This window comes from Litorivivens sp. (assembly GCF_057445395.1).
Genome location: NZ_JBVBUV010000027.1, coordinates 1 through 44,305, shown reverse-complemented (window position 1 = coordinate 44,305; position 44,305 = coordinate 1). Strand labels below are relative to the sequence as shown.

The 44,305-nt window shown below is 54.3% G+C and carries 40 protein-coding genes, 1 tRNA gene and 1 pseudogene; 34 read left to right on the top strand and 8 right to left on the bottom strand.

Annotated features, from left to right (window positions below):
• The 8 genes and pseudogenes from AC222A_RS09875 to AC222A_RS09840 form a co-directional block, all read left to right on the top strand.
• Window positions 1-1,178: pseudogene (locus tag AC222A_RS09875) on the top strand (2-oxoglutarate dehydrogenase E1 component); the annotation flags it as partial.
• Window positions 1,179-1,201: 23 nt separating this feature from the next.
• Window positions 1,202-2,431: a 2-oxoglutarate dehydrogenase complex dihydrolipoyllysine-residue succinyltransferase gene (gene odhB / locus AC222A_RS09870; protein ID WP_372747882.1), complete on the top strand. Its 1,230-nt coding sequence runs from the start codon at window positions 1,202-1,204 to the stop codon at window positions 2,429-2,431.
• A gap of 84 nt (window positions 2,432-2,515) precedes the next feature.
• Window positions 2,516-3,949 carry a dihydrolipoyl dehydrogenase gene (gene lpdA / locus AC222A_RS09865; RefSeq protein ID WP_372747881.1) on the top strand — a complete coding sequence of 478 codons (1,434 nt, stop codon included), beginning with the start codon at window positions 2,516-2,518 and terminating at the stop codon, window positions 3,947-3,949.
• Between the two features lie 221 nt (window positions 3,950-4,170).
• Window positions 4,171-5,337, top strand: coding sequence for an ADP-forming succinate--CoA ligase subunit beta (sucC, locus tag AC222A_RS09860; protein WP_372747880.1), 1,167 nt, complete (start codon window positions 4,171-4,173; stop codon window positions 5,335-5,337).
• Between the two features lie 3 nt (window positions 5,338-5,340).
• Window positions 5,341-6,213, top strand: a complete 873-nt coding sequence (gene sucD, locus AC222A_RS09855) for a succinate--CoA ligase subunit alpha (protein ID WP_372747879.1) — start codon at window positions 5,341-5,343, stop codon at window positions 6,211-6,213.
• Between the two features lie 236 nt (window positions 6,214-6,449).
• The gene (locus AC222A_RS09850; protein WP_372747878.1) at window positions 6,450-8,480 is read left to right on the top strand and encodes a transglycosylase SLT domain-containing protein; all 2,031 of its coding nucleotides are present in this window, start codon (window positions 6,450-6,452) and stop codon (window positions 8,478-8,480) included.
• 104 nt (window positions 8,481-8,584) lie between these two features.
• The gene (locus tag AC222A_RS09845) at window positions 8,585-9,331 is read left to right on the top strand and encodes a nucleotide-binding protein (RefSeq protein ID WP_372747877.1); all 747 of its coding nucleotides are present in this window, start codon (window positions 8,585-8,587) and stop codon (window positions 9,329-9,331) included.
• Between the two features lie 163 nt (window positions 9,332-9,494).
• Complete coding sequence (locus AC222A_RS09840) at window positions 9,495-10,490, top strand: GGDEF domain-containing protein (RefSeq protein ID WP_486774915.1); 996 nt, start codon at window positions 9,495-9,497, stop codon at window positions 10,488-10,490.
• Between the two features lie 28 nt (window positions 10,491-10,518).
• Here the strand turns inward: AC222A_RS09840 and AC222A_RS09835 are convergent, their stop codons facing one another.
• From AC222A_RS09835 to AC222A_RS09820, 4 genes are all read right to left on the bottom strand, one after another.
• The gene (locus tag AC222A_RS09835) at window positions 10,519-11,316 is read right to left on the bottom strand and encodes a transglutaminase-like domain-containing protein (protein WP_372749306.1); all 798 of its coding nucleotides are present in this window, start codon (window positions 11,314-11,316) and stop codon (window positions 10,519-10,521) included.
• A gap of 223 nt (window positions 11,317-11,539) precedes the next feature.
• Entirely contained in the window at window positions 11,540-11,884 is a 345-nt protein-coding gene (locus tag AC222A_RS09830; protein WP_372749305.1) for a hypothetical protein, read from the bottom strand.
• 559 nt (window positions 11,885-12,443) lie between these two features.
• Complete coding sequence (acs, locus tag AC222A_RS09825) at window positions 12,444-14,378, bottom strand: acetate--CoA ligase (protein WP_486774914.1); 1,935 nt, start codon at window positions 14,376-14,378, stop codon at window positions 12,444-12,446.
• A 110-nt stretch (window positions 14,379-14,488) separates the two neighbouring features.
• Complete coding sequence (locus AC222A_RS09820) at window positions 14,489-15,370, bottom strand: LysR family transcriptional regulator (protein ID WP_372758676.1); 882 nt, start codon at window positions 15,368-15,370, stop codon at window positions 14,489-14,491.
• Between the two features lie 124 nt (window positions 15,371-15,494).
• On the opposite strand from AC222A_RS09820, the gene AC222A_RS09815 reads away from it, so the two are divergent.
• From AC222A_RS09815 to AC222A_RS09775, 9 genes are all read left to right on the top strand, one after another.
• A complete protein-coding gene (locus AC222A_RS09815; RefSeq protein ID WP_372750534.1) occupies window positions 15,495-17,240 on the top strand; it encodes an N-acyl-D-amino-acid deacylase family protein in 1,746 nt (581 codons plus the stop codon).
• 43 nt (window positions 17,241-17,283) lie between these two features.
• Window positions 17,284-17,424, top strand: coding sequence for a hypothetical protein (locus AC222A_RS09810; RefSeq protein WP_372783937.1), 141 nt, complete (start codon window positions 17,284-17,286; stop codon window positions 17,422-17,424).
• A 478-nt stretch (window positions 17,425-17,902) separates the two neighbouring features.
• Window positions 17,903-19,009, top strand: coding sequence for a saccharopine dehydrogenase family protein (locus AC222A_RS09805; RefSeq protein ID WP_486774916.1), 1,107 nt, complete (start codon window positions 17,903-17,905; stop codon window positions 19,007-19,009).
• On the top strand, window positions 19,009-20,520 hold the full coding sequence (gene amaB / locus AC222A_RS09800) for an L-piperidine-6-carboxylate dehydrogenase (RefSeq protein ID WP_372783287.1): 1,512 nt from the start codon (window positions 19,009-19,011) through the stop codon (window positions 20,518-20,520). The genes AC222A_RS09805 and amaB overlap by 1 nt, the downstream gene beginning before the upstream one ends.
• 29 nt (window positions 20,521-20,549) lie before the next feature.
• Window positions 20,550-21,545, top strand: coding sequence for a 2-oxoadipate dioxygenase/decarboxylase family protein (locus tag AC222A_RS09795; protein ID WP_372759486.1), 996 nt, complete (start codon window positions 20,550-20,552; stop codon window positions 21,543-21,545).
• Window positions 21,546-21,882: 337 nt separating this feature from the next.
• Entirely contained in the window at window positions 21,883-22,311 is a 429-nt protein-coding gene (locus tag AC222A_RS09790) for an Lrp/AsnC family transcriptional regulator (RefSeq protein ID WP_372748293.1), read from the top strand.
• A gap of 115 nt (window positions 22,312-22,426) precedes the next feature.
• Window positions 22,427-23,395: a porin gene (locus tag AC222A_RS09785; RefSeq protein ID WP_372763680.1), complete on the top strand. Its 969-nt coding sequence runs from the start codon at window positions 22,427-22,429 to the stop codon at window positions 23,393-23,395.
• 352 nt (window positions 23,396-23,747) lie between these two features.
• Window positions 23,748-25,133: a hypothetical protein gene (locus AC222A_RS09780; RefSeq protein ID WP_372748291.1), complete on the top strand. Its 1,386-nt coding sequence runs from the start codon at window positions 23,748-23,750 to the stop codon at window positions 25,131-25,133.
• Between the two features lie 13 nt (window positions 25,134-25,146).
• Window positions 25,147-25,338: a zinc ribbon domain-containing protein gene (locus AC222A_RS09775; protein WP_372748290.1), complete on the top strand. Its 192-nt coding sequence runs from the start codon at window positions 25,147-25,149 to the stop codon at window positions 25,336-25,338.
• Window positions 25,339-25,480: 142 nt separating this feature from the next.
• Here the strand turns inward: AC222A_RS09775 and AC222A_RS09770 are convergent, their stop codons facing one another.
• Window positions 25,481-25,888, bottom strand: a complete 408-nt coding sequence (locus AC222A_RS09770) for a CBS domain-containing protein (protein WP_372748289.1) — start codon at window positions 25,886-25,888, stop codon at window positions 25,481-25,483.
• A gap of 245 nt (window positions 25,889-26,133) precedes the next feature.
• On the opposite strand from AC222A_RS09770, the gene AC222A_RS09765 reads away from it, so the two are divergent.
• The 3 genes from AC222A_RS09765 to AC222A_RS09755 all read left to right on the top strand — a co-directional run bounded on the left by AC222A_RS09765 (window position 26,134) and on the right by AC222A_RS09755 (window position 28,010).
• The gene (locus AC222A_RS09765) at window positions 26,134-26,490 is read left to right on the top strand and encodes a hypothetical protein (protein WP_372748288.1); all 357 of its coding nucleotides are present in this window, start codon (window positions 26,134-26,136) and stop codon (window positions 26,488-26,490) included.
• On the top strand, window positions 26,465-26,650 hold the full coding sequence (locus AC222A_RS09760) for a hypothetical protein (RefSeq protein WP_372748287.1): 186 nt from the start codon (window positions 26,465-26,467) through the stop codon (window positions 26,648-26,650). The genes AC222A_RS09765 and AC222A_RS09760 overlap by 26 nt, the downstream gene beginning before the upstream one ends.
• A gap of 139 nt (window positions 26,651-26,789) precedes the next feature.
• Window positions 26,790-28,010, top strand: a complete 1,221-nt coding sequence (locus AC222A_RS09755; RefSeq protein WP_372748286.1) for an amidohydrolase family protein — start codon at window positions 26,790-26,792, stop codon at window positions 28,008-28,010.
• Between the two features lie 75 nt (window positions 28,011-28,085).
• On the opposite strand, the gene AC222A_RS09750 is transcribed toward AC222A_RS09755, so the two are convergent.
• Window positions 28,086-28,682, bottom strand: a complete 597-nt coding sequence (locus tag AC222A_RS09750) for a DUF2780 domain-containing protein (RefSeq protein ID WP_372748285.1) — start codon at window positions 28,680-28,682, stop codon at window positions 28,086-28,088.
• Between the two features lie 256 nt (window positions 28,683-28,938).
• Between AC222A_RS09750 and thrS the strand changes: the two genes are divergently transcribed.
• The 10 genes from thrS to AC222A_RS09700 all read left to right on the top strand — a co-directional run bounded on the left by thrS (window position 28,939) and on the right by AC222A_RS09700 (window position 37,434).
• Window positions 28,939-30,864, top strand: coding sequence for a threonine--tRNA ligase (gene thrS / locus AC222A_RS09745; protein WP_486774913.1), 1,926 nt, complete (start codon window positions 28,939-28,941; stop codon window positions 30,862-30,864).
• A gap of 2 nt (window positions 30,865-30,866) precedes the next feature.
• Entirely contained in the window at window positions 30,867-31,406 is a 540-nt protein-coding gene (gene infC / locus AC222A_RS09740; protein ID WP_372748296.1) for a translation initiation factor IF-3, read from the top strand.
• 49 nt (window positions 31,407-31,455) lie between these two features.
• Entirely contained in the window at window positions 31,456-31,650 is a 195-nt protein-coding gene (gene rpmI / locus AC222A_RS09735) for a 50S ribosomal protein L35 (RefSeq protein ID WP_372749314.1), read from the top strand.
• A gap of 16 nt (window positions 31,651-31,666) precedes the next feature.
• The gene (gene rplT, locus AC222A_RS09730; RefSeq protein ID WP_372749313.1) at window positions 31,667-32,023 is read left to right on the top strand and encodes a 50S ribosomal protein L20; all 357 of its coding nucleotides are present in this window, start codon (window positions 31,667-31,669) and stop codon (window positions 32,021-32,023) included.
• 122 nt (window positions 32,024-32,145) lie between these two features.
• Window positions 32,146-33,162: a phenylalanine--tRNA ligase subunit alpha gene (gene pheS, locus AC222A_RS09725; RefSeq protein ID WP_372749312.1), complete on the top strand. Its 1,017-nt coding sequence runs from the start codon at window positions 32,146-32,148 to the stop codon at window positions 33,160-33,162.
• A 60-nt stretch (window positions 33,163-33,222) separates the two neighbouring features.
• On the top strand, window positions 33,223-35,592 hold the full coding sequence (gene pheT, locus AC222A_RS09720) for a phenylalanine--tRNA ligase subunit beta (RefSeq protein WP_486774912.1): 2,370 nt from the start codon (window positions 33,223-33,225) through the stop codon (window positions 35,590-35,592).
• Between the two features lie 4 nt (window positions 35,593-35,596).
• Window positions 35,597-35,899 carry an integration host factor subunit alpha gene (gene ihfA, locus AC222A_RS09715; RefSeq protein WP_372749310.1) on the top strand — a complete coding sequence of 101 codons (303 nt, stop codon included), beginning with the start codon at window positions 35,597-35,599 and terminating at the stop codon, window positions 35,897-35,899.
• Complete coding sequence (locus AC222A_RS09710; protein ID WP_372749309.1) at window positions 35,880-36,236, top strand: MerR family transcriptional regulator; 357 nt, start codon at window positions 35,880-35,882, stop codon at window positions 36,234-36,236. Before ihfA ends, AC222A_RS09710 begins: the two co-directional genes overlap by 20 nt.
• A 153-nt stretch (window positions 36,237-36,389) precedes the next feature.
• Window positions 36,390-37,268 carry a mechanosensitive ion channel domain-containing protein gene (locus AC222A_RS09705; RefSeq protein ID WP_372783784.1) on the top strand — a complete coding sequence of 293 codons (879 nt, stop codon included), beginning with the start codon at window positions 36,390-36,392 and terminating at the stop codon, window positions 37,266-37,268.
• Between the two features lie 89 nt (window positions 37,269-37,357).
• Window positions 37,358-37,434, top strand: a tRNA-Pro gene (locus AC222A_RS09700).
• 434 nt (window positions 37,435-37,868) lie between these two features.
• Here the strand turns inward: AC222A_RS09700 and AC222A_RS09695 are convergent.
• Window positions 37,869-38,879 carry an ion transporter gene (locus AC222A_RS09695; RefSeq protein ID WP_486774911.1) on the bottom strand — a complete coding sequence of 337 codons (1,011 nt, stop codon included), beginning with the start codon at window positions 38,877-38,879 and terminating at the stop codon, window positions 37,869-37,871.
• Window positions 38,880-39,084: 205 nt separating this feature from the next.
• On the bottom strand, window positions 39,085-39,210 hold the full coding sequence (locus tag AC222A_RS09690; RefSeq protein ID WP_486774910.1) for a hypothetical protein: 126 nt from the start codon (window positions 39,208-39,210) through the stop codon (window positions 39,085-39,087).
• Between the two features lie 98 nt (window positions 39,211-39,308).
• Between AC222A_RS09690 and AC222A_RS09685 the strand changes: the two genes are divergently transcribed.
• From AC222A_RS09685 to AC222A_RS09670, 4 genes are all read left to right on the top strand, one after another.
• Complete coding sequence (locus AC222A_RS09685; protein WP_486774909.1) at window positions 39,309-41,171, top strand: amidase family protein; 1,863 nt, start codon at window positions 39,309-39,311, stop codon at window positions 41,169-41,171.
• 121 nt (window positions 41,172-41,292) lie between these two features.
• On the top strand, window positions 41,293-42,333 hold the full coding sequence (locus AC222A_RS09680; RefSeq protein WP_486774908.1) for an LLM class F420-dependent oxidoreductase: 1,041 nt from the start codon (window positions 41,293-41,295) through the stop codon (window positions 42,331-42,333).
• Window positions 42,334-42,342: 9 nt separating this feature from the next.
• Window positions 42,343-43,176 carry an enoyl-CoA hydratase/isomerase family protein gene (locus AC222A_RS09675; RefSeq protein ID WP_486774907.1) on the top strand — a complete coding sequence of 278 codons (834 nt, stop codon included), beginning with the start codon at window positions 42,343-42,345 and terminating at the stop codon, window positions 43,174-43,176.
• Window positions 43,173-44,162 carry an LLM class flavin-dependent oxidoreductase gene (locus AC222A_RS09670; RefSeq protein WP_372779415.1) on the top strand — a complete coding sequence of 330 codons (990 nt, stop codon included), beginning with the start codon at window positions 43,173-43,175 and terminating at the stop codon, window positions 44,160-44,162. Before AC222A_RS09675 ends, AC222A_RS09670 begins: the two co-directional genes overlap by 4 nt.
• Window positions 44,163-44,305: the final 143 nt, after the last annotated feature.

Sequence of the window (44,305 nt, the reverse complement as noted above, 5' to 3'; positions counted from 1 at the left end):
ACGATGAAAAGCGCCTGCGCGAGCTGGCCAATGTTATCAACACCATTCCCGAAGGGTTTTCACTGCAGCGCCAGGTCGCCAAGATCTACGAAGACCGGCGCAAGATGGCTGCAGGCGCTACTCCGATCAACTGGGGGTTTGCCGAAACGCTGGCCTACGCCACTTTGTTGGAGCAAAACTTTGCTGTGCGACTGACCGGACAGGATGTTGGGCGCGGTACCTTCTCCCACCGCCACGCCGTATTGCACAATCAGAAAGACGGCCACACCTACACGCCGCTCAAGCACGTGTCAGAAAATCAGCCGCGTTTCACCATTCACGACTCATTGCTGTCTGAAGAAGCGGTGCTGGCCTTTGAGTACGGTTATGCCACGACCCAGCCCAATACCCTGGTGATTTGGGAAGCGCAGTTTGGTGATTTTGCCAACGGCGCCCAGGTAGTTATCGACCAGTTTATCAGCAGCGGTGAATTCAAATGGCAGCGTCTGTGTGGCCTGACCATGCTGCTGCCGCACGGTTACGAAGGGCAGGGACCTGAGCACTCTTCGGCGCGTTTGGAGCGCTTCATGCAGTTGTGTGCTGAACACAATATGCAAGTGTGCGTGCCGTCCACACCAGCGCAGGTGTATCACATGCTGCGTCGGCAGATGATTCGCCCCATGCGTCGGCCTCTGATTGTCATGTCGCCGAAAAGCCTGCTGCGCCATAAGGATGCGGTATCGAGCATGGAAGAGCTGGCCAACGGCAGCTTCCAGACTGTGATTGACGAAGTAGACGACCTCGACAAGAGCAAGGTGAAGCGCCTGATTCTGTGCAGTGGCAAGGTCTACTACGATCTGGTGGATAAGCGCCGCGAACACGAGAAAAATGATATTGCGATTGTACGTTTGGAGCAGCTGTATCCGTTCCCCTACGATCGTCTAAAAGAAGTGATCGCCGGTTACCCGAATCTGAAAAAGGTTGTGTGGTGTCAGGAAGAGCCGCGTAACCAGGGTGCCTGGTATAACAGCCGTCACCGCATACTGCGCGTGGTGCACAGTTTCCGGCCAGATAAGAATCTGCTGCTCGGTTATGTGGGGCGAGACCCGTCTGCGTCACCAGCTGCCGGCTATACCGCTTTGCACATAGAACAACAGACCCGCTTTATTCATGAAGCGCTGCGTCTGGATACACACTGACAAACAGGTATTAGGAATTACTGATGACAACCGAAATCAAGGCACCCACATTTCCAGAGTCAGTGGCCGACGGCACGATTGCCACCTGGCACAAACAGCCCGGTGAAGCCTGCTCGCGCGATGAGCTGATTGTGGATATAGAAACTGACAAAGTGGTATTGGAAGTGGTCGCGCCAGCCGATGGCGTGCTCGAAGAAATTGTCAAAGGCGAAGGCGAAACTGTGCTCAGCGACGAGCTGATTGGTCGTTTCAAGGAAGGGGCAACCGCCAGTAAGCCAGCAGCTGATAAAGCCGCACCAGCCGAAGACAGCGCCGGAGCCAAAAACGGCGCTGACCTGAAGGTCAGCCCAGCCGCGCGCAAGATGATTGAAGAAAACGGTCTCGAAGCCACAGCTATTGAGGGTACCGGTAAGGGCGGTCTGATCACCAAGGAAGATGTTGTTGCTCACATGGAGCAGCCCAAGGCGACCGACAAGCCGGCACCAGCGGCGAAAGCCAGTGCGTCGCAGGCACCGGAAAAAGCCTCGCTTGACAACCTCGTGGTCGGTGAGCGGGTTGAAAAGCGCGTACCTATGACCCGTTTGCGCGCCCGTATTGCAGAGCGTTTGCTCGATGCGAGCCAGAGCACGGCCATGTTGACCACCTTTAACGAGGTGAACATGAAGCCGGTTATGGAGCTGCGCAGCCAATACAAAGAATTGTTCGAAAAAACCCATAATGGCACGCGTCTTGGATTCATGGGCTTCTTCGTCAAGGCGGCTTGTGAAGCGTTGAAGCGTTTTCCCGCGGTTAATGCCTCATTGGACGGCAATGACATCGTATACCACGGCTATCAGGACATTGGTGTTGCCGTATCTACCGACAAAGGTCTGGTAGTGCCGGTATTGCGTGACGCCGATGCGATGGGTCTGGCCAATGTAGAAGACAAGATTCGCGACTTTGGTCTGCGTGCTCGCGACGGTAAGCTCGGTATCGACGATATTCAGGGCGGAACCTTTACCATTACCAACGGTGGTGTATTTGGCTCACTGCTGTCTACGCCCATTCTGAACCCGCCGCAGACCGCGATTTTGGGTATGCACAAAATTCAGGAGCGCCCGATGGCCGTCAATGGGCAGGTTGAAATACTGCCGATGATGTATCTGGCCCTGTCCTACGACCACCGCCTGATTGATGGCAAGGAAGCAGTACAATTCCTCGTCACCATCAAGGATCTCATCGAAGACCCGGCGCGCATTTTGCTGGAAGTCTGATTATAAGCCGGTCTGTGGTGGGGGCGCCTTAGGGCGCCCGCTGACCATTCACTCGGAACACAGTTTTTATAGAAGGTTGAATTTATGTCGAAATTCGATGTTGTAGTCATCGGCTCTGGCCCCGCAGGTTATGTGGCCGCCATTCGCGCTGCACAGATGGGGCTCAAAACCGCCTGTATCGAAAAGAACAAAGGCAAGAACGGCAAGCCCGCCCACGGCGGCACCTGCTTGAACGTGGGCTGTATTCCGTCCAAGGCGCTGCTCGACTCTTCCCACAAATACGTTGAAGCGGCCCATGATTTTGCCACCCACGGCATCACCGCCAAAGATCTGAAGATCGACGTTCCTGCTATGATCAAACGCAAGGATCAGGTGGTGACCCAGCTCACGGGTGGTATCGGCGGGCTGTTTAAAGCCAATGGCGTAACGGCCATTGACGGTGCAGGCAAGCTACTTGCCGGCAAGAAAGTTGAAGTAACTAAAGAAGATGGCTCGACTGAGACTCTGGAAGCGGAAAATGTAATTATCGCTGCTGGTTCCTTGCCGGTAGAAATCCCGCCTGCCCCGATAGATCAGGACATTATTGTTGATTCCACTGGTGCGCTGGAGTTTCAGAGTGTGCCCAAGCGTCTGGGGGTTATCGGCGCTGGTGTAATCGGTCTTGAGCTGGGCAGTGTCTGGGCGCGTCTGGGTAGCGAAGTGGTTGTGCTTGAAGCGCTGCCCGATTTTCTGCCAGCCGTCGATCAGCAGATTGCCAAAGAGGCCGCCAAAATCTTTAAAAAGCAGGGCCTGGATATCCGTCTTGGTTGCCGCGTGATGGATAGCACGGTTGCCAAGAAAAAGGTGACTGTGAAATACAGCGACGGCGACAAAGAGCAGGAAGAAACTTTCGATAAATTGATTGTGGCTGTGGGTCGCCGCCCGCAAAGCCAGAATCTGCTGTCTCAAGATTGCGGTGTCAATCTGGACGAGCGCGGCTTTATTTTTGTGAATGACTACTGTGAAACCGATGCGCCCGGCGTATATGCCGTAGGCGATATCGTGCGTGGCCCAATGCTTGCCCACAAGGGCTCAGAAGAGGGTGTCATGGTAGCCGAGCGCATCGCTGGTAAGAAAACAGCTATGAACTACGATGTGATTCCGAGCGTTATCTATACTCACCCAGAAGTTGCCTGGGTGGGTAAAACCGAAGAAGAGCTGAAATCCGACGGCACGCCGTACAACGTGGGTGTGTTTCCGTTCGTCGCCAGCGGTCGCGCGCTTGCCGCCAACGATTCACAAGGCATGGTCAAGATGATTGCTCACGCCGAAACCGACCGTATCCTCGGCTGCCACATCATTGGCGCTAGTGCTGCGGATCTGGTGCAGCAAGTTGTCATTGCCATGGAATTTGGCTCCAGTGCCGAAGATATCGGGCTCACGGTGTTTGGGCACCCGACGCTGTCTGAAGCCGTTCACGAGGCCGCACTCGCGGTGGCCGGGCATGCGATTCACATTCCTAACCGGAAGAAGCGATAGACTTTTTTGCGCCGGTGTGCACCGGCGCAAAGAGAGGGGGAGAGGGCCCGGATTGGTTGATTAATAACCAGCCTGTTTGGGCTTTAATTTGCGATAGTCGTCATTTTCAGGGAAAATACGCGCCCAAATTTTGCAACTATCGCAATATTTTCGAGGGAGCAGGTCACGCACTGACAGGATGAGATCTGCTTTAAGTTCCACAGACCGAGACGGTAAAAATCATGAACCTTCACGAGTACCAGGGCAAACAACTCTTTGCCGAGTACGGCCTGCCTGTATCAAAGGGTTTTGCCTGCGATACACCAGAAGAAGCAGTAGAAGCCGCCAAGAAAATTGGCGGTGATCAGTGGGTAGTTAAAGCCCAGGTTCACGCCGGGGGCCGCGGTAAAGCGGGTGGTGTGAAGTTGGTCAGCAACACTGACGACATCAAGGCCTTCGCTGAAAAGTGGCTGGGTAAAAACCTGGTGACCTACCAGACTGATGAAAACGGTCAGCCCGTTTCCAAAATTCTGGTTGAATCCTGCACGGATATCGATCAGGAATTGTACCTGGGTGCCGTGGTAGACCGTTCTACCCGCAAAATCGTTTTCATGGCGTCCACCGAAGGTGGCGTTGAAATCGAGAAAGTTGCGGAAGAAACACCGGAAAAGATTCTTAAAGCCATTGTTGATCCGCTGACTGGCGCGCAGCCCTACCAGGGCCGTGAACTGGCGTTCAAACTGGGCCTGAATGGCGTCCAGGTTAAGCAGTTCGTAAACATCTTCCTGGGCCTTGCCAAACTGTTCCAGGAGAAAGACCTTGCGCTGCTGGAAATCAACCCGCTCGTTATCACCAGCGAGGGTAACCTTCACTGTCTGGATGCCAAGCTGAACATCGACAGCAATGCTATGTACCGCCAGCCCCAGCTGAAGGAAATGCACGACCCTTCGCAGGAAGACGAGCGTGAAGCGCATGCCGCCGAGTGGGAGCTGAACTACGTTGCGCTGGATGGCAACATTGGTTGCATGGTTAACGGTGCTGGTCTGGCCATGGGTACCATGGACATTGTGAAGCTGCATGGCGGTGCGCCGGCAAACTTCCTGGACGTGGGTGGCGGTGCTACCAAAGAGCGCGTTTCAGAAGCGTTTAAAATCATCCTTTCCGACGAAAGTGTTAAAGCCGTTCTGGTTAACATCTTCGGCGGTATTGTCCGCTGTGACCTGATTGCCGAAGGTATCATCGGCGCGGTTGAAGAAGTTGGCGTAAAAGTGCCTGTTGTTGTCCGCCTTGAAGGCAACAATGCCGATCTTGGCACCAAACTGCTGGCAGAATCTGGCCTGAACATCATTGCTGCAAACGGCCTGACCGAAGCTGCCGACGCAGTTGTTAAAGCAGCAGCGGAGGGTTAATCAATGAGTATCCTTATCAATAAAGCCACTAAAGTAATCTGTCAGGGTTTCACCGGCTCGCAGGGTACCTTCCACTCCGAGCAGGCTATTGCCTACGGCACCAAAATGGTCGGCGGTGTAACGCCCGGTAAAGGCGGTCAGGAGCACCTGGGTCTGCCAGTGTTCAACACCGTTGCAGACGCGGTTGAGGCTACTGGCGCAGAAGCCTCGGTAATTTATGTGCCGGCTCCCTTCTGTAAAGATTCCATCCTGGAAGCAGCCAACGGCGGTATCAAACTGATCGTTTGTATCACTGAAGGTATTCCCACGCTGGACATGCTCGAGTGTAAGGTCAAGTGTGACGAGCTGGGTGTACGCCTTATTGGTCCTAACTGCCCAGGCGTTATCACTCCCGGCGAGTGCAAGATCGGCATTATGCCCGGTCACATCCACCTGCCAGGCAAAGTGGGCATCGTGTCGCGTTCTGGCACTCTGACCTACGAAGCAGTCAAGCAGACCACAGACTTCGGCTTCGGTCAGTCTACTTGTGTCGGCATCGGTGGTGACCCGATTCCGGGCTCCAACTTCATCGATATTCTGGAAATGTTCCAGAACGATGAGAAAACCGAAGCTATTGTCATGATCGGTGAGATCGGTGGTACCGCGGAAGAAGAAGCGGCGGCCTACATCAAAGCGAATGTGACCAAGCCTGTGGTTTCCTACATTGCCGGTGTAACAGCACCTCCAGGCAAGCGTATGGGCCACGCCGGTGCGATCATCTCCGGTGGTAAAGGTACTGCAGATGAGAAGTTTGCTGCCCTGCAGGACGCGGGCGTTAAAACCGTGCGTTCACTGGCCGATATCGGCAAGGCACTGCAGGAAGTAACAGGCTGGTAATTCCGGCAGTTACGACTTAGAAAAGGCGGCTTCGGCCGCCTTTTTTATTGTCTGTCACTCTGTGGCGTCAATTCAGTGGTGAGATGCTTTAAGCCCCGTTAGCCGGGTGTTTCAGTGCCTCTAGACAAGCCTAGAGAAATACCTGTCTCAGCTGTTGAGTCCCCCTCGGCAACAGCCTATAGTCGGTGGATATTGTGGTGGTGATCGCCATTAACTCAAAAGCCAGGGGGGCTGAAATGATAAACCGAGGGCTGTGCTGGAATAGTGGCAGAGTACGAGAAATTCTTCTCATCGCTGTGATGTCGCTATACGCCGTTCAGAGTAGCGCTAATGTGCCTCTGGACGACCAGCGAGCGCTTTTCCGTGAAGCGGTAACCGACGCCAGGGAGGGGCGTGTAAACGAGGCGACCGCTGCAATCACGGCGCTTGGTGATTATCCTCTGGTTCCATACCTGCAGCTGGAACTGTTCAAGGCGAAACTGTTTGCGTTGTCTCACGACGAAGCAAAGGCTCAGCTCAACGAGCACGCCAATTCGATTGTCGGCTCCTACATGGAGCGGGCCTGGGTGACCCGGCTGGTGCGCAATCGTAATTGGGAGGCCTTTTTGCAATTCACCGGCAGTACGCCGCCCGGTGGTCTGCAGTGTGAGTACATAACTGCGCTGCGCGCCACAGGTCGCGATGCTGATGCAGACCGTTTTACCCGCAAGCTATGGAATACCGGTTACTCACTGCCGGAACGCTGTGACACGGTGCTGGCAAACTGGCTGTATCGGCTTTCAACCGAACAGAAAGAAACGGTTCATTGGACTCGGGCCCGCCTGGCATTGCAGCAGGGACAAAGCGGCCTTGCCGAATACCTGCTGCGCGATATTCAAAAGGCGGAACTCGCCCGGGACATTCTTACCAAGCCAGATTTACTTTATCAGAAAGGTCACGTGCTTGAGGTTAACGACTTTAATCGCTTACTGGTGATTCACACGCTGCAGCGGCTCGCCGCGAAAGACTTTCAAGCCAGTAACACGCTGTGGCATCAGCTCAACCTGCGTTTTCAGTTTACAGCCAAGGAAAACTACGCACTGCGCGATCGCTTTGCCCGAGAGATCATTGCCGGTGGTGCTGATTTCGCTCGAAATTGGCTGGATGCCAATGATCGCCAGTTTGAAGACCACTATCTTACTGAGTGGCGGGTGCGGCTGGCTTTGAAAGATCGTGACTGGGAGGCGGTACAGCGTTATATCGCTGCCTTACCGGAAAATGTTCGCCACAAAGCTGACTGGAAGTATTGGTGGGCTCGGGCCGATATTGAACAGCATCAGCGCATGACCCCTCAAGCCAAGGCCGTGCTGAATGCGCTAGCCAGTGAACGCGGTTATTACAGCTTTCTGTCAGCGGACCTGCTGCGCAAGAAATACCAGCTCGGTGGCGAGCGCACGGTTAACACCAAGCTGATTCCCGAGGTGGAGAATCTGCCGGGCATGTTGCGTGCCCGAGAGTTGCATTGGCATGGGTTTGTCGCCAATGCCGACACCGAGTGGCGACGCGCGGTGCGCTCCCTGAGTCAGGAGCAGCAAGTGGCCGCTGCGCAAATGGCGCTCGACTGGGGCTGGTCAAACGCGGCCGTGTTGACGGCACTGCGTGCTAAGGAATGGGATGACCTGGAGCTACGCTTTCCGCTGGCCTTCCAGGAAACGTTCGAACAAAGCGCCAGCAATGCCGGAATAGAGCTCAATTGGGCCTATGCGATAGCCCGTCAGGAGAGCGCATTTGCCGAACACGCCCAATCGCGTGTTGGTGCGCGTGGCGTGATGCAGTTAATGCCTTCAACCGCGCGCGGCGTTGCCCGTGACATGGGGCGCGCCTATCCTACTCTCGGCGATTTGCACACGCCCGCAATCAATATCGAAATGGGCACCTACTATCTAGGGCAATTGCGCAAGGAGTTCGGCGGTAACCACATATTGGCCACGGCCGCGTACAACGCTGGCCCGCAACGGATAAAACGTGTACTGGAGCGGCAAACGGAAGTGATACCGGCCGATATCTGGATAGAAAACCTGCCCTATGGTGAAACCCGGGAGTACATCAAGAATGTACTGGCCTTTAGTGTGGTATATGGACTTAAACTGAAAGGCTGTAAATCTCCAAGTGTGCAAACCGGCTGCAATGCCTATGGAGACGGCCGCTATGCGGTTATCGCGCCAAATCTGTATGTTGCCGACAAAGACGCAAACACCGATGGCGTGCGGCGGGCAGAGGACCTCTAACGCTACGGCTTTGTAACTGGTAATATTAACGATTATTTCTCCGGCGCAAGCGCTGCGCCGGGTGTTCGTTATGGGAGTGCCGGCAGGCAGTATCCAGCCAGCTTATGAAAGTTACCCCGTCAGTAACACGCGCCACCGTTCCCGCTGATGCCCTTGTATCCATTCGGCAGCTCAATGCCTGTCGTATACTGGTCATCAACAGCAAAGGCGGCGCAGGTAAGACCACTGTTGCAACCAATCTGGCGGCTTGGCTGGCAGCACGTGGCGAACAGACAACGCTTATCGACTCAGATCCGCAGGCGTCTGCCCAGCAGTGGGTAAAATCCCGGAACTCTACGTTGCCCAATGTCTACGGCGTCCACTTGGACAGCACGGCAAAAACTACGCGTAGTTTTCAGTGGCGCGCGCCGCGTTCTACGCGCTGGCTGATCACCGATTCAAGGCCCGGCCTGAGTGGCGCTGACCTCAATGACATGGTTGCCGACCACGACCTGCTGGTCATACCTGTATTGGCTTCAGATATTGATATACGCGCCAGCGCACGCTTTATTGGCGAATTGCTGCTGACGCCTATCATGCGTCATAGTCGGCGGCCGGTGGTTGTTGTGGCAAACCGGGTAAAGCGGCAGACCAAAGCCTGGGAGCGGCTGCAAAAATTCCTTATCAGTCTCAACATTCCTTTTCCCGCAACCTTGCGAGATACCCAAAATTACGTGACTGCCTTTGTTGAAGGGAAGGGTATCGGTGATTTTCCAGCGCATAAAACGCATCGAAGAGATCAGGAAGACTGGAAAATGCTGTTGGAGTGGTTGGAAGGGGAGAGTGTAGCGGTGAAATCCTCGGTGAAATAACGGCAATATTTAGTGGTGGGCACTAGCGCCACGCGTCGCGCTGTATTGGGTTTTCAGTAGGTATAAGCACTGATGTACCGGCGACGTCGACGGTCAATAATGCACTCTACAATCATTGTGTCTGCCACGTGGCCTTTGTCGCCTGTAGCGGCAAGGATATAGCATGAAGTCTCCCGGGCTGCCGCGCGATGAATCGACCCGCTTGGCGACGCTACACTCTATAGACATACTCGACTCCTCTCCCGAAGAGCGTTTTGACCGGCTAACCCGACTCGCGCAGCGCATGTTCCGCGTACCGATTGCACTGGTCAGCTTGATAGATGAAGACCGGCAGTGGTTCAAATCCTGTGTCGGTCTCGATGTCGCAGAGACACCCCGTGATATTTCATTCTGTGGACACGCTATACTGGGCGACGAAATTTTTCTCGTCGAAAACGCGCTGCTCGACGAACGCTTTGCCGATAATCCTCTGGTCAGCGGTGCTCCCCATATTCGTTTTTATGCGGGTTGTCCACTGCGCTATTTCGACGGCAGTCGATTGGGAACCCTCTGCATTATCGACACCAAGTCGCGCACGCTGGCTCCGGAAGATCGGCTTGCACTGAAAGATCTGGCTGAGCTGGCCGAGCGAGAATTGGCGGCCGTAGAATTGGCAACGCTAGACGATCTTACGGGCCTGCCAAATCGACGAGGTTTTCTGACGATGGCGGAAAAGGCCGTTAACCTTTGCGATAGGGAGTCCATTCCTGAATCCCTCGTGTTTCTCGACCTCGATGGGTTTAAAGATATCAATGATCGTTATGGTCACGCCGAAGGTGACAAAGCACTGCTTACCTTTGCCAACTTGATCAAAAGCAGTTTCAGGAAGTCGGATATCTGTGCAAGGTTGGGAGGCGACGAATTTGCCGCGCTGCTGCCTAAAGCGACCGCCGCACTAGCGAAGGAATCGATCGTTCGTCTTCGGGAATCAGTGGCAGAACACAACGCCAAAGCCCAAGCCGGCTATGACCTTGCGTTCTCGGAGGGGATTGTCGAGGTTGATCGCGGTTACAACACCACCATAGAGGCGTTGTTGTCGCAAGCTGATGCAAAAATGTATCGAGAAAAACGAAAATCCGCCTCAGGCGCAGATGTCTATTGTGCACCCCACCGCGAATAGTCCCCCAAACCTTCCCAGCACAGCACAATCAGTAAGTGGGGGCGTTAATACGCTCTAGGGTTACATTCATTGTGCGCAGCTCAACCGGATCGCCAAACTGCGTGTAGATGGCCACATCTGCGGCGTCTCGGCCGTAGGCAATGGCTATTCGCCCGCCTTGAACATTGGGCTGGGTTGGGTCAAAGGTATACCATCTGCCGCCCACATAGGCTTCAAACCAGGCATGTAAATCCATTGGCTGAAGGTTCTCCAGGTAGCCCACCACCAATCTGGCCGGAATAGAGAGTGCGCGACAACACGCAATGCCTAAATGCGACATATCGCGACATACAGCCTGTGATTGTTCATTCACCTCGCAGGCGCTGACAATAAGCTGTCCCGACCCCGGCGTGTATGCAATGGTTTGGCGAATGTATTCCACAATCGCGCTGCATTGATCGTAGCCGGGTGCTACGCCTGCCGTGATGGAGGCCGCCAGCTGGGTGCACCGATCAGACTCGCAAAACCGGCTGGGATATAAGAAAGGTAGTGTTTCCTCGGGCAACTGCTGCACCCCAATAAAATGCGCGCCGGGCGCTATATCGGCGGCTTCTGCTGTTTCAACATCAAACGAAGTGAACACAGAAAATGGCCCAGCCGGTGCTACCAAACGCTGGCACAGATTTCCAAAAGGATCTGTAAATTCAATCGCTGAGACGCTGGGGGTTAACAGATACTGTTCGCGCCCAACCCACTGCTGCCAGCCGCTGCGTGGCCGCAACGTAAAAATAAAGGGAGTGGCAACTTGGCTGTAGAACTCAAGCAAACAGGTGGCACGCATCCACATAAAACACCCCAACCGCTGCGGAGCTGAATTGGCTTCTACTCTACCATCCTTGTAGTAGCTGCTGATACCGGTAAAAAGCGTTTAAAAACACAACCGAGAGAAGCGTTACCCTGTCCATTCAACGCCGGTAGCGTAGGGCTGGCGATACCTCGACGGTATAGCACCGAGCCAATTGCCAATGTTGCTATGCAAAGTGCGTTACGCAATGCTGTTTTGTAAGGTATCAGTCACCCCAGAACTTCCACCACTTCTTACGGTTTGCGTCTCTGGATTCCTGTCCCTTAGCGGAGCCCTTATTCAGCTCCTTTTGTTCCTGCTCAGATTTCTTGGCGCGCTGCTTGTCTGCCCCCTTTAATTCGTCAGACTTTTTGGCTTTGTCGGCTTTCTCCATCTTTTCTTCCATGCTGTGGATGCCTTCTTCAATATCCTCGTTGGCATCCTGCATGGCTTTACGGGCATCTTTTTGCTCGGTCGTCTGCTTGCTTTTGCCTGCCCAATCGGGTTTTTCAGCAAAGGCGGCCGGTGTAAGCAGGGCCGAAATGCACAGTGCTATAGAAAGTATTTTCATTGATTGCTCCTGAAGAGTGTTAATAAAACCTGCCTTAAGAGCTGAGAAAGGCGCTATAGATTATGCGCACACGGCTTTGTCAGGTTAAATGAATAAAAACCACGATTAAGGTGTTAACCAGAAAGATTATAGCCTAGTGCGCCAATACAGAATTGAATTATCCCCAACGTCACGAAGTGTCGGTTCTTGAGTGATAAGTAGGAAAAGTGAAGTAGGCAGCAGTATTCATTAGCTGAGATGTACTTGCTCGTGATTATCCGAAGTCGGGGCGTATTAACCGAGTAATTAAGTTCCGAGGCTTCTTTAATTCGTCTCACGTGCAGCCCCATTTTATAGCACTAGCGTATGGCATTAACCCGGGCTTAAATTCCAGGCTAAAACCTGTATCGCTAGTTTTGATACGGTGCTTGAGTTCGTATTGGGGGTTGAGCGGGGTAGTGCTAACGCGGTGTGAATGGTTTTTACAACGTCCAGGTTGCCCAAGTCTTTCAGCTTGGTGGTAATGGGTGAGGGGTTTAGTCCCTCACCCTGTTTACCTTCCCAAACGGGAGAAAGATGTCTAACGATTTAACCGGTTTTCGATAAGTTCGTCCACGACTGCTGGGTCTGCCAGTGTGGAAGTGTCGCCAAGGTTATCCAGTTCGTTGGCCGCTACTTTGCGCAAGATGCGACGCATGATTTTGCCCGAGCGGGTTTTTGGTAAACCGGGCGCCCACTGGATTAAATCCGGTTTGGCGATGGGGCCAATTTCTTGTACACACAAGTGAACAAGCTCTCTCTTCAGTGCATCGCTCGGTTCGTTTCCGCTGATGAGAGTGACATAGCAGTAGATGCCCTGGCCTTTTACATCGTGAGGGTAGCCCACCACGGCGGCTTCTGCCACGGCTTCGTGCAGTACCAGTGCGCTTTCCACTTCGGCGGTACCCATGCGGTGGCCAGACACATTCAATACGTCGTCAACGCGACCGGTTATCCAGTAGTAACCGTCTTCATCGCGGCGGGCGCCGTCACCGGTAAAGTAGTAGCCGGGGTATTGGCTGAAGTACGTGTCGATCAATCGCTGGTGATCACCGTAGACCGTGCGAATCTGGCTGGGCCAGCTGGCTTTGATGACTAGATAGCCGGAGCCGGGGCCATCAATTTCCTTGCCGTCCTGATCGAGCAGTGCGGGCTGCACACCAAAAAAAGGTTTAGTGGCTGAGCCCGGTTTGGTGGCAATGGCACCGGGCAGGGGAGTGAGCATCTGGGTGCCGGTTTCGGTCTGCCACCAGGTGTCGACAATGGGGCAGCGTTCTTCGCCCACGATGTGGTAATACCATTCCCAGGCTTCGGGGTTGATGGGTTCGCCTACCGTGCCCAGCAAGCGCAGGGATTGGCGCGAGGTTTTGGTGACGTAATCGTTGCCGGCGCCCATCAACGCGCGAATGGCGGTGGGTGCGGTGTAGTAGATATTTACCTTGTGTTTGTCGATAACCTGCCAGTGGCGAGAGGCGTCAGGGTAGGTGGGTATGCCTTCAAACATGACCGAGATGGCGCCGTTGGCCAATGGGCCGTAAACAATATAGCTGTGGCCGGTAACCCAGCCGACGTCCGCGGTGCACCAGTAGATGTCGCCGTCGTGGTAGTCGAAGGTGTATTTGTGGGTGATGGCAGCTTGCAGCAAATATCCGGCGGTTGTGTGCAATACGCCTTTGGGTTTGCCGGTAGAGCCTGAGGTATAAAGAATAAACAGGGGATCTTCCGCATCCATCCATTCCGGTTCGCAGTCGCTAGCGGCATTTTGGGTAGCTTCGTGGTACCAGAGGTCGCGGCCATCGTGCCAGCCTATGTCGCCGCCGGTGCGTTTGACTACCAGACAGGTTTCGATGGAAGGGCAATGTTCAAGGGCTTTGTCGGTATTGGCCTTGAGCGGTATCCTTTTGCCTCCGCGCACACCTTCATCGGCAGTTATTACCAGTTTGCAGGCGGAATCGTTAATACGGTCTTTGAGCGCTTCGGGTGAAAACCCGCCGAATACCACGGAGTGGATCGCACCTATCCGGGTGCAGGCCAGCATGGCGTAGGCGGCTTCGGGAATCATCGGCATATAGATGCACACCCGGTCACCCTTGCCCACACCACGTGCTTTCATGGCGTTGGCCAGTTTGCATACCTGTTCATACAGCTCGCGATAGGTAATGGTTTTGTCGTCGGTGGGTTCGTCGCCCTCCCAGATAATGGCGGACTGGTCGCCGCGTGTAGCCAGATGTCGGTCTATGCAGTTGTAGCTTACATTGAGTTTGGCGCCTTCAAACCAGGCGGCCTCGCCTTTAGCGAGGTTGTAACGGGAAACCTGATCCCATTCTTTGTGCCAGCTTATAAAATCGCGGGCCTGTTCTGCCCAGAACACATCAGGCTGTTCAACAGACTGCCGGTACATCTGTTCGTATTTGTCGGCAGTAATGTGGGCCTTGGCGGCGAATGTATCTGGTACTGGGTAGGTTTTCACTTGCATGGCTAACACCCTGTCCTTTATCGGTTTTTTTCGAAGTGAGATCGCTTGAGCATAGCGACTATAAAAGCTGAGTTGAAGAGCGAAATCGTCAATTTGGTGTAATTGTAGGCTTACAGAACAATCTTGTTCAGCTCTTCCATTAGGTAGTCGATAAACAGCCGTACCTTGATGGGCAGATGCCGCTGCTGGGGATACATGATCCATACCGGCTGCGGATACTGGCTCCACTCGGGCAATACCTGTGTGAGGTTGCCTTGGGAAATGTCTTCCATCACCGAGAAGAACGGCAGGCTGGCAATGCCCAGCCCACAGCGCGCTGCACTAAGCAGGGCGGCACCATTGTCGCTGCGCCAGTTACCCTCCGGCTGAATTTGTACGGTTTCTTCGCCGTTGCTCAGATACCAGAGAGAATCTACACCCACTAGGCAGTTGTGCTGGTTTAACGCTTCGAGTGAATCGGGTGTGCCATGCGCTGCGAGATAGTCCGGGCTGGCCACCAGGTAGTTAAAGTTATCGGCCAGCTTGCGGGCTACCAGCGTAGAGCTTTTCAGTTCGCCGTAGGCTACAGAAAGGTCGTAGCTCTCCTTCACCAGGTCGGGTTGTGCGTCGGTAAAATCCAGCTGTACATGCAAACGCGGAAATTGCTTGGTGAAATTGGCGAGAATGGGAACTAGAAAGCGTTCCTGAAAGGAGCCGGAGATGTTCACTTTGAGATTACCGCGTGGCTCGTTGCGCGACAGCGCCAGGTCTTCTTCGGCCTTCTCGAAGGTGTCAATGGCGTGCTTGCTACGCCGGTAAAACTGCTGGCCTTCGTCGGTGAGGGCCAGACTGCGCGTTGTGCGCAGTAGCAGGCGGGTGCCGAGGCGGTCTTCGAGTCGCGAAATCAGTTTGCTGACTTGCGAGGTAGACATGTTCAGGGTCTTGGCGGCCTCGGTGAAACTGTGGTGTTCAACCACCTGCACAAACTCGTAGATTCCGTCCCAGCGCGCCATTAGCGGCTCCCAATGATCGTGTTATTGTTTCTTCAGAGGCAATAATGTTTTGCGGCATCGTATCTTAAAGGTCGGGCCCTCACAATCTAGACTTTCCCTATTGCGAGAAAACCGGAAGGCCACTATGTACGATCTGATTATAAAAAACGGCACCGTTGTAGACGGTACAGGCAGCGCAGCCCGCAGCGCTGATATTGCGGTTCAGAACGGCGTTATTGTGTCGGTGGGCAAGGTGCAGGGTGATGCGCGCCAGACCATCGATGCCAATGGTAAGCTGGTTACCCCCGGCTGGGTGGATACCCATTCCCATATGGACGGTCAGGCCAGTTGGGACGCCTATTGCAGTCCGGCATCCAATCACGGCATTACCACGTTGATCATGGGTAATTGCGGCGTGGGTTTTGCGCCCTGCAAACCCACCGAGGCCGCCCGCCAGCAGATGATTGAGGTGATGGAGGATGTTGAAGACATTCCCGGCGCCGCGCTCAGTGAAGGCATTGACTGGCAGTGGGAGACCTTTCCCGAATACCTGGATGCACTGGACAAGATGCCGCGAGCCATCGATATCGGTGCTCAGGTTCCACACTGTGCGGTTCGCACATATGTGATGGGGGATCGGGGAACCAATAACGAACCGGCCAGCGACGACGATATAAGCAAAATGATCGACATTGTGCGCGAGGGCATTGATGCCGGCGCGATTGGTTTTACCACCTCGCGAACCGAGCTGCACACGACTCGCCACGGCCAAGTCATGCCGGGTACCTACGCGGACGCAAATGAACTGCTTGGTATTGGTAAAGCGATTGGTGACATCGGTAAGGGTATTTACGGGCTGGTGTCAGACTTTCACAACTGGCGTGAAGAAATGGAGTGGATGAAGCGGCTCTCCATCGACAATAACTGCCAGGTCAATTTTGTGCTGTTTTTCCGCGAAGAAAAAGATTGGGAACGGGTAGAGCAGCAGCTGGCATATGTGCGCGAAGCGGCAAAAGACGGTGCTCGACTGATTCCGCACGTGGGTGCCAGGCCGGTGAATATCTTAATGGCGTGGGACGGTACGGTTCATCCCTTTATGTTTTCGGCCGCTTTTGCCGAGCTGGCAGGGCTGCCGCGCGAGGAGCGCCTCGCAAAACTGCGGGACCCGGCTGTTCGACAAGCCATTGTTGAAGAACCGCGAATGGAAACCGGAGGCGATTTCTTTCTTGAAGCCATTACCAATGGTTACGACAACCTTTACGTAATGGACGACGTGCCCAACTACGAACCAGCCTACGAAGACAGTATTGAATATAAGGCCAAGACAGCGGGCGTGTCTCCCCAAGCCTATGCCTTTGACGCGCTGATGGAAAAAGATGGCAAGCAGATGATCTACTGCCCACTGTTTGGCTATGGAGCGCGCGATCTACGCAGACAGATGGCCATGCTGCAGGACGAGAGCACCGTTATCAGCCTGGCGGATACCGGCGCCCATTGTGGCGTGTTGTCCGATGCGAGTGTGCCCACCTATCTGCTGAGTTATCTGGTACGGGACCGCCAGCGCGGTGAGCGTTTTACGTTGGAGCGTGCTGTGCAAATGCACACGCAGGAAACTGCCCGCTGCATGGGCCTGAACGATCGCGGCACCTTGGAAGTGGGTATGAAAGCCGATATCAACGTGATTGATTTTGATGAGCTGCAAGTGTTACCGCCGGAGGTGATTTTTGACCTGCCCGCTGGTGGCCGTCGGGTTTTTCAAGGCGCCAAAGGTTACTTGTATACCTTGGTAAGCGGCGAAGTGATTATGGATCACGGTCGGCCCACCGGTGCGTTGCCCGGGCGGTTGATTCGCGGAGCCCAGGAAAAACCACAGCAAACAGTTGCTGCTTAGTTGTCTCGCAGCGTGTAGGCGAAGGTTTCGGTGGCGCATTCGCTTGCAAGGCAAGCTACCACCGGTTGTGCTACGGCGTGTAGTAGCCATTCTTGCGCTGATTACCGGCGGCTCTGCTGGTATTGGTCTGGCCTGTGCCAAACGCTTTGACCGTGAAGGCGTCACTATCGACGCCTTCATATAGGGTCGACGTAAAGGCAAGCATGCAAGGTGAAATGAAAATAGGGCGATTCGTAAAGCCCGAAGAAATTGCTGCTCCTGCCAATTTTGGCGCCTCAGAGTAAGGGGCGTATATTACCAATCACTCATACTCGGCAGGTCATCCCCGCGGCGTGGTTCAGATGATGCAGTTAGCGTAGGCGAGCGTGCGCTCGCTTAGCAGCCAATTGTCGCGATCTTGGCGATACAATAACGCAGTATTCATTTCCCGCGTCCTTATTTTCTTATCTCTTTAAACGCGCATCCGCTCCAGGTAGGCGCTTTTCACATCAGCGCTTTCTCCCGTGGCCGTCATTTCGACGGATTCGCCGCTAAAAGCGCGTGTCGGTAAGTCAAACAGTGACATTTTGCAGCTGTTTTCCGCAACAGAAACGGCGCTACTGTAGACAGGCGTTTTGGAAAAACACTGGAGGCGTGTCGTGAGAACAGCAGCGAAAAAAGTGATGATTCTAGGCGGCGGTAAAATTGGTAGTGTGATTGCCCGTTTGCTCTCTGCTACGCCTGACTACCAGGTAACGCTAGGTGATGCCAATGCACTGGCCTTGCAAAAGTTCGAGCGCGCCAGTGGTATTCCAACCCGGCACATGGATTGCACTGATGTTGCCGACCTGCGCCGGTGTTTACGCAGTCACTTCGCAGTGATTAGCGCTCTGCCTTATCACCTAACCGCCAGTGTTGGCCATGTGGCGGCGGAGCTGGGGGTTCATTATTTTGACCTTACCGAAGATGTTGCCAGCACCCGAAGCATCAAGGCTCTGGCCGAAACGGCGAGCAGCGTACTGATGCCGCAATGCGGTCTTGCGCCGGGATTTATCTCCATTGTGGCCCATGATCTTGCCAAGGGGTTTGATTCACTCGATGCCGTCGAACTACGCGTGGGAGCCTTGCCACAATTTCCATCCAATGCGCTGAAATACAATCTCACCTGGAGCACGGAAGGGTTGATTAACGAATACTGCCGCCCTTGCGAAGCGCTTGTTAATGGCGAGCTAACCGAAGTACCACCGCTTGAACAACTAGAACATTTTTCACTGGACGGTGTTGAGTATGAGGCGTTTAACACCTCGGGCGGGTTGGGTACCTTGTGCGAAACCCTTGCTGGCAAGGTCAACAGTCTTAATTACCGTTCAATTCGCTATCCCGGCCACCGCGACTTAATGAAAGTGTTGTTGGAAGATTTGAAGCTTGCCGACCGACAGCATTTGTTGAAGGAGCTTTTCGAACATGCTTTACCGGCCACCCAGCAAGATGTGATTGTCGTATTTGCCACGGTGAAAGGCTGGAAGCTGGGGCGTTACTTGCAGGAGAGCTACGCCAATAAAATTTACGCGCGCGAATATGCAGGGCAGTGGCTCAGTGGAATTCAGCTTACTACCGCGTCCGGGGTCTGTGCCGTGGTGGATATGGTGGCCAATGGCCAGCTACCTGACAAAGGGTTCGTTCGCCAAGAGCAGGTGAGCTTGCAAGATTTTCTGGATAATCGCTTTGGGCGCAATTTTATGAACACGCGAAGTGGCTCTACACCAGATCAACACAGTGAGGTGGCGTAATGAGTACTCGGGTAGCACAAGTAGCTGGATTGGATGGGGCTGCAAGGCTCGATGTTTATTCTCCTATTGACGGTAGCTTACTTGGGTGTGTTGAACAGGATACGGCGGCGTCTGTTGAACACAAAGTAGCGCAGGCTCAACGTGCCTTCTACCAATGGCGATGTGTTCCGGCGCCCCAGCGCGGGGAGCTTGTGCGGCGTCTGGGCGAAGCCCTTCGTCTACACAAATCAGAGCTTGCTGAGTTGGTCACCAGAGAGTGCGGCAAAATTTACCAGGAAGGTTTGGGCGAAGTTCAGGAAATGATCGATATCTGCGACTTTGCGGTGGGCTTGTCGCGCCAGCTGTACGGCTTGACCATTGCTTCGGAGCGCCCTGAGCATCATATGCAGGAACGCTGGCAGCCAATGGGTGTAGTGGGTGTTATTACCGCGTTTAATTTTCCGGTAGCGGTATGGGCATGGAATACAGCAATTGCTTTGGTCTGTGGCAATGCGGTGGTCTGGAAGCCTTCGGAAAAAACACCCTTAACCGCAAAGTATTGTCTCAATCTATTTGAGCAGGTAGCTCAAGGTGTTGAATCCGGCGTGCCCAACGGGCTGGTTAGTGTTGTCTATGGTGGCGCATTGGCTGGTGAGCACCTTGTCGACGACAAACGTGTGGCGTTAGTCAGTGCCACCGGTAGCACTGCGATGGGGCGCATTGTGGCCCAGCGCGTTGCAGCTCGGTTTGGACGAAGCCTGTTAGAACTCGGTGGGAATAATGCGCTCATTGTCGCGCCCACTGCCGACCTTGATATGGCCCTGCGAGCTACTGTGTTTGGTGCGGTGGGCACCGCCGGACAACGCTGTACGACAACGCGTCGTTTGCTGATACATGAGCAGGTATATGCGCAGTTTGTCGAAAAACTGAAATCGGTATTTAGCGCTATTCCGGTCGGCAATCCGCTGTCGGCAGAAACGTTGGTAGGCCCATTGATAGATGGCGACGCCTACAAAGCGATGCAGAGTAGTCTGGTTGCCGCGCGCAGTGCCGGTGCCCGGGTGTTAGGCGGAGAGCGGGTGTATCTGGAGTTTGATAACGCCTGGTACGTTACGCCGGCGTTGGTTGAGGTAACCCAGCAACACGACTTCATGCTGACTGAAACTTTTGCGCCGATACTGTACGCGATGCCTTACCGCGAGTTCGATCAGGCGATTGCTTTGCAAAACGCGGTGCCGCAGGGATTGTCGTCAGCTTTATTCAGCAATGACGTGCGTGAGACCGAGCATTTTCTTTCAGCCGTGGGCAGTGACTGCGGAATTGCCAATATCAATATCGGTACCAGTGGGGCCGAGATTGGCGGTGCCTTTGGCGGTGAAAAGGAAACGGGGGGTGGCCGGGAGTCGGGGTCCGATGCCTGGAAGGCCTATATGCGGCGTATGACCTCGACCATTAACTATTCCCGCGAGCTGCCGTTAGCTCAGGGTATCCATTTTGATATCGACGCCATTCTCGATGGCAGCGTTCATTAGCGTCAGTAATACACAGAGGAGTCAAGAACATGCTCTCTAACTGTAACGCCATGCTTTGCGCGTGCTTGGGTGAGCGCGATGCTAACAATCTGATGGCGATGGTTGAGCATCCTGCGTTTTCAGATGACGCGGCTTGTCAGCGCGGGGAAATTGCCCATAGCTTGAACCTGCTGCTGCTGGCCGATTTGCTAGAGCGGGTTCCTCTAGCGGCGATGTATGTAGCGGAGCGGTGTGCTGCGGGTGAGCGCTTGTTCCTTGATCACGGTGCGGTGCGCTCTATTGTGGGTGCCGCCGTCGGTCTCCCCGCGGGTCGCCGACATTTTGCGCGCCTGCTGGAACCGCTGGGCTATTACCAGAATTCGGTGTACCCCTTAAAACGACTTAAGATGACGGGCTACTCCTATACCCATCGGGATTATCCCGAGGAGATTGGGCAGTTCTTTGTCAGCGAGCTTGATATCTGCCAGTTTGATGGCACTTTCCAGGCAGCGGCGCACGCTGTATTTGACAGCGCGTGTGACCCCTTGTCTGAGGGCTCGCGGCAATTACTCAACAAGCTGTCAGTGAATAACAGCCTCACGTTATCGGAAGCGCAGCGCTTGCTGCCGCAGCTGATGGCCTGCTTTCGTCGCCTTCACGCGTTGCCCGGCAGAACGCATTACGAAACACTCAAAATGTATTCTGCGGAGGCCGCCTGGATTGCCACAGAAGGTAGTGCCTACAACCATGTGACCGATCGTATTGACAGTGTTGACGCGTTTTCTGACTTGGCACATAAGCGGGGTCTCCCAATCAAAGAGAAGGTGGAAGTCTCGGCGCAGGGCAGTGTGCGCCAGACCGCGTTTCGCGCAGCCAATGTCATGCGACCGCTGCTGAATGACGATGGGCTGGCCGAATTGGTACCGGTTCCGGGCGCATTTTTCGAATTTATCTCCAGAGACCGACTTGCAGACGGCTCTCTGGATCTCCGGTTTGACGCCAGTAATGCCCAGGGTATCTTTAAAATGACGGATTCTGCGGCCTAACGCTCCTGCCTCTAAAGTTACTGTGTCTAAAGTGGCATCCCATAAAGTGGCTTCCCTTAAAGTGAACCGTGTAGTCAAGGTTGTAGAGCGGGCAGCCCATCATCTGTGGTCGCGGCTCTTGCGCCGCTAACGCGCTAATAGTCCCCTGTCAGACAGCAGTTACAGGTAACCCGTTGCCCCCCCAAAAAACGCCAGACGCGGTTATTCATTCCGTTACCATTGCGTCTCTGCTCGAGCAGGTGTTTAATTTTCTCTGTCGCGTCGCTGTGTTGGTCGTTTCGGGCATCCATGTCGAAATGCCGGTGACTCTAGGCTGTTGGGGGCTCAGGGGTGATTAATGGACGAAATCGATAGACGCATGATTGCATTGCTGCAGAAAAATGCCCGCGAGTCGCTAGCGGAATTGTCGCGACAACTTGGCGTTTCCCGCTCCACGCTGAAAGACCGTCTGAAGCGGCTAGAGCAAAAAGGCATCATTGAAGGCTACAGTCTCACCCTTAATCGGGAATTCAAAGGACGACGCATTCGCGCCCATATAATGATCACCATCGAGCCAAGTCGCTACAGTGCGATTGTGGGTGAGCTGGAGGCGATGCCCGGTTTCCAGAGCCTATATGCGGTTAGCGGTGAATACGATTTAATCGGCATACTGGAAACCGATAGCACCGAAGAGATGGATTGTCTGATTGACGGTATTGGGTCTGTTAGTGGTGTGCAGGCTACGCGATCGTTTATTGTTTTCTCTACCAAGTTTGAAAAATTCTGAAGTGGGCGGCCTTCGCGTCAGGTGGCGGGTACGCGCGTGTGCGTAGTCGACGTAGCGCCTCAACAGGTTTCTGTCATAGCCATTCCCGCATAACAATGATAGGAAAACGGGTTTAATGTTTAAGTTGTCAGTTTTGAATCTTGTGCATTTCACACTATGGCTGCGCCCATTTTTGTGGGGTGGCGTATTGCTGTTGGGCAGCCCGTCAACGTTTGCCAGTGAACTGCCTGGTGCGCGGTTTTACGGGCAGTTTGATGTGGGGGCGCGCTATAGCAAAACGGGAGGTGATGGCGGGTGGCATGTGGACAGTCGCGGCTCGTATATCGGTGTGGTGGGTGATTTCAAACACTCCGAGGACGTGTCAGTTATCTATCAGTTGGAATATGAGGTAGATCTGGATGGCGACAGCAATGACACCTTTGTGCGCAACGACAGTTTTCTGGGGGTGCAATCTCATTTGGGGACGCTGAGGGCCGGTGTCATGGAAACGCCACTGCGTCATTTGGCAAACGCGGTAGATCTTTTCTCGGATACCTTAGGTGATCCGTCTGAACTCTGGAATGGTGATATTCGCACCAGTGACACGTTGTACTACCAAACACCTGTGTCTTCACTGATACGTGCAGAGGTGGCGCTGGTGGCCTCTGAGAACGGCGATACCGCAGCAGGAGAGGAACGTCGTGATGGTTATTCGGCAGCGCTGTGGCTAGAGCGCGACGGTGCAGGTATCGCCGTAGCTGCAGAGCGACACATTGAAGCCAACGATTTGTCGCGACAGCGCATTGCAGCACACTGGACTGCCGGTGTTGTGCGACTCGGTGCTGCAGTTGAGCGAGAATCGCGTCCGGCTCAATCGTCGGCGCTGGCTAAGATTGCCAGCGTTGCGCTTGATATGGGGCAATGGTTGGTGAAAACCCAATACGGGAAATCTGATATCCAACAGCGCAGTGAGTATCTTGGCAGTATTGGCGTAGATTTCTTGCTGCAAGAGAGGCTGACTGTCTATACCAATCTGCATCGGCATCAGGCTTCTACGGTTGCTGATTTCGTGAGTTTGGAAGCCGGTGTTCGCTTCGCCTTATAGCATTTTGGAGCGATGTAAAAGGCGTTGCAGGGCGGCAACAGTGTGTGTCGCGTGTGCACGTCACTCGCGGTTAAGTATGCGTGTTAACAATGAAACAGCGCACAAACCGGTTTTTTAGCAGCGTTCTTCGCTTTCTAACGATTTCACCTGAACCTAGTATCGACGCTGATAGTGGCGGCGACCTTCGATAACAACCTGTAAACACCGTTTACAACGATAACTCAACAAACCAGCTTTTCCCCGTGTGAAAACCTGAACCCGATACAGCGCGCAGGCGTTGTATCGAGCTGTCATTTGTTGGAACGACGGTCACTTGCCAGGCAGTAATTATTTACGGTGGATGATCCCTTTAATGTTTAAAGCCCTTTTTCGAACCTCTTTTTTATTAGCCTTAATTCTTCTGACTGTATTCCATGTTCAAGCAGAACAGCTCACTGAGCTACGTCAAAATCGTGTGGAGATGGTGGGCGCCGGCCCCGCCGGTCCAACCAATAAGACTTATTATTCAGTGCGTGCCTATGGCAGCGGCGCCCATGATGCCATACACGACCTTAGTGCTTCCCAGCAGGGCAGTGGTTACCGCATATTTTCTGCGTATATGAAAGATACCGGTGCGCGTTGGGTTTACTTAGCTACGCGGTTGCGTAGTGGAGAAATTCGTCGAACGTACTTTGATCTAGTGACTGGGGGCGTCGGTGCGCGAGCTCCAGGCCATGAAGTGGGTTTCAGTGCGCAGGGGGGCGGCTGGTATCGCGCCTCACTCGGGTTTGATGTGAGCAACGTGACCACGGTGTATGTGGGTATTGCGCAGACTAATGGTGTGCCGTTCTTTACCGCAAACCATGGCACTGATCGAATTTATCTGTCGGATGTGCGTTACGAGTCACCGGCGGCTCCGCCTGAGGCGGCGCGTGCGGCACCGTCCGCACCGAATGCAGCGGCCACTCGCGGGCTTTGGGTGTGGAAGGCGGACACGGTGCTCAACAGCCAGCGTCGCCAAGAGTTGTTTACCTTTGCCGCCAATCGAGAGCTCAATGCACTGTATGTCGACGCGCGTACCCCGGTGCTGCACAATCAGGGAGCTCTGGCTGAATTTATTCGCATGGCAAAGGCACGCGGTATAGCGGTGGAGTTAGTGTTTGGTAAACCAGAATGGGCGCTGTACTACAATCATCACGAGGTGCTTACACTGGTTGATCAAGCTGTTGAGTTCACCCGTCGCTACCCGGATGCGAGACCAAATGCCGTACACTTCGATATTGAAGCGCACCTGATTCATCAGTGGCAGGGTGACCGCAACAGTGTGGCAAATCAACTGATTGACCTCTACCAGGAAGCAGACCGTCGATTGGCGGCGGTTTCTATGCCGCTGGTTGTCGATATGCCGGTCTGGTATGACATCCACATGGTGCCCCGCTATGGACAGTCGCGTCCCCTGCATGAATGGATTATAGATGCGACAGACGGCGTCGCATTAATGGACTATCGCGATACCGAAGCCCGAATTTTGGCAGATGCAGATACTGAGCTGCGCTATGCAAACGCTACGGGGAAATCCATGGTTGTCGGGGTGGAAACCATGTGTATCGAGCCTGCAAGTATCACATTCTGCCAAGAAGGTGACGGCTTCATGCAGAGTGTGTTGCGAAGCGTGAATGCTCGGTTGCGTGGGCAATATTCCGCATACCGCGGCGTTGCGATTCATCACTATGAAGACTATCGTCGACTCAGACCCTGACTTGGAGTGAGCAATGGAAGCGCTGCAAGAACGATCAGCTATGTGCCCGTACTGCGGGCAACAGATCAGTCTCTTGCTGGATTGCATGCAGGTGGGCGACAGTTATGTGGAAGACTGCTCTGTCTGCTGCCAGCCAATTGTTGTGAGCCTGTATTCAGGAGAAGCTGGTGAACTGGAAGTTCAGTTGGTGGCCGAAAACGCGTGAAGCGTTAAAGCTGGTTGGTGGCTTTAACGCCACCAGTTCCCGTCAGAAGTGTTGAGCTGGTGGGGGCTTGCCTTGCAAGCGAGCGCAGGCAGCGCGTCCGGCTGGCGATGGCGTCGCTGCGCTAAGCTAACGTCTGATTACCTCAGATACTGCACTCAGCGTGGTTTTCCCACAGCGCATGAAGAATATTGGCGCGCGTTAACAGGCCAATCAACTTGCCCTCAGCAACCACTGGGTAGGATTTAGGCTTTTCCTTTCCCATGCGCTGGGCAATATCAATGATGCTTTCGTTGGGGCCTACAGTGAGTACTTGGTGGCTCATGATGTCGTCTACTGAGCGCGACTCCTCGCAGTGATAGCTGCTGATCAGCATGGTGTGGATGCAGTCCTGCTCAGACAGAAAACCAACAACTTGTTTTTTTTCGTCAATCACGGGTAAGCCAAGCAGCCTGTGCTGAATCAGCTTTTCAACCGCAGCATCCAACGACTCGCCGCACTTTACCGAAGGCGGGTTATCGATCATCACATCTTTCACCAGTAATTGGGTCATGTTGCGAACTCCTGAACCTCTGTCTATGTAATTACTATACGCCAAAAGCAGGAAAACCGTTATGGAAAAATCCCGCTATTCCGGCGACTTGCGGTCAACTATTGGTGTTTGCGGCGGGGCGCCTGTCGGTTGCAACGCGTTGCCACGAATTCGCTAACGGTGCACATTTTGTCCAATTAAGTCAGGCGCTTGTACCACGGCTTGCGGCATAATGGCGCCCCTGAACATCAGGATCGAACGTTTGTATGAATTGGCTTTATATTGCGCTTTTTATCAATGTCATGCTTTTGGTTGTGTTGGCCTTAATAGTCTGGCGTCTTTACTCAGAGCTAGCGAGACTGCGCAGCAGTGCGTCTGAGCTACTCTCAGCGCACGATCTCCCAGCGGAACTCGGTGAGCAGGGGCCACGCACGCTGATAACGCTGGAAATTCTCAACCCATTAACGGTGGTTGCGCAGCGCTCCTGGGTTGGCGGCAAAGTCAGTACCTTGTCGCCCGGCTTGATGCGCCGCATCGTGTTGAACCAGACGCGCGATCAGTTAAAAGCAGGGCTAGAGGAAAACGGCATTGAAGTGGATGCCCGAATTGTTCGTGTGGGCTAGCACAGGTTTTATTCTGCTGGCGACATTGGCTCTGGCGGCCGCAGTCTGGCAGTTTCGCCGAGACCTGGAGGAAATGGGTGCCCGACTGGACAGTATCGCCAAAAGGCGGCTGGATCGCGCCGCGAGTGCACATAGCCTGGGGCGGCAAAAAGGGCAGTAATTCGCCAAGCCTTTATTCCTACCAAAGTGTAATGACGCCTGTGTTGAAAAAAGTAGAACGCTGTGTAACTTTAGCAACATCTACCCCACAATAATGAAGATGTGCAGGGCTACTGTCGCTGTCATAGCAGGAGTGTTTTATGGATCGCTATATCGTTATCTCATCGGATTGTCATGCGGGCCTGCCGCCCGAGAAGTACCGTGACTACCTGGACCCGCAATACCGAGAAACCTTTGACATGGCGTTGCCCATCCAGATTGAAATGACGGAGAAAGCTGAGCAGAGCTTTCTGATCAAAGAGATCAACGATGAATGGCGAGCGGGCGTGGAGCATGGCCTGCACGGCGCCTGGGATCACGATCAGCGCATCAGAATGCTGGACGAAGACGGTATTGCCGGTGAGGTGGTTTTTGTAGACGGTATTACGGAGCGCAACAGTCCGCCCTTTGGTGCCGGCTTGGGTTTGCCTTCGGATGAGACGATTGTGCCGGAGCTGCAGTGGGCCGGTGCCCGCGCTCATAACCGCTGGCTGGCGGAGTTCTGTTCGCAGTCTCCTGAGCGGCATGCCGGAGTGGCGTCGATTCCCCTGCTGTGGGATATCGAAGAGGCGGTGAAAGAAGTGCGCTGGGTGAAGGAAAGCGGCCTGAAAGCTGTATTGATTCCGCTGTCTACTGGGCCTTTTGAGCCCTATCACCACGTGAAGTACGACCCCTTTTGGCGGGCCTGTGAAGATCTCGGCATCATTGTTAACTTCCACTCCGGTGGTGCGATGACCAAGGAATACTTCGGTAAAAACTTCCCTGAAGAGGCGCCGGACGACTACCCCGGCGGCATGGGTGTGTATGTTTCCGAGGTCTTCTTCTGGACCTACCGTCCGCTGACTTTCATGATCTGGGGTGGTGTGTTTGAGCGCTTCCCGAAACTCAAGGTTGCGGTTACTGAAACCGGTACTAGCTGGATGTTGCCGCCTTACCTGCAGTTGTTGGATCACAATTACCACGACGTGCATTTCTCGGCCAAACTGGGCGATTTTCGTTCGCACTTGTCGATGTCCCCGACCGACTACTTCAAACGCAACGTTGGTATTGGGGCTTCGTGCATCCCGCGCAGCGATATGAAATACCGCCACGATATGGGTATTGATCAGGTGATGTGGGGCAGCGACTATCCGCACCCGGAAGGTACTTGGCCGAGCACCCGTGACGCCATGATCGATACCTTCCACGGTTTGCCGGATGAGGAAGTGACGAAGATGCTGGGCGAGAATGCCATCAAATTCTACGGTTTTGACCGGGAGAAGCTGGTGCCGATTGCTGAGCGGATTGGACCCACCAAGGCGGAAATCAAACCCGCCGCATGATGCTTTGACAGCAGGGCGAACCCCTGCAACGCGGTGCTATTGCGTTGCAGGAGTTCGCCCTGTTTTGCGTTGGGGCTAGAGTATCCCACCCATTGCGCTGCTCAGTAGGGTGCTGGCCTCGCCATTACCGTTCTGCTGTAGATAGCTGCTCCCCACTTCGGTGAACTTGGGAATCATGTCGGCACCCATGCCGAGCGATTTAAACTGCGATACAAGCTCTGAGCCCGCTTTCGCCTGCGGGCTGTATTTTGATGCCATATCCATGGCGCTGCCCATCATGCCACCACCTCCGGTTGCTGCGCTCACCGCAGGCGCAGCTCTCATTAGCGTTTCGACACCAGGTATTGCTTTGGCGATGGTGGCAAATTCGCTATTTGACAGGAGGGTTTGCGCTGCCTGTAGTAGTGAGCCCATACCGCCTGCTGCCTGGGCGCCGCTGACGCCCAATGACTGCGAAAGTAGCGGTAGTAGCTGCATCCCGGTTGCTGCCATTGATGACGAGGCGCTTGCTGAGCTTTCAGCGGCAGGGGGTGGGGGCTCTTTGTTTGGTTCAGTGGCGGGCTCTGGCGCAGCTTCTTTGCTGTCGCCACCTCCGAACAGGCTATCCCAAAAACCCGCCTGGGCAGGAAGGCTAAGTGAACTGATGAGGGCAATTACTGCTAACTTCTTCATGGTTGAGAATACTCGTGGGGGAAGGGGCGTTGGTGCTGGTTTAAGATTAGACAGCTATTGTCGGTTGCGCCACTGTAATCAATAGGCGCAGATGCACTATGCTCACGTCGTACTTTGCTTGATTGCGCCGGCTTCAATCCGGATAATGGCCGGCTCGATACCAATTCATCATTTTCATCGTTATTGTGCCTCTTGTGGCGCAGTCGCCATAGCATGTGGCCTTTGGTAGGGGCCACCACTGGATTAAGGATACACAATGCCTGTTGTTACCCTCCCTGACGGAAGTCAGCGCTCCTTCGATAACCCAGTTACTGTTGCCGATGTGGCTATGGATATTGGCCCCGGACTGGCAAAGGCCGCCCTGGCTGGCGTCGTAGATGGGCGTGAAGTAGATACCAGTTATACCATCAATGAAGACGCTCAGCTGGCGATCATCACTGACCGTGATGAAGCGGGCCTGGAAGTGATTCGCCACTCAACCGCCCATTTGCTGGCAATGGCGGTACAGGATCTTTTCCCGGGTGCTCAGGTCACCATTGGCCCAACGGTGGAAGATGGCTTCTATTACGATTTTGCCTTTGAGCGTGCGTTTACCCCTGAAGATCTGGAAGCCATTGAAAAGCGCATGGGCGAGCTGGCGTCGGAAGATTTACCTGTTCAGCGCCTGGTGATGGACCGCGATGAGGCGGTAGAAGCCTTCAAAAAGCTTGGTGAAGACTACAAGTGCGAAATTATTCGCGACCTGCCGGCTGGCGAGGAAATCTCCGTCTACAAACAGGGTGACTGGATGGATCTCTGCCGAGGTCCGCACGTTCCTTCTACCGGTAAATTGAAAGCCTTCAAGCTGACCAAGGTGGCCGGTGCGTATTGGCGTGGCGACAGCAATAACGAAATGCTGCAGCGGGTTTACGGCACAGCCTGGCGCAACAAGAAGGAATTGAAGGCCTACCTGACCAGGCTGGAAGAAGCTGAAAAGCGCGATCACCGTAAAATTGGCAAGAAGCTCGGCCTGTTCCACATGCAGGAAGAGGCGCCGGGAATGGTTTTCTGGCACAGCAAGGGCTGGACCGTCTACAAAACCATTGAGCAGTACATGCGTGAACAGCAAAACTGGAATGGCTACGAAGAGATTCGTACGCCCCAGGTGGTTGATCTGTCGCTGTGGCAAAAGTCGGGGCATGCCGACAAGTTCGGCGACGATATGTTTATGTTGAAGGCAGAAGAGCGCGAGTTTGCGGTCAAGCCTATGAACTGCCCCTGCCATGTGCAGGTTTTTAATCAGGGGCTGCGCAGCTACCGCGACCTGCCATTGCGGCTGGCGGAATTCGGCTCGTGCCACCGCAATGAGCCCTCGGGTTCGCTGCATGGCATCATGCGGGTGCGTGGATTTACCCAGGACGATGCCCACATCTTCTGTACTGAAGAGCAGATTCAGCCTGAAGTTGCTGATTTTATTGATTTTCTCCACAGCGTTTACGACGATTTTGGCTTTACCGAAGTGATTTATCGGCTATCGACTCGCCCGGAAAAGCGGGTAGGCAGCGATGAAGACTGGGATCGTGCGGAAAAGGCACTGGCCGATGCTCTGGATGCTAAAAGCCTGCCGTGGGAAGAGCTGCCCGGTGAGGGTGCCTTTTATGGGCCGAAAATTGAGTTTTCCCTGAAAGACTGTATTGGTCGGGTTTGGCAGTTGGGTACAATTCAGGTGGATTTCTCCATGCCGGGTCGTCTTGGCGCTCAGTATGTGTCAGAAGGTGGTGAGCGAAAAACACCGGTTATGTTGCATAGAGCCATTCTTGGGTCTTTTGAGCGTTTTATCGGCATTTTGATCGAGCATTATGAGGGGGCTTTCCCCACCTGGCTGGCGCCGACTCAGGCGGTTATCTGTAATATCACCGATAATCAGGCCGATGCGGTCAAAAAATTGGAAAATTTCTTGGCTCACAAGGGTTTCCGGGTAAACGCGGACTTGAGAAATGAGAAGATCGGCTTTAAAATCCGCGAGCACACTATTCAAAAGGCTCCTTATATCCTCGTGGTAGGCGATAAGGAGGTTGAGAATCAAACCGTGGCCGTACGTGCGCGTCAGGGCGAGGATCTTGGAACCATGACTTGGGACCAGATCGCTGAACATCTCGCCGCAGACGTCGGGCGTCGCGGCCGCGTTGCATTGGAGAGTTAACGATCAGACGAGATAACAGTAAGGGCCGCGATAAAAAGCCGCCACTGAACGATGAAATTACAGCGCGCGAAGTGCGCCTTATAGGTGCCGACGGAGAGCAAGTTGGCATTGTACCCATTGATCAGGCAAGGCAGGTCGCGACAGAGGCCGGACTGGATCTGGTTCAGATTGCCGACGCAGACCCAATCGTCTGCAAGGTAATGGACTACGGTAAGCACATTTTTGAGGCGAAGAAGGAAAAAGCCGCCCAGAAAAAGAAACAAGTGCGAACCCAGGTGAAAGAAGTCAAGTTCCGTCCAGGAACTGAAGAAGGTGACTATCAGGTAAAACTGCGCAACCTGATGCGTTTCCTTGAGCACGGGGATAAAGCCAAGGTAACCCTGCGTTACCGAGGCCGCGAGATGGCCCACCAGGAAATTGGTATGGAGTTGTTGAAACGGGTTGAAAATGACCTGGAAGAATACGGCGCCGTAGAGCAATTTCCAAAAATGGAAGGCCGCCAGTTGACAATGGTTATCGCTCCCAAAAAACGCAAGCAGTGAGCTCGTAGGGCCTGCTTTATATATATGCAAAAATGCGGAGTATCGAAAGATGCCTAAACAGAAAGTACACAGTGGGGCAGCTAAACGCTTCAAGAAGTCGGCTTCCGGCTACAAGCGTAAAAGCGCTCATAAGAGTCACATCCTGACCAAAATGACCACCAAGCGTAAGCGTCAGCTGCGTGGCACCTCTGAAGTTCACGCTTCAGACAAAGTGCTCGTAGATCGCATGATGCGCGCTAACTAACGGTAAGGAGTAGACTATGCCCCGCGTAAAACGTGGTGTGACAGCACACCGTCGCCACAAGAAAATCCTGAAGCAAGCCAAAGGTTACTACGGTGCACGTTCACGTGTATTCCGTGTAGCCAAGCAAGCGGTCATCAAAGCAGGTCAATATGCTTACCGTGACCGTCGTCAGAAGAAGCGTCAGTTCCGCGCACTGTGGATTACCCGTATCAATGCGGCGTCTCGTGCAAACGGTCTGAGCTACAGCCGTCTGATTGCTGGCCTGAAAAAGGCAGACATTGGTCTGGACCGTCGCGTTCTGGCTGATCTGGCAGTACACGACAAAGACACTTTTGCGAGCATCGTAGAGCAAGCAAAAGCAGCCTTGGCGTAATGCCCTGGCGGCTCGCAGTGCCGCCAGTATTGATTGAATAGATAGGGAAAGGGCTGCCGCTCTTTCCCTATTTTTTTGTATCGTGACCCGCAATTCTGGCGGGACCAAGCAGAGGCAAAAGCATGGAAAACCTCGAAGCATTGGCTGACGAGGCAAGTCAAAAAATTCAAGCCGCGAGCGACCCCAGAGCACTGGATGATGTGCGCGTGGCTTACCTGGGTAAGAAGGGTGCTATTACCGCCCTGTTGAAAGGCCTGGGTGGTTTGTCTGCAGAAGAGCGGCCCAAGGCCGGCGCCGAAATCAACCGCGTTAAGGCACTACTGTCAGACCAGATTCAGGCCCGCAAGAGCGATCTGGAAAACGCAGCAGTTGCTGAAAAGCTGGCCAAAGAAACCATCGACGTTACCTTGCCCGGACGAGGCGTAGATGGTGGCGGTCTGCACCCGGTTACCCGCACCATCGAGCGCATAGAGGCATTTTTCGGCAGCATTGGGTTTGAGTCGGTGGAAGGTCCGGAAATCGAAGACGATTACCACAACTTCGAGGCGCTTAATATTCCCGCCCACCATCCGGCGCGGGCCATGCACGACACGTTCTATGTGTCAGATAACACCGTGTTGCGCACGCACACTTCGCCGGTGCAGGTGCGGGTGATGGAAGAGCGCGAGCCGCCGCTGAAAGTTATTTGCCCGGGGCGCGTTTATCGCTGCGACTCGGATCTGACGCATACGCCAATGTTCCATCAGGTTGAAGGTCTGCTGATTTCACAAGACAGCAGTTTTGCCGACCTCAAGGGTTTGATTGAATCCTTTCTGCGCGCCTTTTTCGAAAAAGAGCTGGCCGTGCGTTTTCGTCCGTCGTACTTCCCCTTTACCGAGCCGTCAGCGGAAGTGGATATTCAGTGTGTGATCTGCGGTGGTGACGGCTGCCGGGTCTGCAGTCAGACCGGTTGGATCGAAATAATGGGTTGCGGCATGGTGCATCCCAAGGTGTTTGAATACTCCAATATTGATCCGGATAAATACAGCGGCTTTGCTTTCGGTATGGGCGTAGAGCGCCTGTCCATGCTGCGTTATGGCGTTAATGATCTGCGCCTGTTTTTCGAAAGTGATCTGCAGTTTTTGAGGCAATTTGCCTGAGAGCAGTTAAAACCCTCTAAATTCAGCCCGTGATAAACGGGCATAGCGATTGGAACAGCAATGAAATTCAGTGAACAGTGGCTTCGGGAATGGGTAAATCCTGAGCTGAGCACACAGGAATTGGCCGACCAGATTACGATGGCTGGTCTGGAAGTGGATGCGATAGAGGCAGTCGCCGGCGATTTCAGTGGCGTGATCGTCGGTGAGATTCTGGCCGCAGAACAACACCCGGATGCGGACAAGCTTCGCGTATGCAAAGTCAGCGATGGCAAAGACGAGTTTCAGGTCGTTTGCGGTGCGCCTAATGCCCGAGCGGGTATTAAAGTGCCTTTTGCCATGGTGGGCGCTGTATTGCCCGGCAACTTCAAAATCAAGAAGGCCAAGCTGCGCGGGGTGGAATCCTTTGGCATGCTGTGCGGGCCGGATGAGCTGGAGCTGGGAGAGTCTATCGGTGGCCTGATGGAACTTAGCCCGGAGGTGCAGGTAGGTCAGAATTTGCGCGATGCGCTGGGTCTGGATGACAAGCTGATTGAGCTTGGGCTTACACCGAATCGAGCCGATTGTTTGAGTATTCGCGGGATTGCGCGCGACGTTGCGGTACTCAATGGTCTGGAGATAAAAACCCCTGACTGTGCGCCGGTTGCGGCAGTTAATGACGACCAGCGTGAAATTACGATTGAGGCTGAGGCCGATTGCCCTCGCTATTGTGGTCGCGTAATTCGTAATATCGATATCACTCGACCGTCTCCAGTGTGGCTGCAGGAAAAACTTCGTCGCGCAGGATTGCGCTCCATCGATGCAGTTGTAGATGTGACCAACTATATTTTGTTGGAGTTGGGGCAGCCGCTGCACGGTTTTGATTTGGCCAAACTGGATGGCGGCATTCGGGTTCGCCTGGCAGAGCAGGGTGAAAAACTTACTTTGCTCGATGGGCAGGATTTGGAGCTGCGCGCAGACTCCCTGGTAATCGCTGACGAGAAAAAAGCCCTGGCCCTGGCTGGCATTATGGGTGGCAAGGAAAGTGCCGTTGGCGAAAGCACAAAGGATATCTTCCTAGAATCGGCATTTTTTGCACCGGAAAAACTCGCTGGCAGAGCCCGTTCCTACGGATTGCATACCGATTCTTCTCACCGCTTTGAGCGTGGTGTGGATTATGAGCTGCCCTTGCAGGCCATAGAGCGCGCCACACGGTTGATCACTGAGATAGTAGGGGGGGAGCCCGGCCCGGTGGTTGAGCGTGCTACCTCGCATTTGCCGGAGCCGCAGCAAATCAGCCTGCGCGAAGCGCGCATTGAAAAAATGCTGGCTATGCCGGTGCCGGCTGAGCGCGTCGAGGCAATTCTGACCGGCTTGGGTCTGACTGTGCAATCGGCAGATGGTGGCTGGACGACGACCACACCGAGCTGGCGTTTTGACCTTGCGATCGAGGTCGACCTGCTGGAGGAACTGGCGCGGATTGTCGGTTACAACAACCTGCCGGTAAAACCGATAACCGGTTCGCTTGAAATCACGGCGGTTCCGGAAGGCAGGGTTGGTGTCGGCGACGTGCGCCGCCGCATGACCGCGCTGGGTTATCAGGAGGCGATAACCTACAGCTTTGTCGACCCAGTCTGGCAGAAAGCGATGTTCCCGGGTGTTGAGGCTGTATCACTGATAAACCCTATTTCTGCCGACCTGGCGGATATGCGCCTGAGCCATTGGCCGGGTCTGCTCAAGGCTGTTGCTCACAATCTGAATCGGCAGCAGTCTCGAGTACGTCTGTTTGAAACTGGTTTGTGTTTTATTCCGGGTGAGAGTGGTCTGCAGCAGGAGGCAACGCTGTCGGCCGTGCTAACTGGCAATCGTACTCCTGAAAGCTGGCACGGTAAGGGCGAGCGAGTGGACTTCTTTGATGCTAAAGGTGACCTCGAATCCCTGCTGACACTGGTAGCGGGCCGCGACTATCGCTTTGAGGCCGCTGAGCATACCGCCCTGCATCCTGGTCAGAGTGCCAGAATCCTGCTTAATGGCGAAGAAGTGGGTCATATTGGGGCCCTGCACCCCTCATTAAGCAAACAGTTTGATCTGGAGCAGGCGGTGTATCTGTTTGAAATCAAGCTGGCTGCGATTACCGAGCGGCAGGTGCCGGTGTTCCATACGCCGTCCCGATATCCTGAAGTCCGCCGGGATTTGGCGGTCGTGGTTGATCGCGCAGTCGCGGCCCAAAGCCTGCTGGATATGGCGCGAAAAGCCGCTGGTGAGCATTTGGTAAACCTGAACCTTTTTGATATTTATGAGGGTGAAGGTATTGATCCGCAAAGAAAAAGTTTGGCCATTGGCTTGACGTATCGGGATTCTTCACGCACTCTTAACGAAGAAGAAGTGAATGAATCCGTTGGTCACGTTATCCGCGCTCTGGAAGAGGGGTTTGGCGCGACATTGAGGAACTAGAGTCATGGCAGCTCTTACCAAGGCCGAGATGGCCGAGCATTTATACGAGGAACTTGGCTTCAACAAGCGTGAAGCCAAAGAACTTGTTGAGATGTTCTTCGAACAGATTCGAAATTGCCTGGAAAACAACGAGCAGGTAAAACTCTCGGGTTTTGGTAATTTCGATCTGCGCGACAAAAGCCAGCGGCCAGGTCGCAATCCCAAAACGGGTGAAGAGATCCCGATTTCCGCCCGCCGCGTAGTGACTTTTCGCCCAGGACAAAAATTAAAAGCCAGAGTAGAGCAATATGCTGGAACCGAGTCATAACGACGAATTGCCGGCAATTCCCGGAAAGCGTTACTTCACCATTGGCGAAGTGAGTGACTTGTGTCTGGTCAAACCACACGTCTTGCGTTACTGGGAGCAGGAATTCCCCCAGTTAAAGCCGGTAAAGCGTCGCGGTAATCGCCGCTACTACCAGCGGCAGGATGTGATCATGATTCGTCAGATCCGCAGCCTGCTATACGATCAGGGTTACACTATTGGCGGCGCGCGACAGCGTCTGTCTGGCGACGAAGCCAAAGATGACGAAACTCAATATAAGCAAGTAATTCGGCAAATGATCGCCGAGCTGGAAGATCTCCTTAAAGAACTCAAAGCCTGAGTATCGATAACGCTCCTGTTGGTTAGTTGGCAGGAGTCTCGCCCGCACGCTAAAGCTCCGCCAGCACAATAGAGCCCCGCCTTTTCTAAAACATTTGTTGCGTTCCCCGGAACCTCCTTCGGTAGAATAGGCGAAACCCCAAGGAGTAACGGTATGCTGGAACAGGTTGATATCACACAGGAGCAGGTAGCGCTGCTGGCGCCGCTGGTTAGGCTTCTGGTCAGTACCTTTCTGCTGGTAGTTGCTGTTCTTGTACTGCGTTCCGTCAGTGCCCGCTTTATCCGTAAAAATGTGACTACCTCTGAACTGCGCACCAAATGGCTGGTACAGTCGCGCAATGCCTTTGTGCTGCTGTTACTGCTGGGTTTGGTGCTGATCTGGGGCGAGGAGCTCAGAACAGTCGCCTTTTCGGTTGTTGCGATCGCGGTGGCGTTGGTTGTCGCTACCAAAGAGTTGATCCTATGTCTGATTGGCTCTGTTCTTAAGGCAGGCACCAGCGCCTTCGACATTGGCGACCGTATTCAGATCAAGGATTACCGCGGCGACGTTATCGACCATAACCCCCTGACTACCACGCTGCTGGAGGTAGGGCCGGGCAAGGGCTCTCATCAATTAACTGGCCGTGTGTTGACCCTGCCAAACGCCATGTTTGTGTCGGAAGCACTGATTAACGAAACCCCCAATACGCGCTACATGTTCCATGTTATCAGCATACCGTTCAAGCGTGACCACAACTGGCAAGGTGCCAAGCAGGCCATGCTGGAAGCGGCGAAGCGCGAGTGTCAGCCCTATAGGGACGAGGCCCGCCGCTATCTAGTGCGTTTCAGTAATCAGCGCGGACTGGAGCCGCCATCGGTGGAACCCAGGGTGACTATACAAGTGCCTGCGCCCGAGGAAATTCACTTGGTCATGCGAATGCCTGTACCCACCGCACGGCGGGTGGCGATTGAACAAGCGATTTTGAGCGAGGTTATGGAGGGTAACTACTCGATGAAAGTGGAGGCCTTGCCAGATTCGCCGGCGGCAACGTAAACGGCGCGAAAATCAAACAGTAAGCTCAGAATTTCACGATTTAGTATTTCATTGGCCATGGGTCTGCTGTATCATGCAGCCCCTCAAATCGGGGCGTAGCGCAGTCTGGTAGCGCACCACACTGGGGGTGTGGTGGTCGTAGGTTCAAATCCTGCCGTCCCGACCAATTTCTTGTTTCATAAAGTCCAAAACCCCTCAAAAAGCCCTGTTTTTCAGGGCTTTTTTCGTTAAGCTTTATCTCATTACGTCTTCGTTGATTCGATAACATACCGTCAATTTGGCGGTACATATGACGGTATCTCTGAGCTTTACGAGCAGGCTCTACCCAATTAACGGGGGATGGCACTCACCCAACCCTGTTGATAATACCGTCCCATCCGCATTGGGCCTGCACTCTGGCTCTAGCGGTGCCTCTCGGCAATGAAATGATGAAGAGCCGGCAGTTGTCGCAATATCTGCGATATCTGGCTTGCGCGGTCAACTACCCAGTATTTCTCGGGTGTTGGGTTTTCAGTAGTGTCCGTGATTGAGTCAGAATGGGGATGAGCAACTATCTGGTATTTCCGGATAGTTGATCCGCGGCGGCGTAAGTTAATCGCATCAACCACCCTCCAACCTCTCCAAAGCCTTATTACCAGCAACCCGCTCTTTAATAAGCTCCAGCGACTCCACAAGAATCTCCTCCGCTACCCTGTCGAGCCCTGATGACTCTTTCATCAGCGTTTCCATAACCGCTTCGACAACGGTTCCCGCAAGCTGCTTATTGTCGACGTGGGTCAGGTCGTCAGCAGATTGTTTGACGATGTTGTAAACGATATCGCTGATGGTGCGTTCCAGCAGTTCCAATGTGTAGTCGCCGACGAGGGGGACTTTTTCCAATTTGCCGATATCTTCGCTGGCCTCCATGGCTTCGCGAATACGGTTTTGAAGATAGCTGCGAATTGCGCTGTGATGACGCGCCAGCTGATGTTCAAGACCTTGGGTCATTGGGTCGGCCAGCGCTGTGGCAATGGCCTGTTTGCGGGGCAGAATAACGCGCTGGATCAAGTCGCGCATAACCGGTCTGCCGTGCTGAACCTCATCTGTCATTCCATCGAGTACGTTAATCACTACGCGGTCTGCGACATGCTCCATCAGTACGTCGTAGTTTGACTGTGCGAAGCGCCCGGCGCGGGTTTCCCGCAAATTGATGATGCCCAGCGTCTGCAGGCGGTAGAGCATTGAAATAATACGCAGCAGGCGCAGCAGGCGGAACCCGGTTAGGGGAATGCAGCCGAGTACCTCATACCAATGAATAAAGGGGTACCAGTACCAGCGCGTGTAGCGGCCCCGGCGGACGGCGACCACCCAGCGCACCATAAATTCAGAAATAAAGGCCGCGACAAACATCAGGTCATAGTGCAGAAAGTTGGGGTGAACCTGATCGGCGTAAAACTGATGAAAGCCGGGAGCCAGACTTTGCAGAACGCTTGCAAAAGACTCCACAGTAAACAGCCAGTCAAATGTGAGCCAGATCAGGTTGACCATGAGCAGGGCAAGCATGATCAGGTCGACCGCAAACCAGGTGGCTTCCTGATTGTCGCGCAATTTTTGCCTATTCAAATTCAGCATAGTGCTGAATCCTACGGGGATGGTTGGAGACGGCAAGGGCTGGGTGGAAAACTACCAGAGTGGTGCAATGGTCTATCGTCTTGTTTACGCAGGGCAGACTGGGCACAGGTCGCGGTTCCACAGTAAGACTCTGGTGGATTTACTGCATCCAGTGCGACAGTGTCTTCGCCTTAAGCGAAATGGTTTGTTCAATTACACACCAGGATTACTTGACCGACTTAGGGTGTGACATTGCCAGATGGGAGTGCATGCGCTGTTCCATGCCGGTGCGATAAATCACATTTTGTTGCCAGTATGGCCGGTTTTCTGATGTGGCACTGTTCTTGCTCATTGACTACTCGCAGCAGGCACCTGTTTTACAAAGGGCCAGCAAACAACAGGTTTATCGCTGCTTGGCGATAGGCGGCAAGTAGTCATAGAGGGGTGTGTATGAAGTTTTATTGTCTTGTCCTGATAGCGGCGATGGTTCTGCTGGTCGGGTGTAACGACAGTGGCGGTTCCAGTTCGTCGCCGGCAGCGCCTGCTTCCGAATCGGAACCTTTTGTTGATGAGAACGACAATGGCATCAGCGATTTGCGTGAGTTTGAGCTGGTCGAGGCAACCATGGCAGACGTACATGCGGTGCTTGCCGGTGACATTGTAGCTGAGGATGGCGAGCCTCTGACCTGCGTGGAAATCACACAGATGTATATTGATCGTATCCTGGCCTATAACGATACGCCTCAGGAGAGTGGTGGACTGCCTATTCTGGGGGTGCTGGCGATTATGCCTAACGCTCTGGAGCAGGCGTCAGTTCTGGATGCGCTTTACGAGCGCGATCGTGGAATTGGCAATCGCTTTCTGCATTGTATGCCTGTGCTTTTGAAGGACAATTACGACACCTTTGATTACCCCACCACCCAGGGCTCTTACTCTATGCTCGGGCATCAGGCCGGTGTTGACGCACATTCGGTAGATGGCTTGCGTCAGGCGGGCGCCGTCATTCTCGGCAAGGCCAATCAGGATGAATTTGCTTATTTTACTATGGGGTTTTCCGCTCGGGCCATTCAGGTACGCAACCCCTACAATACGGCCGAGAGTCCGGCGGGTTCATCATCGGGTACCGGGGCCTCAATCGCAGCGAATTTTGCGCTGGGAGGAACCGGGTCCGATACCTGTCAGTCCATTCGTCACCCGTCTTCAGTCAACGGTCTGGTGGGTATTCGACCGAGTCTCGGGGTGATTTCCCAGCATGGGATTTACCCGCTGTCGCACGAACGCGACACCGGCGGTCCGATGACACGCACCGTGGAAGATGCTGCGCTGATGCTCAGCGCGATGGCAACCTTTGATGCGCGCGACCCGAAAGCCGCCTGGTTTCCTGCCAATGAACGTCCGGGAGACTACACCCAATTCTTGGACAGGGAGCAGTACGGTGTGGCTGGGCGAAATATAGGGGTACTTAGAAATCTTGGTGGCAGCACCTCGGTGACTGGTACCGGGGCTCAAGGTGAACTGATTGATGCGGCAATTGAACAGCTCAAAGCCATGGGCGCAAACATCTACGATGTCTACCTGCCGGATTTCGCGAATCTGGGCGCGGGCTCACGACACTATGATATGAATCAGTATTTTGCCGGGTTTGAAGCTGAAGGGGGCTCCAGTCCGCGTCGGTGTGTCTCCAGCCTTCGGGCGACAGAAACCCACGACCGTGACGATTGCGCGGGTATCGACGGTATTGTCGAATCCGGTCGGATAGGACCGAGAACCGCAGGCTTGGTTGCATTGACCGCTCTTGATAGTGCAGATCTCGCGCCTTCGGAATCGCAATTACAGGCAATTCGCGATATGCGGGCCTACGTGACTGGCGTCATGGATGCAATCACCGATGACAACGGCGATCTGGTGCGCGACGAGTTTGGCGAAACCATCAGTGTAGATGCGTTGATCCTGTCACCTGGGCCGACCGGCGGCCGTACCTGCGATTTTGGGTCCACCACGCAGATGGGGTCGATCGTTGTGCCGGTAGGCTTTGATGAATCTGTTGGTGTGCCCCGAGGGATGGAGATTTTTGTCCGTCAGTTTGATGAAGGCACCGGCATTGGCATCGCCTACGATTTCGAGCAGGCGACTCTGCATCGCAAACCGCCGGTAATCAGCCCTGCGCCCGGCGGCGAGAATGGCACCATTGCCCAATTCAACGCGCGCCAGCGCGCCGCAATCGCCACCTATGCCGAGCAAGCGCCCGAGAATATCGATCCAGCGCACTACATCGAGGTGCTGGAGGCACTGGCCGGCCCTACCGGTGACTGAGCCCGGCACTTGAAGGTGAAGCTTCGTCGCTGGCCGGCGGCGGGGTTTCACCAAAGTGGGTGAGGAAATAACCCGCAAATACTGCCATGCTGTCCCGATGACAATAAATACAGGGGCAGACATGAAGCTCGGGCTTTTTATCGACTACGCGGCGTCAAAAATCACTATTCCCCTCAGCTTGGTTCAACGAGCAGAAGCGCTGGGCTTTGACTCGGTTTGGACGGCGGAAGCCTACGGCACCGATGCGATTACCCCTTTAGCGTATATCGCTGCTCATACCTCGCGGATACGGCTTGCTACGGGGATTGCGCAGGTATCTGCGCGAGCGCCGACGATGACGGCCATGCAATTTGGCACACTGGAGCAACTGGCCGGGGAGGGCCGGGTAATAGCCGGCCTGGGCTTGTCCGGGCCTCAGGTTGTCGAAGGCTGGCATGGCCAGAGCTGGGCCCAACCCTATGATCGTATGAAGGACACGGTTGCCATTATGCGGCAGGTTTTTCGTCGCGATGGGCCTGTCAGCTATCAGGGGAAGGCGCTGTCATTACCACTGTCTGAGGATGAGGGCACCGGGCAGGGCAAGCCTCTGAAACCCATTGCGAAAATGAATCCCAATATACCAATCTGGTTGGGCACCGGCAGCCAGAGTATGGTGACGCTCACCGCGGAAATTGCAGACGGCTGGATTCCCATGGGCTTCTGTCCGGGCATGATGGATGTTTACCGCCCCTGGCTTGACGAGGGCTTTCGACGGGCTGGCGGTGGAAAATCTTTGGCTGATTTTGAGATTCAAGGGCAAGTGCAGGTCGAAATCACTGACAATGTGCAGGCAGCTATCGACGCGCGCAAGCCTCAGGCGGCACTTTATATTGGTGGTATGGGAAACGCGAAAAACAACTTTCATCGCGATCAGATGATCCGGCGCGGCTACCCTGAAGCAGCGGAAAGGATCCAGACACTGTTCACAGAGGGGCGGCGCGATGAGGCGATAGCAGCAGTGCCGGATGAGTATATCGATGAGGGTGGCCTGTTCGGCGATGAAAAGCGCATAGCCGAACGTTTCGAACGTTGGCTGAATTGCGGCGCAACCGGGCTGACCTTGCACACGTCCTCGCCCGCAGCATTGGAATTGATTGCTTCATTGAACAAACAGCAGAATTGAGGCGCAAAGATGACCGAAAGTAATGAGTTGATTGTTGATCGCCCCGAAGAGGGTGTGCTCCGGCTTACGCTTAACAGGCCTGAAAAGCGCAATGCCATCAGCAACGCCCTGCGCGCTGAGCTTATTGCGGCGCTGCAGTCCGCCGATGGCGATGACAGTGTGCGGGTGAGCATTATCCGGGGCGCCGGTAAGTGTTTTTCGTCGGGCTATGACCTGAAAAGTGACCTCGCCGCAGAGCAGCCTTACTTTACCGCCAATGTGGGAATGCAGTGGGCGCGCCACGTGACCGAGGGGTGGATGGGACTGTGGGATCTGGCTAAACCGGTTATCGCACAGATTCACGGCTACGCTATGGCCGGTGGACTGGAGCTGGCCGGTGCCTGTGATTTGATCTATGCCGCGGACGATGCGCGCCTGTCACACCCGGTCTTGCAGTTCGCCGGGTTACCGGATTTCGCCTGGTTCCCCGCGTTTATGTCGCCCCGCCACGCGATGGAACTGCATATTGCTGGCCGCGAATTTTGTGGTGAAGAAGCGGTTCATGCAGGTTTGTTGAATCAAGTGTTTCCGGCAGAAAATCTCGACGAGAAGGTGCTGGCTGTCGCTCGCCGAATTGCCAACGCGCCGCCGCAGGTGGTCGCGGTCAACAAGCGCTATGTGCACGCGGCGATGGAGGCGCGGGGCACCCGCTCCATGCTGCGCATTGCCGGCGACTTGCAGGCGGGCCCGCATATGCAAGCATTGATGGGTGACGGTATGAGCGCGGAGTCGCTTTCGGCATCGATCAAAGCCTCGACAGCAGACGGCTCCAACACAAACTCTTCTGATAAGGACGCTACATGACACGCTACGCCATGCTCGATGTCTGCTCTGTTCGTGAGGGTGGTTCTGTCGCCGAATCTCTCGCCAATTCGGTCGCGCTGGCTCAGAACGCAGAACAGTGGGGTTATAGTCGGTTCTGGTTGGCGGAACATCACAACTTCACCGGCATCGCCAGTGCGGCTACTTCACTGGTTATCGGCCACGTGGCCGCAGCGACAAAGTCGATCCGGGTTGGCGCTGGGGGCATTATGCTGCCCAACCATGCGCCGCTGGTCATTGCCGAGCAATTCGGCACACTTGAGGCGCTGTATCCCGGGCGCATCGATCTGGGGCTGGGCCGGGCGCCCGGCACCGATCAGCTTACGGTGAATGCACTGCGCCGCAATCTGGACGGTGATGTAAATCAGTTTCCCCGTGATGTGGTGGAATTGATTCAATTTCTCGACGACCCCGAGCCGGGGCAAACGGTTGTTGCTACGCCCGGCGCAGGCAGTAAGGTGCCGGTGTGGATTCTCGGTTCCAGTCTGTTTGGCGCGCAGTTGGCGGCCGCGCTGGGATTGCCCTTTGGTTTCGCCTCGCATTTTGCGCCGGCCCAGCTGAGCGAGGCTATTCAGTTGTATCGCCAGCGTTTTTCTCCGTCGAAATGGCTTGATGTGCCATACGTTCTGGCGGGTTTTAATGTCATTGCGGCAGACAGCAACGATGAGGCTGAATTTCTTGCTAGCTCGATGCGGCGCGCCTTTGTCAATCTGACAATGGGCAAACCCGGCAAGTTGCAGCCCCCCAGTGCTGATTTGCAGCACTCCTTGAATGCGCGAGATCAAATGATGCTGTCACAGATCATGGCCTGCTCGGCGGTCGGCGATCGCGACACCGTAGCGCAAAAGCTGAGCACGTTTATCGACGATACGGGTGTCGATGAGATTATTTTTTCCGGTCAGGTATACGATCTTCAGGCACGTTTACGCTCGTTCGAATTGGCGGCAGAGGTGATGCAGTCTCTTTGAGTGCTGTTGAATAATAAGACGGTAAGTTTTTCTTCTTTGGCGCGGCGCCCTGAACATAAAGTCGGGCGTATTCGGGCAGAAAAGTGAGAGGTGATTATGAATTTCAGCGAGTTAGTAGGAAAGGTGGCGATTGTCACGGGTGG

What these genes read in the sequence shown, in the direction of transcription:
- odhB (WP_372747882.1), top strand. Translation starts at nt 1,202, where the DNA reads ATGACAACCGAAATCAAGGCACCCACATTTCCAGAGTCAGTGGCCGAC.
- lpdA (WP_372747881.1), top strand. Translation starts at nt 2,516, where the DNA reads ATGTCGAAATTCGATGTTGTAGTCATCGGCTCTGGCCCCGCAGGTTAT.
- sucC (WP_372747880.1), top strand. Translation starts at nt 4,171, where the DNA reads ATGAACCTTCACGAGTACCAGGGCAAACAACTCTTTGCCGAGTACGGC.
- sucD (WP_372747879.1), top strand. Translation starts at nt 5,341, where the DNA reads ATGAGTATCCTTATCAATAAAGCCACTAAAGTAATCTGTCAGGGTTTC.
- AC222A_RS09850 (WP_372747878.1), top strand. Translation starts at nt 6,450, where the DNA reads ATGATAAACCGAGGGCTGTGCTGGAATAGTGGCAGAGTACGAGAAATT.
- AC222A_RS09845 (WP_372747877.1), top strand. Translation starts at nt 8,585, where the DNA reads ATGAAAGTTACCCCGTCAGTAACACGCGCCACCGTTCCCGCTGATGCC.
- AC222A_RS09840 (WP_486774915.1), top strand. Translation starts at nt 9,495, where the DNA reads ATGAAGTCTCCCGGGCTGCCGCGCGATGAATCGACCCGCTTGGCGACG.
- AC222A_RS09835 (WP_372749306.1), bottom strand. Translation starts at nt 11,316, where the DNA reads ATGTGGATGCGTGCCACCTGTTTGCTTGAGTTCTACAGCCAAGTTGCC.
- AC222A_RS09830 (WP_372749305.1), bottom strand. Translation starts at nt 11,884, where the DNA reads ATGAAAATACTTTCTATAGCACTGTGCATTTCGGCCCTGCTTACACCG.
- acs (WP_486774914.1), bottom strand. Translation starts at nt 14,378, where the DNA reads ATGCAAGTGAAAACCTACCCAGTACCAGATACATTCGCCGCCAAGGCC.
- AC222A_RS09820 (WP_372758676.1), bottom strand. Translation starts at nt 15,370, where the DNA reads ATGGCGCGCTGGGACGGAATCTACGAGTTTGTGCAGGTGGTTGAACAC.
- AC222A_RS09815 (WP_372750534.1), top strand. Translation starts at nt 15,495, where the DNA reads ATGTACGATCTGATTATAAAAAACGGCACCGTTGTAGACGGTACAGGC.
- AC222A_RS09805 (WP_486774916.1), top strand. Translation starts at nt 17,903, where the DNA reads ATGATTCTAGGCGGCGGTAAAATTGGTAGTGTGATTGCCCGTTTGCTC.
- amaB (WP_372783287.1), top strand. Translation starts at nt 19,009, where the DNA reads ATGAGTACTCGGGTAGCACAAGTAGCTGGATTGGATGGGGCTGCAAGG.
- AC222A_RS09795 (WP_372759486.1), top strand. Translation starts at nt 20,550, where the DNA reads ATGCTCTCTAACTGTAACGCCATGCTTTGCGCGTGCTTGGGTGAGCGC.
- AC222A_RS09790 (WP_372748293.1), top strand. Translation starts at nt 21,883, where the DNA reads ATGGACGAAATCGATAGACGCATGATTGCATTGCTGCAGAAAAATGCC.
- AC222A_RS09785 (WP_372763680.1), top strand. Translation starts at nt 22,427, where the DNA reads ATGTTTAAGTTGTCAGTTTTGAATCTTGTGCATTTCACACTATGGCTG.
- AC222A_RS09780 (WP_372748291.1), top strand. Translation starts at nt 23,748, where the DNA reads ATGTTTAAAGCCCTTTTTCGAACCTCTTTTTTATTAGCCTTAATTCTT.
- AC222A_RS09775 (WP_372748290.1), top strand. Translation starts at nt 25,147, where the DNA reads ATGGAAGCGCTGCAAGAACGATCAGCTATGTGCCCGTACTGCGGGCAA.
- AC222A_RS09770 (WP_372748289.1), bottom strand. Translation starts at nt 25,888, where the DNA reads ATGACCCAATTACTGGTGAAAGATGTGATGATCGATAACCCGCCTTCG.
- AC222A_RS09765 (WP_372748288.1), top strand. Translation starts at nt 26,134, where the DNA reads ATGAATTGGCTTTATATTGCGCTTTTTATCAATGTCATGCTTTTGGTT.
- AC222A_RS09760 (WP_372748287.1), top strand. Translation starts at nt 26,465, where the DNA reads ATGCCCGAATTGTTCGTGTGGGCTAGCACAGGTTTTATTCTGCTGGCG.
- AC222A_RS09755 (WP_372748286.1), top strand. Translation starts at nt 26,790, where the DNA reads ATGGATCGCTATATCGTTATCTCATCGGATTGTCATGCGGGCCTGCCG.
- AC222A_RS09750 (WP_372748285.1), bottom strand. Translation starts at nt 28,682, where the DNA reads ATGAAGAAGTTAGCAGTAATTGCCCTCATCAGTTCACTTAGCCTTCCT.
- thrS (WP_486774913.1), top strand. Translation starts at nt 28,939, where the DNA reads ATGCCTGTTGTTACCCTCCCTGACGGAAGTCAGCGCTCCTTCGATAAC.
- rpmI (WP_372749314.1), top strand. Translation starts at nt 31,456, where the DNA reads ATGCCTAAACAGAAAGTACACAGTGGGGCAGCTAAACGCTTCAAGAAG.
- rplT (WP_372749313.1), top strand. Translation starts at nt 31,667, where the DNA reads ATGCCCCGCGTAAAACGTGGTGTGACAGCACACCGTCGCCACAAGAAA.
- pheS (WP_372749312.1), top strand. Translation starts at nt 32,146, where the DNA reads ATGGAAAACCTCGAAGCATTGGCTGACGAGGCAAGTCAAAAAATTCAA.
- pheT (WP_486774912.1), top strand. Translation starts at nt 33,223, where the DNA reads ATGAAATTCAGTGAACAGTGGCTTCGGGAATGGGTAAATCCTGAGCTG.
- ihfA (WP_372749310.1), top strand. Translation starts at nt 35,597, where the DNA reads ATGGCAGCTCTTACCAAGGCCGAGATGGCCGAGCATTTATACGAGGAA.
- AC222A_RS09710 (WP_372749309.1), top strand. Translation starts at nt 35,880, where the DNA reads ATGCTGGAACCGAGTCATAACGACGAATTGCCGGCAATTCCCGGAAAG.
- AC222A_RS09705 (WP_372783784.1), top strand. Translation starts at nt 36,390, where the DNA reads ATGCTGGAACAGGTTGATATCACACAGGAGCAGGTAGCGCTGCTGGCG.
- AC222A_RS09695 (WP_486774911.1), bottom strand. Translation starts at nt 38,879, where the DNA reads ATGCTGAATTTGAATAGGCAAAAATTGCGCGACAATCAGGAAGCCACC.
- AC222A_RS09690 (WP_486774910.1), bottom strand. Translation starts at nt 39,210, where the DNA reads ATGAGCAAGAACAGTGCCACATCAGAAAACCGGCCATACTGGCAACAA.
- AC222A_RS09685 (WP_486774909.1), top strand. Translation starts at nt 39,309, where the DNA reads ATGAAGTTTTATTGTCTTGTCCTGATAGCGGCGATGGTTCTGCTGGTC.
- AC222A_RS09680 (WP_486774908.1), top strand. Translation starts at nt 41,293, where the DNA reads ATGAAGCTCGGGCTTTTTATCGACTACGCGGCGTCAAAAATCACTATT.
- AC222A_RS09675 (WP_486774907.1), top strand. Translation starts at nt 42,343, where the DNA reads ATGACCGAAAGTAATGAGTTGATTGTTGATCGCCCCGAAGAGGGTGTG.
- AC222A_RS09670 (WP_372779415.1), top strand. Translation starts at nt 43,173, where the DNA reads ATGACACGCTACGCCATGCTCGATGTCTGCTCTGTTCGTGAGGGTGGT.